Below are 49,339 nucleotides of genomic sequence, written 5' to 3' on the forward strand. Positions count from 1 at the left end.
CGGTCGATCATGGAGTTGTGGTGGTGGACGAAAGTCGCGAATGCCGCCCAACCGCCCACCACAACTCCATGATCGACCGGGCGGGCGGGGATGGGGCGGCGCCGCCCGCACAAACATGTGCGGGCGGCGCCGGGGAGACGTGGGGTTGGGTTAGAAGAAACGGCGGCGCTTGGCCTTCTGGGGGCGGATGAGGTCCGCACCCTTGGTCAGCAGCCGGGTCGCCCCGGAGGGACCACGCCGGGCCTCCAGGGTGTGGCTGAGCCGACGTGCACCGGCCGCGGCCAGCGGCACCGCGATAGCCATCACCGCCCACTGGGCAATGCGCTTCTGGATCATGTGGGTTCACCTCCGTCAGTGGCTTCTGACGTATCTGGTACCCAGAGTGACCGGCCGGTAAGCCTCGACTCAGACCGTCGGGGCCACCGGGTTGGGCAGCGCGCCGCCGAACCGCCGGTCGCGCTGGGCGTACAGCTCGCAGGCGTACCAGAGGTGGCGGCGGTCGAAGTCCGGCCAGAGCGTGTCCAGGAAGACCAACTCGGCGTACGCGCTCTGCCAGAGCAGGAAGTTGGAGGTGCGCTGCTCACCCGACGGGCGCAGGAACAGGTCCACCTCCGGGATCTCCGGGTGGTAGAGGTACTTCGCCACGGTCTTCTCGGTGACCTTCGCCGGGTCCAGTCGGCCGGCCGCCACCTCGCGGGCGATCGCGGCGGCGGCGTCGCCGATCTCCGCGTGCCCGCCGTAGTTGACGCAGAACTGCAGGGTCAGCGTCGAGTTGCCCTGGGACATCTCCTCGGCGGTCTGCAACTCGGAGATGACGCTCTTCCACAACCGGCCGGGCCGGCCCGACCAGACCACCCGGACACCGAGGTCGACGAGCTGGTCGCGGCGACGGCGGATGACGTCCCGGTTGAACCCCATCAGGAACCGGACCTCGTCCGGGGAGCGCCGCCAGTTCTCCGTGGAGAACGCGTACGCCGACAGGTAGGGGATGCCCATCTCGATCGCGCCTTCGATGGTGTCGAAGAGGCTGTGCTCCCCCGCCTCGTGACCCTTGGTGCGGGGCAGCCCGCGGTCCTTGGCCCACCGCCCGTTGCCGTCCATCACCACGGCCACGTGCCTCGGCACGGCCTCGCTGGGCAGGGCCGGCGGCCGGGCGCCGGACGGGTGGGGTGTCGGCGGCGTCGGCTCACGCCGGCTGGCCCTCATCGATCGGATCACTCGGCTCTCTCCCTGCTCGCACCGTCCGCCTCGGCCGCGACGTCGCCGCGCGGCCGGGGCATCGCAGCCCCACCGCCGCCCGGCGGCGGGGCCGTGCCGTCGACCGAGGGGCCCCGGTCGACCAGCGGCAGCGAGCGTAGCGCGCGCTCCAGGTGCCACTGCAGGTGCGCCGCGACCAGCCCACTGCACTCCCGGCGTACGCCGGTGTCGGTGGCGTCGGCGAGCACCCAGTCACCGGTGGTCAGCGCGGACATCAGATCGATGGTGGCCGGGGCGGGGTGGGCGGCGCCGGGCGGTCGGCAGTCCGGGCAGACGGCGCCGCCGGCCGGCACCGAGAACGCCCGGTGTCGCCCGGGGGTGCCGCAGACCGCGCACGCGGTCAACGCCGGCGCCCAGCCGGCGAGGGCCATCCCGCGCAGCAGGTACGCGTCGAGCACCAGGGTCGTCGCGTGTTCGCCCCGGGACAGCGCCTTCAACGCGCCCACGGTGAGCTGGAACAGTCGCAGCGACGGCTCCCGTTCCACCGGGGTCAGCCGCTCGGCGGTCTCGGCGATCGCGCTGGCCGCCGTGTAGCGGGGATAGTCGCCGAGGAACCGCTTGCCGTACAGGTCGATGCCCTCGACCTGGCTGACCGTGTGCAGCGAGCTGCCGTGGTTGCCCTTGGGGTCGCCGGCGAGTTGCAGGTCGACGTGGCCGAACGGTTCCAGTCGCGCACCGAACTTGCTCATGGTGCGACGGACCCCTCGGGCCACCGCGCGCAGCCGGCCGTGCCGGCGGGTGAGCAGGGTGATGATCCGGTCGGACTCACCGAGCTTTTGCACGCGCAGCACCACCGCGTCGTCGCGGTAGAGCTGTCGGCGGTACCCGGCCATCGGACCATTCTCCCTCGGGGTGTGAAATCAGGGTCGGTTCGGGGTGGACGCACGGATGAACCCCGATGCGCCCGACTCGTGCCCGGCCGTAGCGTGCTGACCATGGCACTGCTCGAGACCACCGCCGCCGTCCGTCGTCGTGCGACGGCCCCCGTCGCAATGGGGATGACCGCCGCCCTCATCCTGCTCGCCGGGTGCGACAACCTCTCGTTCCGTCGGCTCGACTACGACGACACCGAGGCGGTGAAGATCACCACGATCCGGATGCTGGGGGGCGCGGGCGACGTGGTGGTCCGGGGCACCGGCTCGGCGGGCGAGGCGCGGATCAAGCGGGTGGTGCGCTACCAGGGGGGTGAGCCCCGGGCCCGCTACGAGATCAAGGGCAGCGAACTGGTCCTGGACACCGACTGCGGCAGCCGGTGCACCGTCTCCTACGAGGTGACCGTGCCGGAGGGTGTGACCGTGCAGGGAGAGTCCGGTTCCGGTGACATCGAGCTGAGCCAGGTCGGCACGGTGGACCTTCGGCTGGGTTCGGGTGATGTACGGATCGCCGGCGCCACGGGCGCGGTCGGGGTGGAGACCGGCTCCGGCAACATCGATGTCAGCGAGGCCAGCGCGGCGGTTCGCCTGCGCGCCGGGTCCGGTGACATCACCGCGCGGCGGCTCGAGGGCGCGACGGACGCCGAGGCCGGCTCCGGCAACGTCACCGTCGAGCTGGACAAGCCGGCGGCGGTCCGGGCACACGCGTCCAGCGGCGACGTGACGGTGCTGGTGCCGGCGGGCAGCTACCGGGTGCGCTCCAGCGCCGGCTCCGGCGACACGCGGGTCACCGTCGCCGACGACCCGGCCGCGTCCCTGGTGCTCGACGGTTCCGCCGGCAGCGGCAACGTCACGATCAGCCAGCGTTGACCTCGACGGTGGCCGCCTCCCCGGCCGTCCGCTGCGCCGGCACCACGGCCGATCCGACGGCGTGCCCGGCCGCGCCAGGCCAAGCCGCCGACTCCGCACCGGGCCGAGCGGCTGGCTCCACGCCCCGCCCGGCGGCCGACTCCACGCCGGGCCGGGCGGCTGGCTCCGCGCCGGACGGCGCGGTTGGCTCGGCCGGCACCGGCGGACCGCCCGGGATCAGCTCCGGGCGACGCCGGGCGGCGACGTCCTCGACCCAGCCGACGACCAGGGTGACGACCCCGACCAGCGCGAACACCAGCAGTACGCGGATGGCCAACCCCAACGGGTCCTGGTGGGACCAGCCGACCACGTCGACCAGCGGGGTGAGCGCCACCACGAACGGCATGTGCCAGAGGTAGACCGTCAGCGCGCGGCGGTTCACCACGGTCACCGTCCGGTCGGCCAGTCGGCTGCGCTCCAGCCAGGCGATCCCGGCCGGCGCCCGACCGAGCACGATCAGGATGAACGCCGCGGACCAGAGGGCGTTGCCGAGGTGGTTGTCGTTGAGGTCGTATCCGCGCGGGCCGGGGTGCGCGACGATCCACGCGCCGCCGGCCGTCGCGAGCGCCAGCGCCAACGGGTACACCACCCGGCCGGCGAGCCGGCGCAGCATCCCCGCGTGGTGGGCGAACCCGAGCAGCCATGCGCCGAAGTACAACCCGAACTCGCGCAGCACCGGTGGCGGCGCCTGATAGATGCCCACCTCGATGGCCACCAGCAGGAGGTACGGGGCGATCACGGTGGGCAGCGGGGCCTTACGGAACAGCCAGAACGCGATCGGTGAGGCGAGCACGAACCAGAGGTAGTCGCGCAGGTACCAGATGATGCTCAGCGCCAGGGCACCCCAGTTGTTGGCCGGCGGATCGGCGATCGGGAACAGCCACAGCAGCACCCGAGGGCTCCACGCCAGCCCGCTGAACAGCATGGCCGGCACGAAGACCGCCGCCAGCACCCACAGCGACGGCAGCAACCGGCGCAACCGGCGACCGACGGCGGCCGGACCGGACCGGGTGAGCGAGGCGGCCATCAACGAGCCGGCCAGGGCGAACATCACCGACATGGCAGGGAAGACGAGAGTGAGGGTCGCCCACCCGGTGACGTGGTAGACGACCACTCGGACGATGGCCAGGAAACGGAGCAGATCGAGATACCTGTTGCGCATCAGCCTGCATCTGGGTCGGGGACGCGGGGCGTACTTCCCCTACCCTGCGCGGTGCCGGCGCCAAACGGCCGGCACCCCGACCAAACGTGAAACCTGCCATCGGTACGACCGGAAAAGATCATGGAGTACGCCGCGCCCGACCCGACCGGGGCGTCCGGCCGGGTCGGCGTGGTGGGTCAGAAGCCCAGCTTGCGCAGTTGCTTCGGGTCGCGCTGCCAGTCCTTCGCCACCCGCACGTGCAGGTCCAGATAGACCCGGCCACCGAGCAGCTCCTCGATCTGGCGGCGGGCGTTGGTGCCGACCTCCTTGAGCCGGCTCGCCTTGTGACCGAGCACGATGGCCTTCTGGCTGGGCCGCTCCACGTACAGGTCGGCGTAGATCTTCATGACCTGACCCTCGGGGATCATCTCCTCGACCACCACGGCGATCGAGTGCGGCAGCTCGTCGCGGACCCCCTCCAGGGCGGCCTCCCGGATCAGCTCGGCGACCAGCACCTGCTCGGGGTCGTCGGTCAGCATGTCGTCCGGGTAGAGCTGCGGCGACGGCGGCAGATACTTGGTCATCACGTCGACCAGCGTGTCCACCTGGTGTCCGGAGACCGCGCTCACCGGCACGATCTCGGCGAACTCCCCCATCTCACTGACGGCGAGCAGCTGCTCGGCCAGCCGACGCTTGTCCACCAGGTCGGTCTTGGTGACCACCGCCAGCACGGTCGCCTTCAACTCGGCCAACTCGCCGGAGATGAAACGGTCACCACGCCCGACCGGCTCGTCGGCCGGGATGCAGAGGCCGATCACGTCGACCTCGGTCCAGGTCGACCGGACCAGGTCGTTGAGGCGTTCGCCGAGCAGCGTACGCGGGCGGTGCAGGCCCGGCGTGTCGACCAGGACCAGCTGCGAATCCGGACGGTGCAGCACCGCCCGGATGACGTGCCGGGTGGTCTGCGGCTTGTTCGACGTGATCGCGATCTTGGTGCCGACGATCGCGTTGGTCAGCGTGGACTTGCCGGCGTTGGGCCGGCCCACGAAGCAACCGAAGCCGGCCCGGTACGGGCGTGCCTGCGGATCCTGCACGGGGCTCACTGGGTCACCGTGCCGAGCACGGTGCCGTCCGGCGCGGCCACGTGGATCGGCGCGTCCACGGTCAGGTCACGAACCGCGGCGTGCCCGGCACCGTCCAGCGTCGACGCCTCGGTCACCACCACCGCCGCCTCCAGCCGGTTCGCTCCGGCCGCCACGGCCGAGGCCACCGCCAACTGCAACGCGGTGAGGGTCAGCGAGGGCAGGGCGACGCTCGCCGCCGCGTACGTCCGGCCGTCGGAGTCCCGGACCGCGGCGCCCTCCACGGCACCGACCCGCCCGCGGGCGCCCCGGGCCAGGACGACCAGCTTGGCGTCCTCGGCGCTCAGTACGGCCGGCGCGGTGGGGGTGGGCCGTGCGGTGGGCGCGGCGGGTGTCTCAGGCATCTGCGGGTTGCCTCTCCTCGTCTCGGTTGTGGCCCTGGTCGTCACCGGGGCCGGCGTGCTCGCCGCGCCCCGCGGTGTCCTGCTCGTCGCCCGGCTCCGCCCGGCTGACCAGAACCGTGTCGATCCGGTTGCGCCGGCCGGTGGTGCCCTCGGCGACAAGTCGGAGACCGGCCACCTCGACCTCCGCGCCGGGAATCGGCACCCGCCCGAGCGACTGGGCGAGCAGACCACCGACCGTCTCCACCTCGTCGGTGGGCAGATCGGTGTCGAACAGCTCGCCCAGGTTCTCCACCGGCAGGCGGGCGGTGACCCGTACCGAGGAGTCGGGCAGGCGTTCGACCGGCGGGCGTTCGACATCGTACTCGTCGGTGATCTCGCCGACGATCTCCTCCAGGATGTCCTCGATGGTGACGAGGCCGCCGGTGCCGCCGTACTCGTCGACCACGATGACCAGGTGGTTGCGGGCCGCCTGCATCTCCGACAGGAGGTCGTCCACCGGCTTCGACTCCGGTACGAACGTCGCCGGGCGCATCAGCTCGGCCACCGGCAGCTGCTCGGCCGACGGGTCACCGCCCCTCGACCGCCGGATCAGGTCCTTGAGGTAGAGCACACCCAGCACGTCGTCGACGCTCTCACCGATCACCGGGATGCGGGAGAAGCCGGACCGCAGGAAGAGCGCCAGCGCCTGGGCGAGCGTCTTGCCCTCCTCGATCCACACCATCTCCGTACGCGGCACCATCACCTCACGGGCGATGGTGTCGCCGAGCGCGAAGACCGAATGGATCATCTGACGTTCGCCGTGCTCGACCACGCCGCGCTGCTCGGCCAGGTCGACCAGCTCACGCAACTCCACCTGGGTGGCGAACGGGCCCTCCCGGAAGCCGCGCCCCGGGGTGACCGCGTTGCCGATGAGGATCAGCAGCGACGCGAGCGGGTTGAGCGCCCGGCCCAGCCAGCGGACCAGCGGGGCCACCGCCCGACCCACCGCGTACGCGTGCTGCCGGCCGATGGTGCGCGGGGCGACCCCGACCACCACGAAGCTGACCACGGTCATCGCGCCGGCGGTGACCAGCGCGGCCCGCCAGCCGGCGCCGAAGCTGTCCACCGCGACCAACGCCACCAGCGTGGTGGCGGTCAACTCGGCGAGCAGCCGCAACAGCAGGAGCAGGTTGAGGTGCCGGACCACGTCACCGGCGACGGCCTGCAGGGTGCGGGCGCCGCGTACGCCGTCCCGGGCCAACTCGGCGGCCCGGGCCGGCGAGACCGCGGCGAGCGCCGCCTCGGTCATCGCGATCACGCCGGCCAGCACCACCAGGCCGGCCGCGAAGACGATCAGCTGCACATCCGGAAGGCCGGCGGTGGGGCCGGCCGCGAGTAACGGAGGAGTGGACATCACTGGGTGCGGGTCGACCGCCAGCTCGCCAGCAGTCGGGCCTGGAGCCCGAACATCTCCCGCTCCTCCTCCGGCTCCGCGTGGTCGTAGCCGAGCAGGTGCAGCACCCCGTGCACGGTGAGCAGGTGCAGCTCGTCGGCCGGGGCATGCCCGGCCGTGGCCGCCTGCTTCGCCGCCACCTCGGGGCACAGCACAATGTCGCCGAGCAGGGCCGGCTCTCCACCGGCCGGGGCGCTCTCGCCCGGGCCGTGGTCGACGCTGCCCTCGTCCATGGGGAACGCGAGCACGTCGGTCGGGCCGTCGCCACCCATCCAGCGGTGGTTCAGCTCGGTCATGTAGTCGATGTCGACCAGCAGCACGGACAGCTCGGCGAGAGGGTTGACCCCCATCTCGTCGAGGGCGTGCCGGGCGACGGCGAGCACGGCGTCGGTGTCGACCTCGACACCGGACTCGTTGGCGATCTCGATGGACAACTGCTTTCCTCTGCTTTAGCGGCGGCGGCCGGCTCGGCCACCCTGGGCGGGTCGCCCGGGCACGGCGTGGACGCCCTGCGCCTGCTGGGTCTCCCGCTCGGCGTCCCAGCGGGCGTACGCGTCGACGATCTCCCCGACCAGCCGGTGGCGGACCACGTCGGAGCTGGACAGCTGGGCGAAGTGCACGTCCTCGACGTTCTCCAGGATCTCCCGGACGACCCGCAGGCCGCTGGTCGTCCCGCCGGGAAGGTCCACCTGGGTGACGTCACCGGTGACGACGATCTTGGAGTTGAAGCCGAGCCGGGTGAGGAACATCTTCATCTGCTCGGGCGTCGTGTTCTGCGCCTCGTCCAGGATGATGAACGCGTCATTGAGCGTCCGACCCCGCATGTACGCCAGCGGGGCGACCTCGATCGTGCCGGCGGCCATCAGCTTCGGGATGGTCTCCGGGTCGAGCATGTCGTGCAGCGCGTCGTAGAGCGGGCGCAGGTACGGGTCGATCTTCTCGTTCAGCGTGCCGGGCAGGAAGCCCAGTCGCTCGCCCGCCTCGACCGCCGGCCGGGTCAGGATGATCCGGTTGACCTGCTTGGCCTGCAACGCCTGGACGGCCTTCGCCATCGCCAGGTACGTCTTGCCGGTGCCGGCCGGGCCGATGCCGAAGACGATGGTGTGCGTGTCGATCGCGTCGACGTACCGCTTCTGCCCGAGGGTCTTGGGGCGGATGGTGCGGCCGCGACGGGAGAGGATGTTGAGCGTCAGGACCTCGGCGGGCCGCTCGGCGCTGCCCTGCTCGAGCATGCCGACGGTACGCCGGACGGCGTCAGTGGTCAGGGTCTCGCCTTTCTCGATGAGTTCGAGCAGCTCACTGAAGACCCGCTCGGCGAGGGCGTTGTCCGCCGGGGCGCCGGTGATGGTGATCTCGTTGCCACGGACGTGCACGTCACTGGTGACCGAGCGTTCGACGAGTCGCAGGATCTCGTCACCCGCGCCGAGGAGGTTGACCATGATCTTCGAGTCGGGCACGGTGATCCTGGTCTGCACCCGGGGCGGGCCGGGAGGTGGGGTGCCGGTCATAGGTCGGGCCGAAGGGCCCTGCGCCACCTGCTCTCGATCTCGGCGCCGGCCCTGGTGGCACGGCGTGCGGACGTTACACCCATCGTATCGGTTCAACGCGGGACGCATCGCGCCCATTTCCGCTGGCCGCGATCAACTCCCGGCCCGGAAGTCGTACCGGTCGAACGTCTCCTGGTGACGGGTGAACCGGTACGTCGCCCAGTGCATCCGGATCACCGTGCCTTCGTCGTCGCGGGTCAGCCTCAGCAGCTCGCCGACCTCCCGGCCGGAGATCGTGCGGAACACGTCCGGACGGTCCGGCACCGGGGCGAAGACCGCCGGCGGACGCCCAGCCGGGTCCTTCACCGCACGCGCCCGCAGGGTGTCGTCGTGCCAGGAGAAGACGTACTCCGACCCCTCGCCCCACCAGCGGCCGAGCAGGCCGCGCAGGGCCGCCGGAGCCGGCGCACCGGGCCGCCACGGCTCGATCTCGGCCGGATCGTGCTCGACCGCCTCGGCCAGCAGCCGGTGTGGCAGGTCGAACACCTCCGCCGCGGTACCGGACGAACCGAGCACGGCGGCGCCCATCGCGCCGGCCGTGCCGTCGCCTCCCCGCCGGCCGTAGGCGGCGGCCAGGAAACCGGGCATGGCGCCGTCGTGGCCCACGTGCACCACACGCTCGCCCTGCGGGATGAGGATCAGCCCGAGCCCGAAGCCGGCACCCCACAGGGTCTCGTCGGTGGTGGTGAGTGGCCAGCGCATCTCGTCCAGGGTCGCCGGGGCGAGCACCGCGCCGGTCGGGTCGAGCGCCGCCGGGTCGGCGAGGAACGCCGCCCACCGGGCCATGTCGGTCGCGGTGCCCCAGAGTTGGGCGGCCGGCCCGACCGCGCCGAAGTCGGTCGGTGGCTCCGGGTGCGCCTCGTCGGAGTACGCGTCGACCAAATAGCCGACGGCCGCCGTCGACCCGGGCGTCACGGTCGTGTCGGTCAGGCCCAGCGGGGTCAGCACCCGATCGGCGAGCACCTCCGCCCAGGTGCCGCCACGCAGCCGGGCTACCAGCAGGCCGAGCACGGCCATGCCGAGGTTGGAGTAGTGGAAGCGGCGGCCCGGCGGCAGGACCCGCTCGGCCCGCTTGAGGTCCGCGGTCAGCCGGTCGGCGTCCGGTACGCGCAGGGTGTCCCAGACGTCGCCGTACGGCTCGCGTTGCAGGCCGCCGGTGTGCGACAGCAGCCGTCGTACGGTCAGCTCGCCGTGCGCCGGCAGGTCCAGGTGCCGGCCCACCGGGTCGTCCAGGTCCAGCAGACCGTCGTCGCGGCACTGCAGGGTGAGCACCGCCGTGAAGGTCTTGGTGATCGAGCCGATCCGGAACTGGGTGTCCGGCCCCAGCGGGCTGTCGGTGCCGGTGTCGCCGACCGTGCAGCTCCACAGGGGACGGTCGGCCCGGTGCAGCGCCGCCGACACCGCCGGCACCCGGGCGTCGGCCTGCACCCGGCGGACCAGCCGACGCAACCGGTCGTGCACGTCGGGGCCGGCCGTCACGCCAGGTCCCGGGCGAGCATGGGGCCGAGCGGCGCGCCGCCGAGCAGGTGCGCGTGCACGTGGAACACCTCCTGCCCGCCGTACGTCCCGGTGTTGAACATCAGCCGGAATCCGTCGCCGAGCAGACCCTCGTCCTCGGCGACCGCGGCGGACGTCGCCAGCACGTCCGCGGCCAGCCCCGGATCGCCCTGGGCGAGGGTGGCGACGTCGGCGTAGTGCTCCTTTGGAATGACCAGGACGTGCACCGGCGCCTTCGGGTCGATGTCGCGGAAGGCGAGGGTGGTGTCGGTTTCCCGGACCAGGGTGGCCGGGATGTCCCCGGCGACGATGCGGCAGAACAGGCAGTCGGATCCCATCCGGGCAGTGTAAGGAGGAAACGGCTACGGCAGGATGGCCGGCATGACGGATCGGGCGGTACTGGTGACCGGGGCTTCGCGTGGCATCGGCCGGGCGGTGGCGGAGGCGTTCGCGGCGAGCGGGGACCGGGTGGCCATCCACCACCGCGACTCCGCCGACGCGGCCGAGCGGGTGCGCGCCAGCCTGCCCGGCACGGGGCACGTGGTGGTCCGCGCCGACCTCACCGATCCGGACGCGGTGCGGGTGATGGTCGACCGGGCGGCCGAACTGCTCGGCGGGCTCGACGTGCTGGTCAACAACGCCGGGATGTACGGCGACCGGGACGACCCACACCCGATCTTCGGCGCCTCCTACGAGCAGTGGCAGCGGCGCTGGCGGCAGGTGCTGGAGACCAACCTGACCGGTGCTGGCAACGTCACCTGGTGCGCCGCCCAGCACATGCGCGAGCGCGGCGGTCGGATCGTGAACGTCTCGTCCCGGGGCGCGTTCCGGGGCGAGCCGGAGCAGCCGGCGTACGGCGCCAGCAAGGCCGGGCTGAACGCGCTGGGCCAGTCCCTCGCGGTGGCGCTCGCGCCGTACGGCATCGCGGTGGCCACCGTGGCACCGGGCTTCGTGGCGACCGACATGACCGCCGAGCACCTGCGCGGCGAGCGGGGAGCGGCGATCCGGGCGCAGAGCCCGTTCGACCGGGTGGCCCGGCCGGAGGAGATCGCCGCCGCGGTGCACTGGCTGGCCTCGCCGCAGGCCGAGTGGGCCTCCGGCACGATCGTCGACCTGAACGGGGCCTCCTACCTGCGCAGCTGACCCGCAGGGTGGCTGGACCCGCAGGATGGCTCACCCGCGGAGTGGCTGACCGCGACGGCCACCGCCAGGCCCTGCGGCCCGCACCCTGGCAGCCTCCCGTCGAGCCGGCGGCGGCGCGGGGCGGCTACCAGCGGCCGAGGCGGGTGGCGAGCACGCTGAGGGCAGCCACCCCGGCGGTGGAGGTGCGCAGCACGGCCGGGCCGAGCCGCACCGGTCGGCCGCCGGCCTCGCGGAAGGCGGTCAGCTCGGCCGGGGCGATGCCACCCTCCGGGCCGACCACCAGGACGATCTCCCCGGCGCTCGGCAGCTCGGCGACGGTCAGCCGCTCGTCGGCCTCCTCGTGCAGCACGAACGCGGCCGCCGCGCCGGCGATCCGGCGGGCCACGGTCGCGGTGGACTCGTCCGGCGCACCGGCCACCACCGGCAGCCACGGCCGGCGGGCCTGCTTGGCCGCCTCCCGGGCGGTGGCCACCCACTTGTCCCGGGCCCGTACGCCCCGGTCACCGCGCCACTGGGTCACCGAACGCGACGCCGCCCACGGCACGATCTCGTCGACCCCGACCTCGGTCATCGCCTGCACGGCCAGCTCACCCCGGTCGCCCTTGGCGATGCCCTGCACGGTGACGATCCGGGGTACGGACGCGTCCGCGTACCCCCGGGAGGTGACGCTGACCTCCAGGGTGCCCCGGCCGACGGCGGTGACCACGGCGGCGGCGGTGCCGCCCCGCCCGTCGGCGAGCAGCAGCTCCTCGCCGACCCGCAGCCGTTGCACGGTGGCGGCGTGGTGCCCCTCCGGGCCGTCCAGGGTCAGGGTGTCGCCGGTGGGCAGCGCCTCGACCAGGAACAGCGGCGCGGACACCTCAGGCGTGCCCGTTGAACGCGTCGCGCATCCGGGAGAAGAAGCCGCCCTGCTTGGACAGCTCGGCGACCTCCTCACCACGGGTCTTCGCGAAGTCGCGCAGCATCTTCTCCTGGTCCGGGTCGAGCTTGGTCGGCGTCCGCACGTCCAGGTGCACGTACAGGTCGCCCCGGCCGGTGCCGCGCAGGTGCGGCACGCCCCGGGCGCGCAGGCGCAGCGTGCTGGCCGGCTGGGTGCCGGCCTTGACGTCGACCGTCTCCTCGCTGTCCAGCGTCTTGATGGTCAGCCGGGTGCCCAGCGCCGCCGCCGTCATCGGCACGGTGACCCGGCAGTGCAGGTCGTCGCCCTTGCGGGAGTACACGTCGTGCGGGCGCTCGTGGATCTCCACGTAGAGGTCACCGGCGGTGCCGCCACCGGGGCCCACCTCACCCTGCTGGGCCAGCCGGATCCGCATGCCGTCCTCGACGCCGGCCGGGATCTTGACGGTCAGCGAGCGGCGGGTGCGCACCCGGCCGTCGCCGGCGCAGGTGGGGCAGGGGTGCGGGATGGTGGTGCCGTAGCCCTGGCAGACGGTGCACGGCCGGGCCGAGACCACCTGGCCGAGGAAGGTGCGCTGCACCGACTGCACCTCGCCCCGGCCGCCGCACGCCTCGCAGGTGGCCAGGTGGGTGCCGGCGGCCGTGCCGGCGCCGGAGCAGGTGGTGCAGAGCACGGCGGTGTCGACGGTGATCGGGGCCTCGACGCCGAACGCCGTCTCGTGCAGGTCCAACTCGAGTCGCAGGATCGCGTCGGCGCCCGGCCGGGTACGCGGACGTGGGCCACGAGCCCCGCCGGCCGCACCGCCGAAGAACGCGTCCATGATGTCCTGGAAGCCGACGAACGGGCCGGCACCACCCGGACCACCCGGGCCGCCGGCGCCACCGCCACCCGGAGCGAGCGGGTCGCCGCCCAGGTCGACGATCTGCCGCTTGCGGTCGTCCGAGAGGACCTCGTACGCGGCGTTGATGTCCTTGAACTTCTCCTGAGCCTCCGGGTCCGGATTGACGTCCGGGTGGAACTGGCGCGCCAGCTTGCGGTAGGCGCGCTTGATCTCGTCATCGGAGGCTTCCCGGCTGACACCGAGAATGCCGTAGTAGTCCCTGGCCACTGCGTTCCGTGTCCTCATGTTCGTCTCGCGTTGCGCCGACCGGCGGCCGCAGCCGGCCGTCGGCCCTGACTGGTCAGTTCTGGGCCAGCAACTCGCCCACGTAGCGTGCCACGGCGCGCACCGTGGCGATATTGCCGGGGTAGTCCATCCGGGTGGGCCCCAGCACCCCCAGGCCGCCGACGATCGTGGCACCCGGGCCGTACCCGGTGCTGACCACGGAGGCGGCCCGCAGGTTGTCGAACTCGTTCTCGTCGCCGATCAGCACCCGGGTCGTGCTCGGCTCGGTCTCGCCGATGAGCTTGAGGAGCACGACCTCCTCCTCCAGCGCCTCCAGGATCGGCCGCAGCGAACCCTGGAAGTCGAGCAGGCCGCCCCGGGTGAGGTTGGCGGTGCCGGCCAGCGCGATGCGTTCCTCGTGCCGTTCGACGAGCGTCTCGAGCAGCACCGTGGCGAGCGTGGTCATCGTCGGACGCAGCTCGGGCGGCGCCTCCTCGACCAGCGCCTGCACCAGCGGCGGCGTGTCCGACAGGCGGGCGCCGGCGAGCTTCTCGTTGACCAGTCGACGCAGGTCGGTGACGTCGTCGGCGGGCACCGGGCCGGGCAGTTCCACCAGCCGCTGCTCCACCCGCCCGGTGTCGGCGATCATGACGAGCATCAACCGGGTCGTGGAGATCGGCACCAGCTCCAGGTGTCGTACCGAGGAGCGGGCCAGCGACGGGTACTGCACGACGGCCACCTGCCGGGTCAGCTGGGCGAGCAGGCGTACGGTGCGGTGCACCACGTCGTCGAGGTCGACCGCGCCGACGAGGAAGCGCTCGATGGCCCGGCGCTCGGCCGGGCTGAGCGGCTTGACCCGGGACAGCCGGTCGACGAAGAGCCGGTAGCCGCGGTCGGTGGGCACCCGGCCGGCACTGGTGTGCGGCTGCCGGATGTAGCCCTCCTCCTCCAGCACGGCCATGTCGTTGCGGACCGTGGCCGGGGAGACCCCGAGCTGGTGCCGCTCGACCAGCGCCTTGCTGCCGACCGGCTCCTGGGTGGAGACGTAGTCCTCGACGATGGCGCGGAGCACGGCGAGCTTGCGGTCGTCGAGACCCATCCTCCGCACCTCCTGTCGCACGTCGGCCGCCGGACCGTCCTGGCACTCGACTGTAACGAGTGCCAGTCTACGTCGGTGCCCCCGCCGACGCGATGATCAACGACAGCTCGTCGGTGCGGCCCGCGCCACCCCGCTGGGCCGATCGGCCCGCCCGACCGGGCGGTGTCGCTCTGGTGCGGCGTTGCCAACGGCCCCTACCGTGACACTCATGACTGAAACTCCTCGCCCTCCCGGAGCGGGAGACCCCGGCAACTACCCGCCGGAGCCGACCTCACCGGGCTCGTCCGCATCGGCCGAGCCACCCACCGCACCACTGTCCGGGGCACCCGGCCCGGGCGGCTATCCCCCGGCCGGTGGCTATCCGCCGCCCACCGGCGACCAACCGCCGTCGGGCGGCTACCCTCCGCCGGGTGGTTACCCGCCCGGTGGCTTCCCGCCGCCCGGTGGCGGGTATCCGACCGGTGGCGCCTACGGCGGCCCCGGCGGCGGCTACGCCAACAACGAGGACAAGACCTGGGCGTTGGTCGCGCACTTCGGCGGCGCCGCCGGGATGATCGTCAGCGGCGGTGTGCTCGGCTGGATCGGGCCGCTGGTGGCGCTGCTGGCCCGGGGCAACCAGTCCCCCACGGTCCGCGCGCACGCCGTGGCGGCGCTCAACTTCCAGCTCATCTGGTCGATCATCGGCCTGGTCGGCTGGGTGCTGTCCTGCATCGTGATCGGGTTCATCCCGGTCGCGGCCGCCGTGATCCTCGGTGCCGTGTTCGGCATCATCGCCGGCATCAAGGCCAACGAGGGGCAGCTCTACCGCTACCCGCTCTCCGCCAGCTTCATCAAGTGACCCGGGCCGGCCGCTCCCCCGGCCGGCCCGGCACACCGCCGTCACCGGCGGCGGGCCGGCTCAGGGCAGCAGGTCGCGGACGACGGCGTCGGCGAGCAGCCGGCCGCGCAGGGTGAGCACCGCCCGGCCGGCCGCGTACTCCTCGGCGTTCAGCAGGCCGTGGGCCAGCGCCCGTTGCGCGCCGGCCCGCCCGGTGGCGTCGAGCACCGCCAGCGGCAGGCCGCTGGCGAGCCGCAGCCGGAGCATGACGTCCTCCATGTGCGCCTCGTCGGTGGTGAGCACCTCCCGGGCCAGGCCGGGTGAGACGCCGGCGGCGAGCCGCTGGGCGTACGCCGACGGGTGCTTGACGTTCCACCAGCGCACCCCGCCGACGTGGCTGTGCGCCCCCGGCCCCAACCCCCACCAGTCCGCGCCGGTCCAGTAGAGCAGGTTGTGCCGGCACCTGGCCGCGTCGTCGCGCGCCCAGTTGGAGACCTCGTACCAGGACAGGCCGGCCGCGTCGAGGGCGACCTCCGCGGCCAGGTAGCGGTCCGCGGCGACGTCGTCACTGGGGTACGCCAGCTCGCCGCGCCGCATCCGGGCGGCGAGCCGGGTGCCGTCCTCGACGATCAGGGCGTACGCGCTGACGTGGTCCACCCCGGCGGCGACGACCTGCTCCAGCGAGGCCGCGAAGTCCTCGGGGCGCTCCCCCGGCGTGCCGTAGATCAGGTCCAGGTTGACGTGCTCGAACCCGGCGTCGCGGGCTTCCAGGGCGGCGGCGGTGGCCCGGCCGGCGCTGTGCTTGCGGTCGAGGATCGCCAGCACTCCCGGCGAGGCGGACTGCATGCCCAGCGAAATCCGGGTGTAGCCGGCGGCCCGCAGCCGCTGCAACGATTCCGGGGTGACCGATTCGGGGTTCGCCTCGGTGGTCACCTCGGCGTCGGCGGCCAGCCCCCAGGTGCGGTCGATGCCGTCGAGGATGCGGGCCAGGTCGTCGGCGGGGAGCAGGGTGGGCGTGCCGCCGCCGACGAAGACGGTGTCGACCCGGGGCGGCGGGTTGTCGCCGAGCACCCGGGCGGCGAGCGTCAGCTCGGCCAGGACGGTGTCGGCGTACCCCTCGCGGCTGGCACCGCCACCCAGCTCGGCGGCCGTGTACGTGTTGAAGTCGCAGTAGCCGCAGCGGCTGGCGCAGAACGGCACGTGGACGTACACGCCGAAGCCGCGCGCGCCGACCGCCGTGGTGGCGGTGGCGGGCAGCGATCCGTCGACGGGGACGGTCTCACCATCTGGAAGGACGCCGGGCATGGCCACTAGTGTGCCCGGCATGACCTCTCCCGACGTCCTCGTGCGGGTCGCCACGGCCCGTGGGGTGACCACCCTCACCCTGGACAGCCCGCACAACCGCAACGCGCTCTCCACCGGCCTGATGACCCAACTGCTGGCCGGGCTGGCCGACGCGGTCGCCGACGACGCGGTCCGGGTGATCGTGCTCGACCACACCGGCCCGGTCTTCTGCTCGGGCGCGGACCTGAAGGAGACCGCCGCGGCGTACGCCAGCGGGACGGTGCCCGCCGGGATGCTGGGCGATGTCCTCGCCGCCCTCTGGGAGTGCCCGAAGCCGGTGCTGGCCCGGGTGGGCGGGCCGGCGCGGGCCGGCGGGCTGGGCCTGATCGCCGCCGCCGATCTGGCGGTCTGCGCCGACGAGGCGACGTTCGCGTTCACCGAGGTGCGGATCGGGGTGATCCCGGCGGTGATCTCGGCGACCGTGCTGCCCCGGCTGCACCCGCGCGCCGCCGCCGAGCTGTACCTGACCGGGGACACCTTCGACGGGCGACGGGCGGCCGAGATCGGCCTGGTGACGGCCTCCGTGCCGGCCGACGGGTTGGACGAGGCGGTGCGGCGCCACTGCGACTCGCTGGTACGCGGCGCGCCCGGCGCGCTGGCCGGCGCGAAGGAGCTGCTGCGCCGACCGGGGACCGCCGAGCTGCGCGGTGACCTGGCCCGGTTGTCCGCTCTCTCGACCGGCTTCTTCCTCTCCGACGAGGGTCGCGAGGGGGTCACGGCGTTCCGGGAGAAGCGATTGACTCGATGGGTGGCCGCTCTCGACACGGATTCCGGTGAGCATGCCGGGTAGGACCGGGCCCCCAGCGGACCGGGACGCCGCCGACTGCGGTCGACGGCGTCTCGGCTCGCGGGCATGAGCAGCGAGTTCCCCGACGAGCAGTGGCTTGGCAACGACCTGGTCATCGACGCCCGGAGCCGACTGTGGGTTCCCGCCGACCGGGGCAACATCGCGCAGGGTTGGCCGTGGGAAGAAGGCCCGGCGCCCCGTTCTGGGGAGCCGGGCCTTCTTGCGTTTCCGGGTCAGTGCTGCTTGGCGAAGCTGACGAACGCCTTCCAGGCTTGCGGGTCGAACGTCAGTGCCGGGCCGGACTGGTCCTTGCTGTCCCGCACACCGACGATGCCGGAGAGGTTGTCGGCCACCTCCACGCACTGCCCGCCGTTGCCCCCACTGCGGCTGCTCTTGCGCCACACGGCTCCGGTTAGGTTACTCATTGCTACATCTCCTTGGCGATCGTGGCTAATAGGTCGGCCGATCGGTCCGCGTCGAGCGACAGACCTTCGAGCGCTCTCCACCTCACAGAGTACGCCGCAACCTCTGCTGGCTTGTCGAGATATAAAGCGCCTGTCAGTGACTCGCTGTATACGGTCGTGGGCTCCGGCGTTCGAATTCCGATCGTTGGAAATTCCAGCATGACGAAACCACCGCCGGTCAAGGCGTAGTTGGGCGGCGCGTCCCGGGGCACGATGCGGATCGTCGCGACCTCGGCGGCCACCTGGTTGTGAAGGTGGCTGAGCTGGTCCGCCATGCCAGGGAACGACCTGCGCAACACGCCTTCGTCCACAATGACCTCCAGGCGCGGAGGCTCCGGGTGTCTCCGCTTGAGGATCTTCTGGCGCTCCATGCGAAGCTCGACCAGGCGTCCGACCTCCTGCTCCTCCAGCTCCGGGTGCGACCGAAGCAGGTGTTCGGCGTAGGCCCGCGTCTGAAGCAGCCCGGGAAGCGAGTCCGGCTCCCAGTGCCGCAGGCGCGACGCCGCTGACTCCATCCCGACGTACAGCTCAAACCAGGTCGGCAAGGTGTCGCCGTAGGCGTGCCACCAGCCGTTTGCCTTGGTCTCAGCGGCCAGCGCGATCAGCGCCGACGTCATCTCGGCGGACATGCCGTACAGCACGCACATGGCCGTTACGTCGCGGGCCTTGACCGCTGAGCCGCCGCCTTCGATCCGGTACATGGTGGACCGGGACCACTCCAGCGCCTCGCCGGCAGCTTCCAAGGACAGCCCGGCCTCTTCGCGGCCCTGCTTCAGATACCGCCCGAGTTGCCTGCGCGGTATGGACGACCCCGCATGGGTCATGCGGCCCCCTTGTCTCAGATTGAAGCGATCCCTCCATCGAACCTGCGACTGATTCTCGATGGTTCGCAGGAATGGGACAACCACCATGACATGTGTCAACGTAAATCATTGCACGATCACGCTCGGCGACAGAGAGTGTCCTCAAGGCGAACTTGCTCGACAGTGAATCGGCTGCCGCGGGCTCGCCCCGGGGCCGCTCTGCCTCCCCCGTGGTGGAGCGGCCCGCTCCCAGGGTTCGGGGTCCGGGTCGTGGAGGGGACGAGTAGGTCGCGGCCCGGACTCCCTCGGCAGGCAGGAGGGGCGCGATGCTCAGCGATGACGACGCCGACCTGACCCTTCCACGGCACAGGCCGCATCGGTCGAGGCGCTTCCCCGGTGGTCGGAAGTGTGCGTGCCCCTCCTGCCGCACCGCCCGCAAGCCGAAGCGTGCGACCAGCGCGCCTGAGCGGCCGATCACCGGCATCAGCTCGTCGCCAGTCCCCCGGATGCCGCCACCCTTCGATCACCTCTGGAACGCCCCGACGCAGATCAATTGGACGCTGGCCGCCGAGCTGGTGACCCGCAGGCAGGAGATGACGCATGAGCAGCCTCAGCACTCGGGCCGCCCCACCTCTCAAGGGGCCGGCGCCGAACCGACCTCGGGTCACTCGGGACGAGCAGAAGCCGCACACCCCGCTTCGCCCTATGTGGTTCTGCCGGGTGGACGGTCAGCACTGGCCCTGCGCCGAGGCCAAGCTCCGGCTGAGGCTTGAGTTCGAGGACAACGCGCCCGGACTGTCCATCTACCTGGCGGGCATGTTCTACGAGGCGACCAAGGACTTGTACCACCTGAACCCTCACGATGGGCCGACCCCGCAGGCGCTGTACGAGCGCTTCGTTGCGTGGGGGCCATACCGGAAGTCCGCCGCCGAGCCCTCCGAGGGGGCCGACGACGCGTAGATTCCGGCCGCCCCGATACGCCCGGCCTGGTCGCCTCCCGTGGAAAGCAGACGACCAGGCCGGGGTGAAGGTGCGCCACCGGCGCGGGGACCGCATCCCCGCAGGCAGTACACCGAAAGGAGATCGTCTCATGACGATCAAGAATCCGCTCGACCTGTACGAGGTCGACACCACCGGCGTCAACCTCCGGAAGCTCTGCGGAGGCGGCATCACCAACACGATGGAGAGCTGCGTCGCCGCCGCCATCCTGCCCGGCAGCGAGGACGCCATCATCCTTGGCGACTCGAAGCTGGGTGCCGACTCGCCGACCCTGCGGTTCAGCCGCGGCGAGCTGGACAACTTCTTCGCCGCGTACCAGGCCGGCGAAATCGTCTGATCGACCAGGGCTGGCCGCGCACGATGCGCGGCCAGCCCGCCTTTAGGGGGGAACAATGGCGCTGGTGACGCATCACTGGCACGCTTACGAGCCGTGGATTGGTCCACACCAGTTCTTCGGGCGGGAGCATGACCCGGAGCGGCGGCCCGGTCCAACTCCTGGCGACCTCGGAACGGCTGCGTTCATCCGCGCATCGACGCCGCCGCTGGAGAACGGCCACTACCTGCTGCGACGCGAGACAACACGGGAGCGGACGTGGACCGACGTACAGGGCGCGCTCGACTGGCTTACTAGCACCTACGCCCAACAGCCACCCGACGCCACGCTCAGCTACGTAGACCCGGCGGCACGACTGGAGCACTCCCGGACAGGTCTAGAGGGCGGCAGCGACGCCATCTGGCACTACACCGTGAGCCTGAGCGCCAACCGGGTTGTCGTGTACGCGGTCATCTGTTGCCCGCACCGCCACCACACCAGGACGCCTTGCCCCCTCCCGCCGAACTGACCTTCGACACTGGGAGAAGCACATGTCCCTCGAAATGATTCTCGGCCCCGAGGCTGCCAACGCCATTCCCGGCGAATGGCCCGAGCACCCGTACACACTGAGGCTCCCGAGCGGCAGCCCACTCGGGCGGGTGGTCAACGCGCAGACGATCCGAGGTTTCCTCGACGCCGGCTGCGCACCGAGCAACTACGTGAACGTGTTCCACAAGGGCGAAGGGCTGCACCCGGCCCGCTTCACCGCCGACGATCGGGTTGCGCCAGCCTCCGTACAGCTCTTGCTCGACCAGGGCTGCACCATCCAGCTCCGCGAGCTGAATCGCTGGTTCCCGCCCTTGAGCGCAATCTGTGCGAGCATCCAGGCAGAGACCGGCTATCCGGGGTACGTCACGGCTTTCATCACCCCGCCCAGCAAGCAGGGTCTTGACTACCACTGGGACCAGTACCTCGGGATCGTGGTGCAACTCCAGGGGACGAAGACGTGGGAGCTGTTCAATCCCAAGGTCGACGCGCCCTACCGCGACCACTCCATGTCGACGAACCTGTGGCAGGACGACTGGGTCAAGCAGTGGCAGGAGGACGGCCCGTACCAGACGGTCGAGCTGACCCCCGGCGACATCCTCATGCTGCCGCGAGGCTGGGTGCACAACCCGCACTCGCGCAACTCCGTCGAGACTAGCGTGCACCTGACCTTCGTACTGAAGGAGCGCGTACCGCTGTGGATGGCCGAGCGACTGATTAGCAGTGCAATCAACGATCCCCGGTTCCGCACCGTCATTCCGCCATCAGAGCTTGGCCCCGACCGGATGCCGGCAACCGTCGAGGACACGCGTTCGCTGATGATCGACTACCTCGCCGGCCTGAACGTCGAGGAGATGTCGGGGGCGCTGCGGCGCGCTGCTCAGCAGGAAACCAGCCACGCCACGCTGTGACTACCGCGCAAGGCCCCCGGCGCCGACTGGCTGGGGGCCTTGCCGCGTCTCTACACTTCCAGCTTCTTCCACCTCGGCACCGGCACGATCCGACCGGGCGCGAACTTCTCTCCCGGCATGACGACGATGTGGGTCACGAGCGCCAGCAGGGCCTCACGCCTTCCAGCAGGAGTGAACGGCCCGAGTCAATCGCTCCCGCCGAGCCCGGTCCGGTGACGCGGGAGACAGGGCGGCTGCGGCAGGTGAGATCGGCGCGGAAGCGGGAAGGTCCCGATCGGTACGCGCCGGCAGAGCCGACCCCGATCCGGTCGGACGACCCGGATGACACCAACGGCGACGTACGCTTGTCGAACTGTGTCGACCAGGGGGTGTGGGTGCGAACTCGGACAGCCGTGGCAGGCGGAGTGGCGCTCATCCTCATCGCCGTGATCGGAATCTGGCTCGTCGTGCGGCAGGCCGGCGACCGTCTCCAGTTGCCCCTGGCGCGCAAGTGCACCGTCCAGGCCGACGGCCGGGTGGCGTTGGACGCCGACCAGATGGCCAACGCGGCGACCATCGCGGCGATCGGGGCGCAGCGCGGCATGCCCGAGCGGGCCGTCGTGGTCGCACTGGCCACCGCGTACCAGGAGTCGGGGCTGCGCAACCTCGCCGACGGCGACCGCGACTCGGTCGGACTGTTCCAGCAGCGGCCGAGTCAGGGGTGGGGCACCGAGGCGCAGATCCGCGACCCGCGGTACGCGGCGAAACGCTTCTACGCGGCGCTGAAGAAGGTGCGCGGCTGGGAGGAGATGCGGGTCACCGACGCCGCCCAGCGGGTGCAGCGCTCGGCGTTCCCCGAGGCGTACCAGAAGTGGGCCGACGAGTCCGAGGTGCTCAGCAGGGCGCTGCTGGGCGAGGCCACCAGCGCCGTCGCCTGCACCGTGGGGCGTACCCCGGTGATGCGTGGCGCGGCCGCGGCCGCGCAGCTGACCCGCAACCTGAAGTTGGACTGGGGGTTGTCGGGCGCCGACCCGGGCGACCAGATCGGCCTGACGGTGCCCGCGGCCGACCAGCGTGACGGCTGGCGGTACGCGCACTGGCTGGTCTCGCACGCCCAGGACCACGGCGTGAAGTGGGTCCGTTTCGGCGACCTGGAGTGGACCGCCCGGGACGGCACCTGGGGGCCGGTCGACGGCGAGCGGGGCCCGGTCGGGCAGGTGCTGGCGGAGGTCTTCGCCGAGGGGTGAGGCGCCCGGATCTCGCATGTAACCGGCAGTCACCGCACAATCGGGCATTACACCGCAGGACGCCCAATTGATCAGGACCTCGTTTGTCAGCCGCGACCGGCGAGCCGGCGGCGGGCCTTCTCCCGGATCCGCTCCGGCAGGTCCTCCGCGTCGAGCAGCCGGGGCAGCAACTCCGGCTCCAGGGTGGTCGCCCGGAACACCTCGCCGATGGTGACCCCGTGCGCGGGACGCTCCACCACCTCGACCGGGTCGCCGGCGCCCACCTCACCCTCGCGCAGCACCCGCAGGTACGCCCCCGGGCTGGCGCGGACCGTGAAGCGCCGGATCAGGTCCGGCACCCCCCAGAAGCCGGCGAACGTCGTGCACGGGGTGCGCGGAATCGTCACCTGGAGCAGTGCCGTGCCGACCGCCCACTGCTCGCCGATGACCGCCCCGGTCACGTCCACCGCGTAGGTGGTCAGGTTCTCGCCGAAGCCCCCCGAACGGATCGTCCGGCCGATCTCGGCCGACCACCACGCGGCGTCCTCCTCGGCGTACGCGTAGACGGCCTGGTCCGCCCCACCGTGCACGGGCCGCTCGCCGATGAAGTCGCCGGCGAGGCCCTCGACGAGCACCGGCACCGGCCCGTCGACCGGCCGCTTGTCGATGCCGGTACGACCGCTCGCGTCGCCGGCCCACTCCGCCTCGGTCACGATCCCGAGGTTCACCGCTGCCACCCTGCCCGTCATGACGGTCAGCCTAACGGCGGGGCAGCACTCAGCCCTTGACTGCGCCGGCGACGAGGCCGGAGACCATCCGTCGCTGCACCAGCAGGAAGAAGATGATGACCGGCAGCGTGAACAGGGTGGAGGCGGCCATGACCGGTCCCCAGTTGGTGTCGTCGCGGCCGAAGAAGAAGGTCATCGCCACCGGCAGCGTGTAGCGACCCTGGTCGTTGATGAACGTCAACGCGAAGATCAGCTCGTTCCACGCGGTGATGAAGGAGAAGATGCTGGTGGCGACCAGGCCGGGCGCGACCAGCGGGAACAGCACCCGCCGGAACGTCTGGGCCCGGCTGGCGCCGTCGATCGCCGCCGCCTCCTCCAACTCCTTGGGCACCGCGGCGACGAAGCCGCGCAGCATCCAGACCGCGAACGGCAGCGAGAAGCCGAGGTACGTGAGGATCAGGCTGGGCAGGGTGTTGTAGAGCCCCAGCCGCTGGATCATCAGGAACAGTGGGATGACAAGCGCCTCCAGCGGAATCATCTGCACCACGAGCAGCATGATCAGGAAGCTGGTCCGCAGCCTGAAGCGGAACCGGGCCACCGCCGTCGCCGCGAGCAGGGCGACCAGGCCGCTGAGCACCACCGTCGAGATCGCGACGATCGCGCTGTTGAGGAAGAAGTCGAGGAAGCTCACACCCGGGATCAGGTTGCCGGTCAGGATCTCCCGGTAGTGCGCCAACGTCGGGTGGGCCGGCACCGGCTGCGGGGTCGACGAGAAGATCTCGCTGCTCGGCTTCAGCGAGGTGGAGATCATCCAGTAGACCGGGAACGCCGCGAAGAGCGCGACCAGCAGCCCGGCGACGTTGAGGGCGACCTTCTTCACGACTCGTCCTCCTGCCTGAGCACCATCCGTACGTAGAAGCCGGTCACCACGAGCAGGATCAGCGTGAGGATCACCGCGATGGCCGCGCCGAGCCCGTACTTCGGCGGCGGCGAGAAGGCTTCGGCGTACGAGTAGATGGAGAGCATGAACGTGGGCCGGTCCTGGGTGCCGCCGGCCAGCACGAACTGCTGGGTGAAGACCTTGAAGTCCCAGATCGTGGAGAGCACGATCAGGATCCCGAAGACCGGGCGCAACAGCGGGAACGTGATCTTCCAGAAGACCCGCCACGGGCTGGCGCCGTCCACCCGGGCCGCCTCGTGCAACTCACTCGGCACGCTCTTCAGGCCGGCGAGCACGCTCACCGCGATGAACGGGAACGAGTGCCACACCACCACCAGGGTGAGGATGGCGAAGAACAGCAGCGGCGAGTTGAACCAGCCGTAACCCGTCCAGTCGCTACGACCGAACAGGGCGTTGGACAGCCCGTCCGGCAGCGCGTTGAACAGCCACGTGACCAGGCCGCTCGTGTCGTCGAAAATCCACTTCCAGACGATCGTGCCGGTCAGCGCCGGGGTGGCCCAGGCGAGCATCACGCAACTGGCCACGAAGGTCGCCATCTTGCGACCGAGCCGGTTCAGCAGCAGCCCGACGAGGGTGCCGAGGACCATGGTGAGCAGCACGTTGGCCGCGGCGAACAGGACCGTGTTGCGCAGCACGGTCAGGAAGAACGGGTCGGAGAGGATGTCGGCGTAGTTGCCGAGCCCCACCCACGGCCACTCCCGGTCGCCGCGCAACTGCCGGACGCTGTTGAGGCGGTAGAAGGACATCGTCACCACCTGGCCGAGCGGCCAGAGCAGCAACACCCCGATGATCACCAGTGCGGGCAGGAGCAGCAGGTAGGGCAGGCGGTCCACCCGGCGACGCCGCCGCGCGGGGGTCTCCCGCGCGGCGGCGTTCTCCGGCACCTCGGTCAGCGTGGTCACTTGGCGTTGAGGATGCTTTCCATCTCGGCGGCCGCGTCGGCGGTGGCCTTCTCGACCGTCTTCTGACCCTTCATGACCGAGCTGTTCATCGCCTGGGTCACCGTCTTCGTCCGGCTGACCTCCACCCACTTCGGGGTGAGCGGCGTGAGCTTGGTGTTCTGCATGGTGGTGGCGAACGCCGCCATCACCTTGTCGTTGGCGTACGTGTCACCGGCGACCAGATCCTGGTAGACCGGGAAGAAGCCGAGGCTGCTCGCGAAGCTCTGCGAGTTCTTCTTGTTCAGCAGCACGGTCAGGTAGTCCCAGGCCAGGTCCTGACGCTCGCTGTCCTTCCAGATCGCCACGTCCGAGCCGCCCGCGAAACCGGGCGCGGCCTTGCCGTCCGGGCCGGGGATCGGGAACGTGCCCCAGACCTTCTCGATCTCGGGGTTGTCCTTCTTGATGGCACCCTGCTGCCAGCTGCCGGCGAACGCCATCGCGGCCTTGCCGGTGGCGAACTGCGTGCGCGCGTCGATCTCGTTCCACCCGGCGGCGGCCGGCGGGGCCACCTTGTGCACGGTCACCAGGTCGGTCCAGTACTTGACGGCCCGCTGCGCCTCCGGCGTCGTGTAGCCGGACTTCCAGGTGCCGCCCTGGTTGCTGGCGATCTCGCCGCCGGCGCCCCAGAGGAAGGAGTAGAAGGGCAGCTCGGAGTTGCCCGGCAGCGCGATGCCGTAGGTGCCCGGCTTCTTCGCCTGCACGGTCTTGGCCGCGGTCACCAGCTCGTCCCACGTCTTCGGCGGCTGCACGCCGGCCTCGGCGAACCAGTCGGTGCGGTAGTAGATGGCCCGCACGCCCGCGTACCACGGCACGCCGTACTGCTTGCCGTCGAGCTGCGCGTTGCGCACCAGGTCGGGCAGCAGATCCTTGCTGTCGGCCCAGCCGCCCATCCGCCCGCTCACGTCGGCGAGCGCCTCCTGGGCCGCCCAGCCCTGGGTCTCGGTGTTGCCCAGCTCGGTGATGTCCGGCCCCTCGCCCCCGGCGAGCGCGGCCTGGAACTTCTTGGGCGCCTCGAGCCAGGGAATGTACTGCACCACCACGTCGGTGTCGGGGTGCTTCTGGCGGAACTCGGTTTCGACCCCGTCGAGGAAGGCGTTCTGCGCCTCGCCGCCCTCGCCCATCATCCAGACCGTGAGCTTGCTGTCGTCGGCAGCCTCGTCACCGGAGCCCCCGCAACCGGTCAGCACCATCGCGGCCGAGGCCACCATGGCGGTGACCGGGGCCAGCCGCTTCCACCTGTTCACGCCACTTCTCCCCTCGCGCCGCCTGGAACTAACCTTCTCCGCCGCACCTTAGTACGAAGAATTCCTTTACGACAGTGGGAGGTGTCGCGACCGTACCGCAGCAGCCCGAGCGGTGACGCCGCGACATCGGGCCGAAGTCGGGCACTCCAGCACGAAAAAGCGCCCGGCCGATGGCCGGACGCTCTTTCCATGCAGTGCGATGCAACCAGGTGATACCGGGTTGTTATCGGGTGACGCTGCGGCGACGACCCACACCGGCCACCAGCGCGACCGCGATGGCCGCCAGGACGACCTGCACCAGCAGCTCCGTCCAGTCGATGCCGGCGGTCTCGGTCGCGATACCCATCGCCCGCGCCAGCACCGTGCCCAGCAGGGCGGCGCCCACACCGATCAGCAGGTGCAGCCAGATCGGCATGTTCTGCCGGCCCGGAACGACCAGGCGGCCGAGCGCGCCGACGATGAGACCAACAACGATCGCAGTGATGATGCCCCACACGGTGAGCTCCACGGTCGCCCTCCTTCTAAGAATGTCTGACACACGATGTGTGTGCTTCCTGTCGTGACCGCTAAGTGCCCGACCGGCGGAAAATCCAAACCGACTTTGTCCACCAGACGATCACGACTTGGCCTACCTGGGCAGGTTCCGCGCTCCCCGCCCGCCCACGATCGCGGTGGCCCGCCCAAGATCGCGCTCGAACATGGAAGTAGTGGCCTCGTCTGCCCACCGAGGCCACTACTTCATGGGTCCAGCACGATCATGAGCGCGCCCGCGGGGCCGAGGCTCTCGTCGGCCACCGCCCTCCCGTACGGCCGATCCTGGGCGGCCTATCCCGGGCGGCCCGGCAGGCGGGGCGCACGGGCAGGAACGCCGATGGGCGCCCGACCTGTCGGTCGGGCGCCCATCGAAGTGTCGCGGTGGTACGGGGTGTTGCGGGTGTCAGTGGGTGACGCTGCGACGGCGACCCACACCGGCCACCAGCGCGACCGCGATGGCCGCGACGACGACCTGCACCAGCAGCTCGCCCCAGTCGATGCCGTTGGTCTCGGTGGCGATGCCGATGGCCCGGGCCAGGACGGTGCCCAGCAGGGCGGCGCCCACACCGATCAGCATGTGCAGCCACATGGGCATGTTCTGCCGACCCGGGACGACCAGGCGGCCGAGCGCGCCGACGATGAGACCAACAACGAGCGCAGTGATGATGCCCCACACGGTGAGCTCCACGGTCGCCCTCCTTCAACGAATGTCTGACACACGGTGTGTGTGCTTCCTGTCGTGGCGGCTAAGTGCCCGGCCGGCCAAAAATCCAAACCGACTCACGTCAGGCGACAGCGTCAGACGTCGATGCTCGGAGGGTGCGTCGGTTGGCGCCCGGGCGCGTCCCCACAGGTAGGAGGCCATCTCGTCGGGCCTTGGATCCCCGACAGGTGCCGGAAAAATTCCTCCACGGGCCGCCGGTTCAGAGCCGACGCACCGGTGCCGGGGTCACTTCTTTCCGGCGGCCTTGCCGTCACCGGAGTCGGACGACAGGGCGGCGATGAACGCCTCCTGCGGCACCTCGACCCGGCCGACCATCTTCATCCGCTTCTTGCCTTCCTTCTGCTTCTCCAGCAGCTTGCGCTTACGGCTGATGTCACCGCCGTAGCACTTCGCGAGCACGTCCTTGCGGATCGCGCGGATGGTCTCCCGGGCGATGACCCGGCTGCCGATGGCCGCCTGGATCGGCACCTCGAACTGCTGGCGCGGGATGAGGGTACGCAGCTTGGCGGCGATGGTGACGCCGTAGTTGTACGCCTTGTCCTTGTGCACGATGGCGCTGAACGCGTCGACCGGCTCGCCGTGCAGCAGGATGTCCACCTTCACCAGGTCGGACGCCTGCTCGCCGGAGGGCTCGTAGTCCAGCGACGCGTACCCCTTGGTACGGCTCTTCAACTGGTCGAAGAAGTCGTAGATGATCTCCGCGAGGGGCAGCGTGTAGCGCAGTTCCACCCGGTCGGCGGACAGGTAGTCCATGCCGAGCAGGGTGCCGCGCCGGCCCTGGCACAGCTCCATCACGGCACCCACGTAGTCGTTGGGCGTCAGGACGGTGGCCCGTACGACCGGCTCGTACACCTCGGCGATCTTGCCGGTGGGGTACTCGCTGGGGTTGGTCACGACGATCTCGGCGCCGTCGTCGGTGATCGCCCGGTACACCACGTTGGGCGCGGTGGAGATCAGGTCGAGGTTGTACTCGCGCTCCAGGCGCTCCCGGATGATCTCCAGGTGGAGCAGGCCGAGGAAGCCGCAGCGGAAGCCGAAGCCGAGCGCGCCGGAGGTCTCCGGCTCGTAGTCCAGGGCCGCGTCGTTGAGCTTGAGCTTGTCCAGTGCCTCGCGCAGGTTCGGGTAGTCGGACCCGTCGATCGGGTAGAGGCCGGAGTAGACCATCGGCTTCGGGTCCTTGTAGCCACCCAGCGGCTCGGCGGCCGGCCGGCTGTTGATGGTGACCGTGTCACCGACCCGGGACTGCCGGACGTCCTTCACGCCGGTGATCAGGTAGCCGACCTCGCCGACGCCGAGCGCCTCGGCCTTCACCATCTCCGGCGAGATGACGCCGATCTCCAGCAGCTCGTGCACCGCGCCGGTGGACATCATCTTGATCCGGTCGCGGGCGCTGATCCGGCCGTCGATGACGCGGACGTACGTGACGACGCCGCGGTACACGTCGTACACCGAATCGAAGATCATCGCCCGGGCGGGCGCCTCGGCGTCGCCGACCGGCGGGATGAACTGCCGGACGATCTCGTCGAGCAGGTGTGGCACGCCCTCGCCGGTCTTGCCGGAGACCCGGATGCAGTCGGCGGGGTCACCGCCGATGAGGTGGGCCAGCTCCTCGGCGTACTTCTCCGGCTGGGCGGCCGGCAGGTCGATCTTGTTGAGCACCGGGATGATGCGCAGGTCGTTCTCGAGGGCCAGGTAGAGGTTCGCCAGGGTCTGCGCCTCGATGCCCTGCGCGGCGTCGACCAGCAGCACGGCCCCCTCGCAGGCGGCCAGCGACCGGGACACCTCGTAGGTGAAGTCGACGTGCCCCGGGGTGTCGATCATGTTGAGCACCGCGTGCTCACCGGCCCGCTCGCCCTCGCGGATGGTCCACGGCATGCGAACGGCCTGGCTCTTGATGGTGATGCCGCGCTCGCGCTCGATGTCCATCCGGTCCAGGTACTGGGCGCGCATCTGCCGCGGGTCGACCACGCCGGTGAGCTGCAGCATCCGGTCGGCCAGGGTCGACTTCCCGTGGTCGATGTGGGCGATGATGCCGAAGTTCCGGATGCGACCGGGGTCGGTGGCACCAGGGGCGTTCGCGCCGGGATCGAGCTTCGGTGGCACAGCGGTCCGTTCTGGTCGGCTGACGTGAACAGGCCGGCGCGCCGCCGACCCCCTCCATGTTCCCACGCCGCCGGGGTGCGCCCACTGCGCGGGCGACGGATCGGCCCCGGGGACCTCACTCCGGCGGCGGCTCCACGAAGAGCGCGGCCAGCCGGGGCAGCCGCCGGCGCGCCTCCTCCTCGTCGTCGAAGTCCCAGAAGTCGTTGAGGTCCGGTGTGCGCACCGGCTCGCGGTCCGCCGGCAGTTCCGTCGCGGTGGCCTTGCGGTACGCGTCCCACGGCACCGACAGCATCTGCTCGGCGGAGAACTCCTCCCCGCTGAGTGCGGCCGCCCGCACCTGGGGCAGTTCGGCCAGCGAGTCCGGATCGGCGACCGCGCCGGCGAAGACCGCCCGCCCCTGCGTCATCAGCCAGCCCCGGAAGTGCTCGAACCCGTCCGCCGAGGCACCGCCGTTGATCAGGTAGGCGGCGCCCCACAGGTCCGCCTTGTGCGAGGCGGCCAGCACCCGCGTCTGGTGCCGGGCGTACCCGACGATGTCCTCCGGGTCGCGCTCGGTGAGCAGCGCGACGGCCCGCGCGGCCACCGGGCCGGGCTCTCCCCCACCGCCGGCCCGCGCCTGGTCGATCAGCTGCCAGAAGTCCTCGGTCCTCATGGCTTGGCAGTCTGGCAGTGTCGCCGCGCGTCGCGCACGCACCCCGGGGCAGCATGGTGGGGTGTCCCCCACGCCGCTGCCTCCGGTGCCGTACCACGCGAGCGCGCTGCGCCCGTCGTGGCCCGCGCTGCCGGCGGCGCTGCGGGCCGCGGTCGCCGACCGGCTCGGCGCGCCGGTGGTCGCCGTCCGGGTCGCCGGCGCCGGCTTCACCCGGGGCTTCGCCGCCGTGCTCAGCACGGCCGACGGTGGTCGGGCCTTCGTCAAGGCGGCACCCGCCGCCGAGCAACCGCACCTGGTCGAGGGGTACGCCCGGGAGGCCGCGATCCTGGACCGGCTGCCGGCCGGCCTGCCGGCGCCCCGCCTCCGGTGGAGCCTGTCCGAGGCCGGCTGGTTCGTGCTCTGCACCGACGCCGTCGACGGCCACACCCCACGCCTGCCCTGGACGGTGGCCGAGCTGGACGCCACGCTCGCCGGGTACGCGCAGGTCGCCGCCGCGCTGGCCGACCCGCCGGCCCCGCTGACCGCGCTCGGCCTGCCGCACCTGGCCGACCTGGCCCGCTCGGACATTCTCTGGTGGGAGGAGGTCGCCGCCGGACGCGAGCCGTCACCCCCGATGCCCGCACCGGCGCGGGGCCGGCTGGCCGAGCTGGTGGCGCTGGAGTCCCGCCTGCCCGGGTACGCCGCCGCGGCGACCGGGCTGATCCACGGCGACCTGCGGGTGGACAACGTGCTGATCGGCGCGGACGGCCGGGCCTGGTTCTGTGACTGGACCTGGTTCTGCCACGGGCCGCCCTGGTGGGATCTGGCCGGCTTGCTGCTCACCGCGTACGCCGGCGGGCTGGACGCGGACCGGCTCTTCGCCGCGCACCCGGCGTGCGCGGACGCACCCCCGGACGCGCTCGACGCCACGCTGGCCGCGCTGGCCGGCTACTACCTGACCGGGGCCGAGGCGGCACCGGTGACGGCCTCGCCGCACCGGTCGGCGCACCAGCGGTGGAGCGGCGAGCAGGCGCTCGACTGGCTCGCCCACCGCCAGGGCTGGCGGTGACAGCGGCCCGGGCGGACGCGGTTCGGGCCGAGCCGTTTTGGCTCGTCCGGGGCGACCTGGTAACCTGGCTCTTCGCGCAGCGATGACGCATGTTCGTCATCCAGCGCACAAGCTGACCAACCCGAGCTATCAAGACGAGGCTGTCGCGTGGCGAACATCAAGTCCCAGATCAAGCGCAACCGGCAGAACGAGAAGGCCCGGCTGCGCAACAAGTCGGTCAAGTCGTCGCTGAAGACCGCCGTCCGGAAGTTCAACGAGGCTGCCGAGGCCGGTGACGTCGAGAAGGCCACCGCGCTCATGCAGGACGCCTCGCGCAAGCTGGACAAGGCCGTCAGCAAGGGCGTGATCCACTCCAACCAGGCCGCGAACCGCAAGTCCGCGATCGCGAAGCGCGTGGTGGCGCTGTCCGCCTGACGATCTACCGTCAGACTGATTCGGAAAGCCCCGGACCCCGGTCCGGGGCTTCCGTGTGTCTGTAGGGGTGTCCGCCGCCGGGGCGGGAGTGCCGGTAGGCGTGGTCGCCGCCGGGGCGGGAGTGCCCGCAGCCGGCGCGAGTGCCGGTGGGCCGGTCGGAGTCAGTCCGACGGGTCGGGGTGGCGGGGCGGCGGCACGGGGTCGGCGCTGATCACCACGCCCGTCACGCTGTGCGGCATCCACTCGACTCGGGCGCGGCCGACGACCGGTTCCATCTGCCGGCGGAAGCGGTCCCGTTCCTGCTCGGGCACGAGCGCGGCGGACCGGACCACGACCGCGGCCACCATGTCGTTGAGCTTGACCATCGCCGCCACCACCGCGGGCAGCACCAGCACCGACCACCAGGTGACCAGCTCGGCGAGGGCGAGCAGCACCGCCAGGGCGATGGCACCCTCGAAGAAGAGGAAGCACAGCACTCCCCCGGGGTTGACGAACCGCAGGCCGAGGAGTCGGGCGTACAGCGGCCGGTAACGCTCCTCCTCGGCGGGGATGGTGGCCCACGCCGTGCGGTTCGGCCCCGTCACCGGGTGCTGCCCTGCCGGGCCGCCGCGACCGAGAAGACGGCGCGCTCCAGGGCGTACGCCCGGTCGTCGGAGCCGCCCTTCACCGCCGCGTTGCACTCGGCGGCGACCTGCATGGCCCGGACCAGGCCCTCCGGCGTCCAGCCTCGGCCCTGCCGCTGCGCCCGCTCGATCTTCCAGGCGGGCATCCCGAGGCTGCTGGCCAGCTGGTACGGGTTGCCCCGCCCGGCCGACGCCACCCGGGCCACCGTGCGCACCCCGTCGGCCAGGGCGTCGGCGATGGGCACCGGATCGACGCCGACGTGCAGGGCCCAGCGCAGCGCCTCCAACGCGGCCGGCACGTCGCCGACCATGGTGGCGTCCGCCACCGTGAAGCCGGTCACCTCGACCCGGCCCCGGTAGTAGCGGGAGACCGTGTCGGCGCCGATCCGCCCGTCGGTGTCGGCGACCAGTTGGGAGCAGGCGGCGGCCAACTCGCGCAGATCGTTGCCGACGGCCGCGATGAGGGCCTCGGCGGCGTCGTCGGTGCACTTGCCACCGGCCCGGCGGATCTCGTCCCGGACGAAGGCCACCCGGTCGCGGTGCCCCTTGAGCTTGGCCGCCGGGACGACCGTCGCGCCGGCCGCCCGCAGCCCGTCGGCGAACGCCTTGCCCTTGGCGCCGCCCAGGTGCAGGACCAGCAGTTGCACGTCCGGGTCGGGGTTCTTCGCGTACGCCAGCAGGGCGGTGACCAGGTCCTTGCGGGCGTCCTGGCCGGAGCGCAGGATCAGCAGCCGCCGACCGCCGAACAGTGACGGGCTGAGCATCTCGGCGATCTCGCCGACGGTGAGCGCGCTGGCCTGGTATTCACGGACGTCCACCTCGGGGTCGACGCCGCGAACCTTCGCGACAGCTTCGGTGACCGCGCGCGTGGCGAGCAGTTCCTCGTCGCCGAGGACGAGCAGAATGGGGGCGAGGCTGGCGGGGGTCACGCCGCCCATATTCGCACGGCCCGGGGTGCGATCGTGCCTGGTCATTCGGCGCTCAGTCGGCGTAGCCCGCACACAGTGCAAATCCAGACATTCACCTCAATTAACCATCTAATTGGCAATACACCCGCCATTTGCTTCGGTGGTGTGCAATTTCCACCGCCCTTCCCCGGCCGGCTCATGGTCGGTGCCCAGGTAGCACCCCTCGACGGGCCACGGCCAGGCCGTCGCCCGAGCGGATCGCCGCCACGTCGCCGTCGGTGTCGGTCCGCAACACCCGGGCACCGCCCCTGCTGAGCCGGGTGAGCAGCCCCAGGTTCGGGTGCCCGTAGGTGTTACCGGCGCCGACCGGCACCAGCGCGACGGAGGGCCGCACCTCGTCGAGGAACCGGAGATCCTGGTACGCCGAACCGTGGTGGGCGACCTTCAACACGTCCGCCCGCAACTGACCGGGCGCCGCCCGCGCCACCATCGCGTGCTGCTCCTCGGTCTCCGCGTCGCCGGGCAGCAGGATCCGCACTCCGGCGACCGTGGCACGCAGCACCAGCGAGTTGTTGTTGGGGTCGGACCTGGTGCCCGCCAGTGGGTACGGCGGGCCGAGCACCAGCAGGTCGACGCCACCGACCGGATGACGAGCACCGGCCACGGTGGTCAGTAGCGTGGCCCGCCCACCGGTCGCCGCCGCGCGCACCAGATCCCGCCCCTCCACCGGCTCCGCCGACGGCGGCATCAGCACGGCACCCACCCGTCGCCCCCGGAACACCCCGGCCACTCCCCCCACGTGGTCGGCGTGGAAGTGGCTGATCACCAGCAGCGGCACCTCCCGTACGCCGAGTCGACGCAGGCAGCCGTCCACCGCGCCCGGCTCCGGCCCGGCGTCCACCACCACGGCCCGACCGGGTTCGACCGGCAGCACCAGGGCGTCGCCCTGGCCCACCGCGCAGGCCACCACGACCCATCCCGGCGGCGGCCAGCCGGCAGCCACCAGCCGGACCGGAAGGGCGCCCAGCACGGCGGCGACACCGACCACCGCGACCAGTCGCCGTACGAGTGGCCGTCGCACCGCGACCAGCAGCGCGACGGTCAGCCCGGCCAGCAGGAGAGCACCCGGCACCCCGCCCGGCCACGGCAGGGTGCCGCCCGGCAGCCGGGCGCCGTGGCGGGCGATGACGACCAGCCACCACGCTGGCCAACTGGCCAGCCACGCCGCGAACTCGGCGCCGGCCGGCCAGATCGGCGACACGGTGGCCGCCACCACGCCCAGGATGGTGGCCGGCGCGATGGCCGGCACCGCCAGCAGGTTGGCCGGCACGGCCACCAGGCTGACGGTGCCGGAGATCCCGGCGACGACCGGCCCGCAGGCCAGTTGCGCGGCCGCGGGAACGGCCAACGCCTCGGCCACCCCGGGCGGAACGCCCCGCCGCCGCAGCCCGTCCCGCCAGCGCGGTGCGAGCAGCAGCAGACCACCCGTCGCCAGTACGGACAGCGCGAACCCGGGATCGCCGGCCAACTCCGGGTCGACCAGTACCAGCACGGTGATCGCGGCGGCCAGCGCCGGCAGAGCCGCCCGGGGACGGCCGGCGGCGAGCGCGGCGAGCCCGATCGCCCCCATCGTGGCGGCCCGTACGACGCTCGGTGACGGGCGGACCAGGATGACGAAACCGACCAGCGCGACCCCGCAGAGCCCGGCGGCGAGCCACGGGCCGGCCCGCGCCCACCGGGCCAACAGCAGGACGGCACCCACCACGATGGCCACGTTCGAGCCGGAGACGGCGTTCAGGTGCGTCATGCCGGTGGCTTGGAAGTCCTCCTCGACGGCGGGCGGCAACCGGCTGGTGTCTCCCACAACCAGCCCGGGCAGCAGCCCGCCCGGATCGTCGGGGAGCGGCGCGCAGGCCCGTTGCAGGCCGGCACGCAGCGTCCCGGCGGCGCGCTGCGCCCACGACGACGCACCCTGTCGCACGGGCGGGCCGTTGGTGCTGAGCACCGCACCGGTCAGGTCACCGCCGCGCGGAAGGCCGAGGCGGCCGTCGGCGGTGAGGCGCTGCCCGGGGAGCAACCCTCGCCAGGCCGGGTCGGTGGCCAGGACCAGAAGCCGCACCGGCGCGCGGACCCGCCGGCCGTCCGGGCCGGTGAGCCGAGTCAGCTCGGTCGACACCAGCAGCATGCCGGGACGTCCGGCGGAACGGATCGGACGCGGATCGTCCCGGACGATCAGATCGGCCGTGACCGGGGCGCGCTGCTCGGCCAGGGCACGAATCGGCGGCGCGTCCCGGACGGCGAGCCGGGCGGTGGTGGCCGCCGCGCCGCAGACCAGCCCGAGGCCGACCGCGACGGCGATCCAGCCGTACCGGCGGGTGGCGGCGCGGGGTTGACCGAGGCGGCCAACCAGGTGCAGGGCGCCGCACGAGGTCAGGACGGCCGCCGTCCCGGCCGCCAGCAGGAGCGGGCGGCTGCCGACATGCAGGCCGGCGAGCGTGGTGAGCCACACGGCCATGGCCAGCCCGGCCAGCCGCAGATCCGGTGGTGCGGGCTGCGCCTCGGCGACGGGCGGTGACGAGCCGGACCTGCTCACACCGTCACCAGATCCTTGAGCTGCTCGTAGCGGGCATCCCCGATCCCGTCGACCTGGCGCAGGTCGCCGACGGCCTTGAACCCGCCGTGCTGCTCGCGGTGGGTGAGGATGCGCTGGGCGAGCACCGGCCCGACCCCGGGCAGCGCGTCGAGTTGGGCGAGGGTGGCGGTGTTGAGGTTCAGCGGCCCGGCCGCGGGCGCCGCCCCACCCGCGGCCGGGGCCGCCGCACCGCCCGGCACCGGTGGGGGCGTCACCCCGACGACGATCAGCTCGCCGTCGGTGACCTTGCGGGCCGGGTTGAGCAGCGCCACGTCGACGCCGGGCAGCGCACCGCCGGCCGCCTGCACCGCGTCGGCCAGCCGCGACCCGGCCGGCAGCCGTACCAACCCGGGCTTGCGGACCTTGCCCGCGACCGCCACCACCAGCTCACCCGCGTTGGACGCTTCGGGGGCACCCGCCGAGGTCGCGGGCACCGCCTCAGCGGCCAGCGGGGCGACCGGCTCCGCGTGCGGCCGGGACCGCCAGGCCCAGCCGGCCGCGCCCAACACCACCACCACGGCGACGACGGCCAACGCGCGCACCCCACGCCGCCCCGGGTCGAACGCTCCCGGCCCGGACAGCCGCGGCGTGGGCTGGGCCACGGGACCGTCCGACGCCACGCCCGCCTCCGGCTGCGCGGACGACACACCAACAAGGGGTACGCCAGCGGGCGGCGCTCCCGGCCGGGACGACGGCAGAGCGCCCGGCGGCTCCGTGAGCCGGTGCAGGCGCTGGCGTACCTCTGTCTCCTCGTCGTGCGACACGGCCCGACGCTATGGCGGCGGACGGCCCGGCGGGGCGCGGTGACCTCACCCTGTGGACAACCGACGCCACTGTGGACAACGCCCTGATCATGCTCCGATCTGCTAGGGAGGCGGTGCGTCGATCAGAGCTGCTACAGGTACGGCCGCGTGATGATCTCGATGGCGTGCCCCGCCGGATCGAAGAAGTAGAAGCCACGACCACCGTGTTCGCCGGCGGCGCGGGCTGGATCAGTCACGGCTTCTGCAACATGACCGAGGCGACGTCGGCCATCAGCGCCAACGCCCAGTCGAGTTGCCGGCAGTCGTTGTGTTCTCGGCACTCCAGGCAGCCGCCTGCTCGCCACGGCCGGTCGGTTGCCCGTTTCCAGTGGGCATCCAGTACCCGCTGGGCCATGAACAGTTCGGTCGCTGTGGAGACCGGTTCATCGATTGGCATGGTCGGCACCTTCCGCGCGAATCGACGTAGCCCGCCCTGAGGGACACCTCCTTGCGGCTCTCGGGGCGGGCAGACCGGATGGCTCAGGAGTGCTGAAGTCCAGGAGCATCCGATCACTGTCTCACTGTATCCAGTGTCTCACTGTAGTCAAGTTCTCACTATCTCCACTTTGCTGCGTTGCCGCCTTGTCTCGATCGCGGCCGGGCTGGAAACATGATCTCCGCTGAAGTCCAGGAGAGCCGACCATGCCGACGAGACCACCGCACTACCGCCGGGTGGCGGACGACATCGAGCAGAAGATCCGCTCGGGCGAATACTCGCCTGGCCAACAACTGCCGTCGGTGTCCGAGATCGGCGAGCTTTACAACGTCGCACGCTCCACGGCCTACCGAGCCGTCAAGGAGCTGCACGACCGGAACCTGGTTTACGGTCAGCAGGGGCAAGGCGTCTTCGTCGCCGACAGCTAGACCTGCCGAGGGTGGTCAGGCCCGCCTGGTCCGCCGATTCCAACGCCTCGGACGGTCAGCGGGCCTCCGGGTCGAGGCCGAGGACGGCCCGTCCCCCGTCCACCGGCAGGATGACGCCGTTGACGAAGCTCGCCGCCGGTGACAGCAGGTACGCGACGGCCTCCGCCACCTCGTCGGCCCGCCCGATCCGGCCCACCGGGTGCAGCCGGTTCAGCTCGGCGTCGATCCACTCGGCCTGGGAGGGTTCCTGCGCGGCCAGGAACTCGGCGTGCCGTTCGGTGGCGATCGAGCCGAGCGCGACGGCGTTGGCGCGGATGCCGTGCCGGCCGTACTCGACGGCCAGCGCACGGGTCAGCCCCTCCACGGCCGCCTTCGCCGTGGCGTACGGCAGGGCGCCGGACACGGGCCGGCGGGCCTGGTGCGAGGAGACGTTGACGATCGCTCCGCCGGTGCCGGCGGCGAGGAACCGGCGGACGGCGACGGCGGCGCCCACCGTGGCGGGGCGCAGGTTCAGCCCGATCAGGTCGAGGATCGTGTCGGCCGACGCGGCGTGCAGCGCGGCGTCGCGGAACACCGCCGCGTTGTTGACCCAGCCGGTCAGCGGGGCGGCGCGTTCGGCCAATTCGGCGGCGCGCTCGGCGACCCGCTCGTCGCCGGCATCGCCGATCACGGCGACAAGTCGGTCGGCGGCCGGGTCTGCGGTCAGCCAGTCGACGGCGGCGGCGTCGCGCTCCACGACGACGACGGTGGCACCCGTCGCGACCAGCCGTTGCACGACGGCCCGGCCGACGCCACGGCCGCCTCCGGTGACCACGCACGAGGTGGGCATCGGCTCAGTCTCCTGGCCGGCGGTGCACGACCACGCAGGCCAACCCCGGGCCGGCGTGGGCGGCGACCACCGCGCCCGCCTCGGAGACGTACGTGTCGTGCAGCCGGGCACCGAACCGCTCGGTCAACGCGGCGAGCAGCGCCTCGGCTCGTTGCGGCGCGGCCAGGTGGTGCACGCCGAGGTCCACGTCGTCGTCCCCGGCCGCCTCGACGGCCAGGTCGACGAGCCGGGCCACGCCCCGGCTGGCGGTGCGGACCTTTTCGCGCAGCACGATCGCCCCGTCCGGCATGTGCATGATCGGCTTGACGGACAGGGCGGTGCCGAGCAGCGCCTCGGCCGCGTTGATCCGGCCACCCCGGCGGAGGAACTCCAACGTGTCGACGTAGAACCAGACGGTGGTCCGGTCCACGGCGGCGAGCGCGGCGTCGCGTACCCCGATCAGGTCGGCGCCGGCCTCGGCGGCCGTCGCGGCGGTGATGGCCGGGAAGCCGAGGCCCATGCCGGTGGAGCGGCTGTCGACGACCTCGACGCGGCCGTCGAAGTCGGCGGCGGCGAGGCGGGCCGCCTCGACGGTGCCGGACAGGCCGGCGGAGATGTGCACCGAGACGACGCCGTCGGCGCCGTCGTCGAGGAGTCGGCGGTACGTCCGGGCGAACTGCTCGGGCGCCGGCCGGGACGTCGACGCGGTGACCCGCCGGCCGCTCAGCGCCAGGGTGGCGTCGGCCGGGTGGATCTCCACCCCCTCCAGCCCTTCCGCGCCGTTGAGCACGACGGTCAACGGGACGACGGTCAGCCGGTGCGCCTGCACCAACTCGGGCGAGAGGTAGGCGGTGGAGTCGATGACGACCGCGACGGGCATGCCCGGCACGCTAGCCGATCGAGGCGTCGAACGCCGAGGCGAGATTTCAGACCGCGTCGGCGACGGCCGGGACGGTGACCAGGCCGACGTTGTGGGCACGCAGCTGCCAGCCCCGGACGTCGTCGTGCCGCAGCTCGGTCCAGTGGCAGTTGGCCAGGGAGCCGATGCTGCGCAGCACACCGGAGTCCCAACCGAGCAGGTGCCCGACGCCCTGCCGGGAACCGCCGCCGTGGGTGGCGATCACCACGGTGCCGCCGGGTGCCGCGTCGGCCGCGTCCCGCAGGGCGGCGGCGACCCGGTCACCGAGGTCGTGCAGCGGCTCCAGATCCGCGCCCGGATCGGGGTCGCCGGCCCGCCAACGGGCGTACTCCTCCGGGAACATCTCGGCGACCTCGGTGAGGTGCAGGCCCTGCCACCGACCGAAGTGCCGCTCGCGCAGCCGGGCGTCGGAGCGGACCGGTAGCCCGGTCAGCGCGGCGAGCGCGGCGGCGGTCTCCGCGGCGCGACTCAGGTCGCTGGCCACGATGGCGTCGGGCCGCAGCGCCGCGAGCAGCGGCGCGGCGGCGCGGGCCTGGTCGCGGCCCAGCTCGTTGAGGGGTACGTCGGTCTGCCCCTGGACACGGTTGGCGGCGTTCCAGTCGGTGTTGCCGTGCCGCCAGACGATCAGCCGGGTCATTCGGCTGCGGCGGTCCCGCCGGCGTCGGCCTCGACCAGGTCGCGGTCGACGAACGGGATGGTGGGGCAGTCCTTCCAGAGCCGGTCGAGCCCGTAGAACTCGCGCTCCTCGGTGTGCTGGACGTGCACCACGATGTCGACGTAGTCGAGCAGCACCCAGCGGCCACCCCGCTCGCCCTCGCGCCGGATCGGCTTCGCCTTCTCCGGAAGCTCCAGCAGGCGCTCCTCGATGGCGTCGACGATGGCCAGCACCTGACGCTCGTTGGGGGCGGCGGCGAGCAGGAACGCGTCGGTGATGGCGAGCTGGTCGCCGACGTCGATGATCGCGATGTCCTGCGCCTTCTTGTCGGCGGCGGCCTGGGCGGCGGCGATCGCCAACTCGTGAGCGCGTTCGGAAACTGTCACCGTTCTCCTTCGATCAACCGTGCGATCCTCCAAGCGTCTCATACCCGCCGACGCCTCGACCTGTCAGTTCTGGTCGGTTAGGCACCCGTAACGGCCCATATCGGGCACGATCAGGGCTGATAGAGACGCCGCTTGGCGATGTACTGCACCACACCGTCGGGCACCAGATACCAGACCGGCTCGCCCCGGGCGACCCGGGCGCGGCAATCGGTCGACGAGATGGACATCGCCGGCACCTGGATCAGGCTGACCGTGTCCGCCGGCAGGTGCTTGTCGGTCAGCGGGAAGCCGGGCCGGGTCACCCCGATGAAGTGCGCCAGCTCGAAGATCTCGTCCAGATCCTTCCAGGACAGGATGCGTTGCAGCGCGTCCGCGCCGGTGATGAAGAACAGCTGCACCTTGGGGCCGTACTCGGCCTGGAGGTCGCGCAGGGTGTCGACGGTGTAGGTGGGGCCGCTGCGGTCGATGTCGACCCTGCTGACCTGGAAGCGGGGGTTGGAGGCGGTCGCGATGACCGTCATCAGGTAGCGGTCCTCGGCGGGGCTGACCGGTTCGTCGGCCTTCTGCCACGGCTGCCCGGTGGGGACGAAGACCACCTCGTCCAGACCGAACCGGTCGGCCACCTCGCTGGCCGCGACGAGGTGCCCGTGGTGGATCGGGTCGAAGGTGCCACCCATGATCCCGATCCGCCGGATATCTTCCTCCACCCAGTGATCGTAGGCCGGGCGTCCGGGGCCACTGTTCCGGCCCGGCGAGGGGCGCGCGCCGGCCCGGCGAGGGGCGCGCGCCGGCCCGGCGAGGGGCGCGCGCCGGCCCGCCTCGCGCCGGTCGATCCGACCTTCCCGCCGTGATCGACTCGGTTTCCCGGAAACCGGTGCACCGCAGCGGCCCGGACACCCCGCCTTCATCGACAGCGAGTCGATCACCTCCGGGCGGCGCGGCGCGGGGGTCGCGGCGCGGGGGCGCGCCGGCATATACTCGTCGACAAGTAATCGTCGACGAGGCGGGGAGGGTGTCGTGCCGAAGCGGCGCAAGGTCGGCAATCTGCTGGCGCTGGCCGTGCTGTCCGCCCTGGTCCAGCGGCCGATGCACCCGTACGAGATCGCCACCACACTGCCCGCCTGGGGCAAGGACCAGGACATGGAGATCAAGTGGGGCTCCTTCTACACGGTCATCCGCAACATGGACAAACACGGCATGGTCGAGGCGGTCGAGAGCCTGCGCGAGGGGCGACGCCCGGAACGCACCGTCTACCGGATCACCGACGTGGGGCGGGCGGAGCTGGTCGACTGGGCGCGCGAGTTGGTCTCCACCCCGATGCCGGAGCATCCCCGCTTCCGCGCCGGGCTGTCCGTGCTCGCCGCGCTGCACCCCGACGAGGCCGTCGACCTGCTCCGGCAGCGGCTCGACCGGCTGGACGACGCGCTCCGCCGGGACCGCGAGACGCTCGACACCCACCTGCGGGAGGTCCCCCGACTGTTCCTCGTGGAATCGGAGTACGACCTGGCCTTGCGGGCTGCGGAGACGACCTGGCTGCGGGCCCTGCTCGCCGAGCTGACCTCGGGCGGCTATCCCGGGCTGGACACGTGGCGGGCCTTCCACGAGACCGGCGAGATGCCGGCCGAACTGACCGAGCTGGCGGAGAGGACCGGCCCCGACAGCGCCGACACCACCGACTGACGGACGGCTCCGGCGGGGTGCGCCAACACCCCGCCGGAGCCCTTACCCCGAACCGACACCTGGGAAGGCGCCCGGCCCGAAGCGGCAACCACGAGGATAACCGGGCTCCCTCCCAGGTCCGTGCGCTCGCGCGGACCACGACACCCAGGGAGAGAGCATGACCACGGTACGAACCGCGATCGTCATCGGCGGCGGCATCGCCGGGCCGGTGACGGCGCTGGCGCTGCGTCGCGCCGGCATCGCCGCCACGGTCCACGAGGCGTACCCGGCCACCGCCAGCGGGGCCGGCGGCATCGGCGGCACCCTCGCGCTGGCGCCCAACGGCGTCGCCGCGCTGCGCAGCGTCGGCGCGGACGAGGCGGTGACGGCTACCGCCACCCCCATCGTGCGCAGCGCCATGGCCGTCGGGCGGCGACGCCTCGACCTGCCCACGCTGGCCGGGGTGCCGCCACTGCGCGTGGTGCACCGGGCCGAGCTGCACCGGGAGCTGCACGACCGGGCCGTCGCCGAGGGCGTCTCGTTCGCGTACGGCAAACGGCTGGTCGACGTCGAGCAGAGCGACGGCGGCGTGACCGCCCGTTTCGAAGACGGCAGCACCGCCACCGCCGACGTGCTCGTCGGCGCGGACGGCATCAGATCCACGGTCCGTGGGCTCATCGACCCGGCCGCGCCCGGCCCCCGGTTCACCGGGCTGCTCGGCTTCGAGGCGGTCGCCCGACACGAGGTGGGCGTCGAGCCCGGCACGATGACGTTCGCGTTCGGGCGACGCGGCTACTACCTGTACTGGCCGGAGCCGGGCGGCGGCACCCGGTGGGGGGCCAACCTGCCGCAGCAACGGCCGATGAGCCTCGTCGAGGCCCGCGCGGTGCCGGCGGCACAGTGGATGGACACGCTGCGCACCAGCTACGGCGACGACGATCCGGGTCGGGAGCTGATGGCGACCAGCAGCGCCGACGAGCTTCAGGTGGTCGGCTCGTTGCACATCATGCCGCCCGTGCCGCACTGGTACCGGGGTCGGATGGTGCTGGTCGGCGACGCGGCGCACGCGCCGTCGAACAGCTCCGGGCAGGGCGCGTCGCTGGCCATCGAGAGCGGAGTGCAGCTCGCCCGGTGCCTGCGTGACCTGCCGGACGTCCAGGCGGCGTTCGCCGCGTACGTGCGGCTGCGTCGTGCGCGGGTGGAGAAGGTCGCCGCCCGCGCGGCACGGATCAACCACACCAAGGCCCCGGGGCCGGTCGCCCGGACGCTGATGCCGCTGCTGATGCCGCTGTTCGTGCGCACGGTGATGGACCCGGAGAAGACCGTCGCCCACGAGCAACGCTATGTCATCGACTTCGACGCACCGGTGACGGCGGAGCCCGCGCTGCGCTGAACGCGGGGCGCGGGGTGACCGGTGAGCCACCCCGCGCCCGCCCGCGTTCTCCGGCCGTCGGGCGGACCCGACCTCAGGCTGCCGCGGCGGCCACCGCCGTACGGGCGACGAGCGCGCGCCGCAGGTCGTCGTCGGCGTCGGTGACGACCCGTCGCAGACCCGGGGTCAGGTCGTCGCGGGCCAGCAGCGCCGCGGCCGCCTCCCGGGTCGGCTGCGCCACGGCGTAGTGGGGGAACGCCAGCTTCGCCACCCGGTCGGCCGTCCACGCGGTACGCCGATCCACGGCGGCCGGCATGTCGGTGAAGTACCGCTCGACGTACGCGGCGGTCAGCTCGGCCTGCTCGGGCTGCCAGAACCCCTCAGCGGTCGCCTCCAGCAGCCGGTTGGACAGCTCGGTGTCACGCACGATGATGTCCCAGGCGGCCTGCTTCGCGGCCGGGTCGGGCAGGGCGGCCCGGCAGCGGGCGGCCCGTTCCGCACCGGTGGAGCTGACGTCGGCAGCCGCCTCGGCGGCGATCTCCGCCTCGCCGGCGGCACCCAGCACGACCAGCCGACGCAGCACCGCCCACCGCAGCTCCGCGTCGACCTTCAGCCCGGCGGGCACATCCCGGCCGGCGAGCCAACCGACGAGCAGATCCGCGTCGGTGGTCGCGGCGATCCAGCCCCGGGCGGCGGCGAGCTGCAACGACTCCCCCGCCGGCGCCCCGTCGAGCAGGTGCCGGCACGCCCCGGCGATCCGGGCGAGCGCCGCCGACCGGGTCAGCGGATCGAGGTAACGGTCGACCAGCGACCGGCTGAGGGACAGCACGTCCTCCGCGATGATGACCTCGGTCTCGGCCGGCAGCGCCGCGACGATCAGGTCGACCAGGCCGGTGACCGGCCGCTCCCCGTCGGTCACCGCGTCCAGCGCCTCACCCCAGAGCACCGCCCGGGTGAGGGAGTCGCCCAGCGCCGGCAGCACCAGCGGAACGGCGTCCGCCGACGCCGGGTCCAGGCGCACCTTGGCGAAGGTGAGGTCACCGTCGTTGAGCACCAGCAGCCGGGCCGCCGGCTCGCCGGTCAGCCCGCCGAGCACGGTACGGCCGCCGTCGACCGTCGGGTCGAGATCCACCTCGTCGCGCCGCACGGTGCCGTCCGCCGCGTAGCGGCCCACGCCGATCCGGTGTGGCCGCAGCACCGGGTACGACTCGGGCGCGGTCTGCACCACGGCCACCTCGGTGTAGCGGCCGTCGGCGTCGAGGGCCACCTCGGCGCGCAGCGTGTTGACCTGCGACCGGCGCAACCACAGCTCGGCCCAACCGGACAGGTCCCGACCGCCGGCGGAGAGGCTGGTCAGCAGGTCGGCGAGGGTGGCGTTGCCGAAGCGGTGCGCGGCGAAGTGCGCGTTCAGACCGGCGAGGAACGCCTCGTCGCCGAGCCACGCGACCAGCTGCCGCAGCACGCTGGCCCCCTTGGCGTACGAGATGCCGTCGACGTTGAGCAGGCCCTCGGCGGCGTCGGCCACCTCCTCCGGTGCCACCGGGTGGGTGGAGGGACGCTGGTCGGCCGCGTACCCCCAGGCCTTGCGGCGCATGGCGAACGTCGTCCACGTCCGCTCGAAGCGGGTCGCCTCAGCGGCGACCCGAATGCCCAGGTACTCCGCGAAGGACTCGTTGAGCCACAGGTCGTCCCACCAGCGCATGGTGACCAGGTTGCCGAACCACATGTGCGCCATCTCGTGGGCGATCGTGGTGGCCCGCAGCTCCCGCTGGGTGTCGGTGACCGCCGACCGGAACACGTAGTCGTCACGGAACGCGACGATGCCCGGGTGCTCCATGGCGCCGAGGTTGAACTCGGGCACGAACGCCTGCTCGTACTTGCCGAACGGGTAGCGCTCGGTGAAGAGCTCGTGGAACCGGTCCAGGCTCTGCCGGGTGATGGTGAAGATCTCCTCGGCGTCGGCGTCGAGGTGCTCGGCGAGCGACTGTCGGCAGTAGAGGGCCAGCGGCACGCCGTCGTGCTCGGCCCGCCGCACGTGGTACGGCCCGGCGACCAGGGAGAAGAGATACGTGGCCAGCGGCACGGTCGGGGCGAACTCCCAGCGCCCGGGGGCCGGGTTGGCGGCCAGCTCACCGTTGCCGGAGACCGTCCACGCCGGCGGGGCGGTGACCGTGAGGGTGAACGGCGCCTTCAGGTCGGGCTGGTCGAACGCCGCGAAGATGCGCTGCACGTTGTCGAGGAAGCTCACCGCGTACAGGTAGGTCTCGCCGTCGGCCGGGTCGACGAAGCGGTGCATCCCCTCCCCGGTGTTGGAATACGCCATGTCGGCCTCGACGAACAGCGTGTTCGTGGAGTCGAGGTCACCCAGCGGCAACCGGTTGTCGGTCAACGTGTCGAGGTCGACGTCGCGGTCGTTGAGGCGTACCGCCAGCAGTGTGGCGGGCTTGACCTCGGCGAAGGTCGCGGTGCCGGGCGTCGCCCGGAACCGGATCGCGACGCGGGAGCGGAACACGTCCCCGTCGCCGGTCAGGTCGAGGTCCACCTGATAGGACTCGACAGTAATCGCCGCGCCACGCGCGGTCGCCTCTACACGGGTCAGGCTCGGCATCCGCTTATCCTGCCCGATGGGGATCGGCACGCGGTCACCACACGACCCTCGGCACTGGAGGAAAGAACCATGGCGCAACACCCCAAGGGCGACTTCGACCTCTCTCGGGCGGTCTGGCAGCGGGCCGAGGGGGACACCTCCGACAGCGCCGTCGAGGTCGCCTTCGTCGACGATCTCATCGGCATGCGCAACTCCTCCGAGCCGGAGGGGCCGGTGCTGGTCTTCACACAGGCCGAGTGGGACGCGTTCGTCGCCGGCGCGCAGGACGGCGAATTCGACCTGGACTGACTGCCGCCGGGGGTCACGGGTGGCGCGGGACACCCGCCACCCGTGACCGCCGGGTCAGGCATCGCCATCGCCCCAGCCGAGGCCCCCGGGGCCCGGGGCGTGGTGGAAGCCGGGGTGCTCGGCCACATCGACGCAGCGCTCGCCGTCGGGGCCGACCGCCCCACAGAACAGCCGCTCGGCCCGGTGCCACGCGTCGGCCGGTGACAGGGCCGCCGCGCCGAGCGCCACCTCCGGGCGGAGCAGGCTCAGCGCCTCCGCGTACCCCACGGCCAGCTCGCGGGCGTCGGCCGCGCCCGGCGCGGTGAAGCCCAGGTGCACGGTGAAGAACCGGTGCGGCCGGGTCGGCCGCCCGGGCGGCCCGATCAGTGCCCGTACGTCCCGGCCCGGGCCCAGTGCCCCCGCTGCCCGCCGCTGCCGCCAGTACGGCGACCTGTTGTCGCGCATTCGCCCTCCCCGTGGTCGTGGCCGTCGGCCCACTGGAGGCCGCGCCGGCCGACCGGCACTGCCGCCGACGGCGGCCCCACCAGCAGCAAACCAGGTTCCGCCGCCCCTGGGAGGGGCCAGCCGGCGCGCCGTCGACGCGGGGGATTCAGCGGCGGCCACGAGGGTAGACGCAGCCGGGCCGTGGCGATGGCCGCCACCGGCACCCGAGGAGGCCCGATGGCGACCATGCCGGCCGACCGCAGCCCGGACAGCACCCTCGCGCTGCTCCGCGCCGGCTACCGGTTCATCGGCGAACGCTGCGACCGGTACGGCAGCGACGTCTTCCAGACCCGGATCCTGCTCGCGCCGACCATCTGCCTCCGTGGCCGGCCCGCGGCGACGCTGTTCTACGACAACGAGCGCTTCCAGCGGCGCACCGCGATGCCGCTGCGGGTGCAACGGACCCTCACCGGCCGCGGTGGCGTGCAGGGGCTGGACGGGCCGGAGCACTCCGACCGCAAGGCCATGCTCATGTCGATCATGACGCCGACCGCGATCCGGCAGCTCGGTGAACTCTTCGACGAGGAGTGGCGGACCCGGATCCCCGCCTGGGAGGCCGCCGGGCCGGTCCCGCTCTACGACGAGGTGGGCCGCCTGCTGACCCGGGCGGTGTGCGCCTGGGCCGGGGTGCCGCTGGCGACGTCACAGGTGAACCGCCGCGCCATCGACCTGCACGCCATGATCGAGGCCCCCGCGGTGGTCGGCCCCCGGCACTGGCGAGGGCTGCTCGCCCGCCGCCGCGCCGAACGCTGGATCGCCACCATCATCGAGCGGACCCGCCTCGGCCTGCTCCCGGCACCGGCCGGCAGCGCCCTGGCGGTGATCGCCGAGCACCGGGACGCGCGGGGCACGCTGCTCCCCCGCCGGATCGCCGCGGTGGAACTGCTCAACCTGCTGCGGCCGGTGGTCGCCGTCGACCAGTACATCGCCTTCGCCGCGCTCGCCCTGCACGACCACCCCGCCTGGCGGCAGCGGGTCCGCGACGACGACGAGGCGACCGGGCAGTTCGTCCAGGAGGTACGCCGCTACTACCCGTTCTTCCCGATCGCGGCGGCCCGGGTCCGGCGCTCCTTCGACTGGGAGGGCCACCACTTCCCCCGAGGCAGGCGGGTGCTGCTCGACCTCTACGGCACCAACCACCACCCGACCCTCTGGCCACAACCCGAGCTGTTCCGTCCGGAGCGGTTCGCCGGCCGCCGAGCAGACCCGTTCGACCTGATCCCGCAGGGCGGCGGCGACCACTGGGCGGGGCACCGCTGCGCCGGCGAGTGGATCACCATCGACCTGATGAAGCGGGCGGTCACCAACCTGACCACCACCATGAGCTACGACGTCCCCGTCCAGAACCTGGCCCTGGACCTGCACCGGATGCCCGCCCTGCCACCGGTCGGCCTGACCCTCGCCAACATCCGCCGGACCGCCTGACGACCATGCGCCGTCCGCCAGGTCGAGTCGGGGTACGGCGGGACGTCCCGGCCGGCCCGCTGCCGATGACGTACGTGCTGCCGCTGCACTGGCACACCGACGCCGGTCTCGACGAGCTGACCGACTACCTGCGCGGGTTGGCCGAGCACGTCGAGGTGCTCGTGGTCGACGGCTCACCCCCGGACGTCTTCGCCCGGCACGCCGACGCGTGGCGCGGCCTGGTCCGCCACCTTCCGCCCGACCCCACCGCGCGAGGGCTCAACGGCAAGGTCGTCGGAGTACTCACCGGGGTCCGCGCGGCACGCCACGAGCACGTGGTGATCGCCGACGACGACATCCGGTACGACGGGACCGGGCTGCGCGCGGTGCACCGCCTGTTGGACCGGGCCGACCTGGTCCGCCCGCAGAACTACTTCCACCCGCTGCCCTGGCACGCCTGGTGGGACACCGGCCGGACACTGCTCAACCGGGCGCTCGGCGACGACTATCCGGGTACCCTCGCGGTACGCCGCAGCACCTTCCTCGACATGGGCGGGTACGACCCCGACGTCCTCTTCGAGAACCTGGAGATGATCCGCACCGTGCGCGCGTACGGCGGGGTCGAGGTCCGACCGGCCTGGCTGTACGTACGCCGACTGCCGCCCGACGCGGCGCACTTCCGGGGCCAGCGGGTCCGCCAGGCGTACGACGACCTGGCCCAGCCGGCCCGCCTGGTGACCGCGCTCGCGGTCCTGCCGGCGCTGGCGGCGGCGGTCGCGACCCACCGGCGTGGACCGCTGCTCGCCGCGGCGACCGCTGTCGTCGCCCTGGCAGAGGTGGGCCGCCGCCGCGCCGGCGGCAACGCCGTGTTCCCGCCGAGCACCCCGCTGGCCGCCCCGCTCTGGCTGGTGGAGCGCGGCGCCTGCAGCTGGTTGGCGGTCAGCCAGCGGCTCCTGTTCGACGGCGTCCGCTACGGCAACACCCGCATCCGCCAAGCCGCCCA

The 49,339-nt window shown here is 72.1% G+C and carries 54 protein-coding genes; 17 read left to right on the forward strand and 37 right to left on the reverse strand.

What is annotated here, in order from left to right; all coding sequences use genetic code 11:
- Nucleotides 1–150: 150 nt before the first annotated feature.
- The 3 genes from F8271_RS06130 to recO form a co-directional block, all read right to left on the reverse strand.
- Nucleotides 151–336: a hypothetical protein gene (locus F8271_RS06130; RefSeq protein WP_030336441.1), complete on the reverse strand. Its 186-nt coding sequence runs from the start codon at nucleotides 334–336 to the stop codon at nucleotides 151–153.
- Between the two features lie 69 nt (nucleotides 337–405).
- The gene (locus tag F8271_RS06135) at nucleotides 406–1,206 is read right to left on the reverse strand and encodes an isoprenyl transferase (protein WP_151488721.1); all 801 of its coding nucleotides are present in this window, start codon (nucleotides 1,204–1,206) and stop codon (nucleotides 406–408) included.
- Nucleotides 1,207–1,214: 8 nt separating this feature from the next.
- A complete protein-coding gene (recO, locus tag F8271_RS06140) occupies nucleotides 1,215–2,090 on the reverse strand; it encodes a DNA repair protein RecO (protein ID WP_151488675.1) in 876 nt (291 codons plus the stop codon).
- 102 nt (nucleotides 2,091–2,192) lie between these two features.
- Between recO and F8271_RS06145 the strand changes: the two genes are divergently transcribed.
- Nucleotides 2,193–2,999, forward strand: a complete 807-nt coding sequence (locus tag F8271_RS06145; protein WP_151488676.1) for a DUF4097 family beta strand repeat-containing protein — start codon at nucleotides 2,193–2,195, stop codon at nucleotides 2,997–2,999.
- On the opposite strand, the gene F8271_RS06150 is transcribed toward F8271_RS06145, so the two are convergent.
- The 8 genes from F8271_RS06150 to F8271_RS06185 all read right to left on the reverse strand — a co-directional run bounded on the left by F8271_RS06150 (nucleotide 2,986) and on the right by F8271_RS06185 (nucleotide 10,479).
- Nucleotides 2,986–4,200 (reverse strand): acyltransferase, encoded by a 1,215-nt coding sequence (locus tag F8271_RS06150; protein WP_151488677.1) that lies wholly within the window; start codon nucleotides 4,198–4,200, stop codon nucleotides 2,986–2,988. The two genes, F8271_RS06145 and F8271_RS06150, sit on opposite strands and share 14 nt — an antisense overlap.
- A gap of 176 nt (nucleotides 4,201–4,376) precedes the next feature.
- Nucleotides 4,377–5,273 (reverse strand): GTPase Era, encoded by an 897-nt coding sequence (gene era / locus F8271_RS06155; protein WP_151488722.1) that lies wholly within the window; start codon nucleotides 5,271–5,273, stop codon nucleotides 4,377–4,379.
- Between the two features lie 5 nt (nucleotides 5,274–5,278).
- A complete protein-coding gene (locus tag F8271_RS06160; RefSeq protein ID WP_151488678.1) occupies nucleotides 5,279–5,665 on the reverse strand; it encodes a cytidine deaminase in 387 nt (128 codons plus the stop codon).
- Entirely contained in the window at nucleotides 5,658–7,082 is a 1,425-nt protein-coding gene (locus tag F8271_RS06165) for a hemolysin family protein (protein WP_151488723.1), read from the reverse strand. The genes F8271_RS06160 and F8271_RS06165 overlap by 8 nt, the downstream gene beginning before the upstream one ends.
- A complete protein-coding gene (gene ybeY, locus F8271_RS06170) occupies nucleotides 7,058–7,531 on the reverse strand; it encodes an rRNA maturation RNase YbeY (protein WP_151488679.1) in 474 nt (157 codons plus the stop codon). Before ybeY ends, F8271_RS06165 begins: the two co-directional genes overlap by 25 nt.
- Nucleotides 7,532–7,546: 15 nt before the next feature.
- Entirely contained in the window at nucleotides 7,547–8,605 is a 1,059-nt protein-coding gene (locus tag F8271_RS06175) for a PhoH family protein (RefSeq protein ID WP_151488680.1), read from the reverse strand.
- A 132-nt stretch (nucleotides 8,606–8,737) separates the two neighbouring features.
- On the reverse strand, nucleotides 8,738–10,123 hold the full coding sequence (locus F8271_RS06180; protein WP_151488681.1) for a serine hydrolase: 1,386 nt from the start codon (nucleotides 10,121–10,123) through the stop codon (nucleotides 8,738–8,740).
- Entirely contained in the window at nucleotides 10,120–10,479 is a 360-nt protein-coding gene (locus F8271_RS06185; RefSeq protein WP_151488682.1) for a histidine triad nucleotide-binding protein, read from the reverse strand. Before F8271_RS06185 ends, F8271_RS06180 begins: the two co-directional genes overlap by 4 nt.
- Nucleotides 10,480–10,522: 43 nt before the next feature.
- On the opposite strand from F8271_RS06185, the gene F8271_RS06190 reads away from it, so the two are divergent.
- Entirely contained in the window at nucleotides 10,523–11,284 is a 762-nt protein-coding gene (locus tag F8271_RS06190; protein ID WP_151488683.1) for an SDR family NAD(P)-dependent oxidoreductase, read from the forward strand.
- A 124-nt stretch (nucleotides 11,285–11,408) separates the two neighbouring features.
- On the opposite strand, the gene F8271_RS06195 is transcribed toward F8271_RS06190, so the two are convergent.
- From F8271_RS06195 to hrcA, 3 genes are all read right to left on the reverse strand, one after another.
- Nucleotides 11,409–12,143, reverse strand: a complete 735-nt coding sequence (locus tag F8271_RS06195) for a 16S rRNA (uracil(1498)-N(3))-methyltransferase (RefSeq protein ID WP_151488684.1) — start codon at nucleotides 12,141–12,143, stop codon at nucleotides 11,409–11,411.
- Nucleotide 12,144: 1 nt separating this feature from the next.
- Nucleotides 12,145–13,290, reverse strand: a complete 1,146-nt coding sequence (gene dnaJ / locus F8271_RS06200; protein ID WP_192580165.1) for a molecular chaperone DnaJ — start codon at nucleotides 13,288–13,290, stop codon at nucleotides 12,145–12,147.
- 73 nt (nucleotides 13,291–13,363) lie between these two features.
- Nucleotides 13,364–14,386 (reverse strand): heat-inducible transcriptional repressor HrcA, encoded by a 1,023-nt coding sequence (gene hrcA / locus F8271_RS06205; protein ID WP_151488686.1) that lies wholly within the window; start codon nucleotides 14,384–14,386, stop codon nucleotides 13,364–13,366.
- Between the two features lie 208 nt (nucleotides 14,387–14,594).
- Between hrcA and F8271_RS06210 the strand changes: the two genes are divergently transcribed.
- Nucleotides 14,595–15,224: a DUF4870 domain-containing protein gene (locus tag F8271_RS06210; RefSeq protein WP_151488687.1), complete on the forward strand. Its 630-nt coding sequence runs from the start codon at nucleotides 14,595–14,597 to the stop codon at nucleotides 15,222–15,224.
- 60 nt (nucleotides 15,225–15,284) lie between these two features.
- On the opposite strand, the gene hemW is transcribed toward F8271_RS06210, so the two are convergent.
- Entirely contained in the window at nucleotides 15,285–16,508 is a 1,224-nt protein-coding gene (gene hemW / locus F8271_RS06215) for a radical SAM family heme chaperone HemW (protein ID WP_192580166.1), read from the reverse strand.
- 19 nt (nucleotides 16,509–16,527) lie between these two features.
- Between hemW and F8271_RS06220 the strand changes: the two genes are divergently transcribed.
- On the forward strand, nucleotides 16,528–17,337 hold the full coding sequence (locus F8271_RS06220; RefSeq protein WP_151488689.1) for an enoyl-CoA hydratase-related protein: 810 nt from the start codon (nucleotides 16,528–16,530) through the stop codon (nucleotides 17,335–17,337).
- Between the two features lie 230 nt (nucleotides 17,338–17,567).
- Here F8271_RS06220 and F8271_RS06225 read toward each other — a convergent pair whose 3' ends face one another.
- Together F8271_RS06225 and F8271_RS06230 are read right to left on the reverse strand one after the other, a co-directional pair.
- Entirely contained in the window at nucleotides 17,568–17,759 is a 192-nt protein-coding gene (locus tag F8271_RS06225) for a DUF397 domain-containing protein (protein ID WP_151488690.1), read from the reverse strand.
- 2 nt (nucleotides 17,760–17,761) lie between these two features.
- A complete protein-coding gene (locus tag F8271_RS06230; protein WP_151488691.1) occupies nucleotides 17,762–18,622 on the reverse strand; it encodes a helix-turn-helix transcriptional regulator in 861 nt (286 codons plus the stop codon).
- A 579-nt stretch (nucleotides 18,623–19,201) separates the two neighbouring features.
- Here F8271_RS06230 and F8271_RS06235 point away from each other — a divergent pair.
- The 5 genes from F8271_RS06235 (at nucleotide 19,202) to F8271_RS06255 (ending at nucleotide 22,596) form a co-directional block, all read left to right on the forward strand.
- Nucleotides 19,202–19,561 carry a hypothetical protein gene (locus tag F8271_RS06235; protein ID WP_151488692.1) on the forward strand — a complete coding sequence of 120 codons (360 nt, stop codon included), beginning with the start codon at nucleotides 19,202–19,204 and terminating at the stop codon, nucleotides 19,559–19,561.
- A 130-nt stretch (nucleotides 19,562–19,691) separates the two neighbouring features.
- The gene (locus tag F8271_RS06240; protein ID WP_151488693.1) at nucleotides 19,692–19,937 is read left to right on the forward strand and encodes a DUF397 domain-containing protein; all 246 of its coding nucleotides are present in this window, start codon (nucleotides 19,692–19,694) and stop codon (nucleotides 19,935–19,937) included.
- Nucleotides 19,938–20,001: 64 nt separating this feature from the next.
- Nucleotides 20,002–20,442: a hypothetical protein gene (locus F8271_RS06245; RefSeq protein WP_151488694.1), complete on the forward strand. Its 441-nt coding sequence runs from the start codon at nucleotides 20,002–20,004 to the stop codon at nucleotides 20,440–20,442.
- A gap of 22 nt (nucleotides 20,443–20,464) precedes the next feature.
- Entirely contained in the window at nucleotides 20,465–21,370 is a 906-nt protein-coding gene (locus F8271_RS06250; protein WP_225854189.1) for a JmjC domain-containing protein, read from the forward strand.
- A 374-nt stretch (nucleotides 21,371–21,744) separates the two neighbouring features.
- The gene (locus F8271_RS06255) at nucleotides 21,745–22,596 is read left to right on the forward strand and encodes a hypothetical protein (RefSeq protein ID WP_370461869.1); all 852 of its coding nucleotides are present in this window, start codon (nucleotides 21,745–21,747) and stop codon (nucleotides 22,594–22,596) included.
- An 86-nt stretch (nucleotides 22,597–22,682) separates the two neighbouring features.
- Here the strand turns inward: F8271_RS06255 and F8271_RS06260 are convergent, their stop codons facing one another.
- The 8 genes from F8271_RS06260 to F8271_RS06295 all read right to left on the reverse strand — a co-directional run bounded on the left by F8271_RS06260 (nucleotide 22,683) and on the right by F8271_RS06295 (nucleotide 30,462).
- A complete protein-coding gene (locus F8271_RS06260) occupies nucleotides 22,683–23,324 on the reverse strand; it encodes an MOSC domain-containing protein (RefSeq protein ID WP_151488696.1) in 642 nt (213 codons plus the stop codon).
- Nucleotides 23,325–23,352: 28 nt separating this feature from the next.
- Nucleotides 23,353–24,183, reverse strand: coding sequence for a carbohydrate ABC transporter permease (locus F8271_RS06265; RefSeq protein WP_151488697.1), 831 nt, complete (start codon nucleotides 24,181–24,183; stop codon nucleotides 23,353–23,355).
- On the reverse strand, nucleotides 24,180–25,166 hold the full coding sequence (locus tag F8271_RS06270) for a carbohydrate ABC transporter permease (protein ID WP_151488698.1): 987 nt from the start codon (nucleotides 25,164–25,166) through the stop codon (nucleotides 24,180–24,182). Before F8271_RS06270 ends, F8271_RS06265 begins: the two co-directional genes overlap by 4 nt.
- Nucleotides 25,163–26,449 (reverse strand): sugar ABC transporter substrate-binding protein, encoded by a 1,287-nt coding sequence (locus tag F8271_RS06275; protein ID WP_151488699.1) that lies wholly within the window; start codon nucleotides 26,447–26,449, stop codon nucleotides 25,163–25,165. Before F8271_RS06275 ends, F8271_RS06270 begins: the two co-directional genes overlap by 4 nt.
- Nucleotides 26,450–26,672: 223 nt before the next feature.
- Complete coding sequence (locus F8271_RS06280) at nucleotides 26,673–26,957, reverse strand: GlsB/YeaQ/YmgE family stress response membrane protein (RefSeq protein WP_151488700.1); 285 nt, start codon at nucleotides 26,955–26,957, stop codon at nucleotides 26,673–26,675.
- A gap of 429 nt (nucleotides 26,958–27,386) precedes the next feature.
- Nucleotides 27,387–27,671, reverse strand: a complete 285-nt coding sequence (locus F8271_RS06285; protein WP_151488701.1) for a GlsB/YeaQ/YmgE family stress response membrane protein — start codon at nucleotides 27,669–27,671, stop codon at nucleotides 27,387–27,389.
- A 261-nt stretch (nucleotides 27,672–27,932) separates the two neighbouring features.
- Nucleotides 27,933–29,810 carry a translation elongation factor 4 gene (gene lepA, locus F8271_RS06290; protein ID WP_151488702.1) on the reverse strand — a complete coding sequence of 626 codons (1,878 nt, stop codon included), beginning with the start codon at nucleotides 29,808–29,810 and terminating at the stop codon, nucleotides 27,933–27,935.
- A gap of 115 nt (nucleotides 29,811–29,925) precedes the next feature.
- Nucleotides 29,926–30,462 carry a DUF4240 domain-containing protein gene (locus F8271_RS06295; RefSeq protein WP_151488703.1) on the reverse strand — a complete coding sequence of 179 codons (537 nt, stop codon included), beginning with the start codon at nucleotides 30,460–30,462 and terminating at the stop codon, nucleotides 29,926–29,928.
- On the opposite strand from F8271_RS06295, the gene F8271_RS06300 reads away from it, so the two are divergent.
- Together F8271_RS06300 and rpsT are read left to right on the forward strand one after the other, a co-directional pair.
- Nucleotides 30,461–31,510 (forward strand): phosphotransferase, encoded by a 1,050-nt coding sequence (locus F8271_RS06300; RefSeq protein WP_151488704.1) that lies wholly within the window; start codon nucleotides 30,461–30,463, stop codon nucleotides 31,508–31,510. The two genes, F8271_RS06295 and F8271_RS06300, sit on opposite strands and share 2 nt — an antisense overlap.
- Nucleotides 31,511–31,657: 147 nt before the next feature.
- A complete protein-coding gene (gene rpsT / locus F8271_RS06305; protein ID WP_109818418.1) occupies nucleotides 31,658–31,924 on the forward strand; it encodes a 30S ribosomal protein S20 in 267 nt (88 codons plus the stop codon).
- Nucleotides 31,925–32,085: 161 nt separating this feature from the next.
- On the opposite strand, the gene F8271_RS06310 is transcribed toward rpsT, so the two are convergent.
- The 5 genes from F8271_RS06310 to F8271_RS06335 form a co-directional block, all read right to left on the reverse strand.
- Nucleotides 32,086–32,508, reverse strand: coding sequence for a hypothetical protein (locus tag F8271_RS06310; protein WP_151488705.1), 423 nt, complete (start codon nucleotides 32,506–32,508; stop codon nucleotides 32,086–32,088).
- Nucleotides 32,505–33,485: a DNA polymerase III subunit delta gene (gene holA, locus F8271_RS06315; protein ID WP_151488706.1), complete on the reverse strand. Its 981-nt coding sequence runs from the start codon at nucleotides 33,483–33,485 to the stop codon at nucleotides 32,505–32,507. The genes F8271_RS06310 and holA overlap by 4 nt, the downstream gene beginning before the upstream one ends.
- A gap of 166 nt (nucleotides 33,486–33,651) precedes the next feature.
- Nucleotides 33,652–35,970, reverse strand: coding sequence for a ComEC/Rec2 family competence protein (locus tag F8271_RS06320; RefSeq protein WP_151488725.1), 2,319 nt, complete (start codon nucleotides 35,968–35,970; stop codon nucleotides 33,652–33,654).
- 74 nt (nucleotides 35,971–36,044) lie between these two features.
- Nucleotides 36,045–36,851, reverse strand: coding sequence for a ComEA family DNA-binding protein (locus F8271_RS06325; RefSeq protein WP_151488707.1), 807 nt, complete (start codon nucleotides 36,849–36,851; stop codon nucleotides 36,045–36,047).
- Between the two features lie 232 nt (nucleotides 36,852–37,083).
- A complete protein-coding gene (locus tag F8271_RS06335; protein ID WP_151488708.1) occupies nucleotides 37,084–37,287 on the reverse strand; it encodes a hypothetical protein in 204 nt (67 codons plus the stop codon).
- Nucleotides 37,288–37,562: 275 nt separating this feature from the next.
- Between F8271_RS06335 and F8271_RS06340 the strand changes: the two genes are divergently transcribed.
- Entirely contained in the window at nucleotides 37,563–37,754 is a 192-nt protein-coding gene (locus F8271_RS06340; protein WP_255473646.1) for a GntR family transcriptional regulator, read from the forward strand.
- A gap of 55 nt (nucleotides 37,755–37,809) precedes the next feature.
- On the opposite strand, the gene F8271_RS06345 is transcribed toward F8271_RS06340, so the two are convergent.
- The 5 genes from F8271_RS06345 to nadD form a co-directional block, all read right to left on the reverse strand.
- Entirely contained in the window at nucleotides 37,810–38,583 is a 774-nt protein-coding gene (locus tag F8271_RS06345; RefSeq protein WP_151488710.1) for an SDR family NAD(P)-dependent oxidoreductase, read from the reverse strand.
- Nucleotides 38,584–38,587: 4 nt separating this feature from the next.
- Entirely contained in the window at nucleotides 38,588–39,442 is an 855-nt protein-coding gene (locus tag F8271_RS06350) for a DegV family protein (RefSeq protein WP_151488711.1), read from the reverse strand.
- Nucleotides 39,443–39,488: 46 nt separating this feature from the next.
- On the reverse strand, nucleotides 39,489–40,118 hold the full coding sequence (locus tag F8271_RS06355) for a histidine phosphatase family protein (RefSeq protein ID WP_151488712.1): 630 nt from the start codon (nucleotides 40,116–40,118) through the stop codon (nucleotides 39,489–39,491).
- The gene (gene rsfS, locus F8271_RS06360; RefSeq protein ID WP_007464025.1) at nucleotides 40,115–40,522 is read right to left on the reverse strand and encodes a ribosome silencing factor; all 408 of its coding nucleotides are present in this window, start codon (nucleotides 40,520–40,522) and stop codon (nucleotides 40,115–40,117) included. The genes F8271_RS06355 and rsfS overlap by 4 nt, the downstream gene beginning before the upstream one ends.
- A gap of 110 nt (nucleotides 40,523–40,632) precedes the next feature.
- Entirely contained in the window at nucleotides 40,633–41,229 is a 597-nt protein-coding gene (gene nadD, locus F8271_RS06365; RefSeq protein WP_151488713.1) for a nicotinate-nucleotide adenylyltransferase, read from the reverse strand.
- Nucleotides 41,230–41,539: 310 nt separating this feature from the next.
- Here nadD and F8271_RS06370 point away from each other — a divergent pair, with 310 nt between their 5' ends.
- Nucleotides 41,540–42,202, forward strand: a complete 663-nt coding sequence (locus F8271_RS06370; protein WP_151488714.1) for a PadR family transcriptional regulator — start codon at nucleotides 41,540–41,542, stop codon at nucleotides 42,200–42,202.
- A gap of 157 nt (nucleotides 42,203–42,359) precedes the next feature.
- The gene (locus F8271_RS06375) at nucleotides 42,360–43,574 is read left to right on the forward strand and encodes an FAD-dependent monooxygenase (protein ID WP_151488715.1); all 1,215 of its coding nucleotides are present in this window, start codon (nucleotides 42,360–42,362) and stop codon (nucleotides 43,572–43,574) included.
- Nucleotides 43,575–43,647: 73 nt separating this feature from the next.
- On the opposite strand, the gene pepN is transcribed toward F8271_RS06375, so the two are convergent.
- The gene (pepN, locus tag F8271_RS06380) at nucleotides 43,648–46,161 is read right to left on the reverse strand and encodes an aminopeptidase N (protein ID WP_151488716.1); all 2,514 of its coding nucleotides are present in this window, start codon (nucleotides 46,159–46,161) and stop codon (nucleotides 43,648–43,650) included.
- Between the two features lie 69 nt (nucleotides 46,162–46,230).
- Between pepN and F8271_RS06385 the strand changes: the two genes are divergently transcribed.
- The gene (locus tag F8271_RS06385) at nucleotides 46,231–46,449 is read left to right on the forward strand and encodes a DUF397 domain-containing protein (protein ID WP_151488717.1); all 219 of its coding nucleotides are present in this window, start codon (nucleotides 46,231–46,233) and stop codon (nucleotides 46,447–46,449) included.
- Between the two features lie 54 nt (nucleotides 46,450–46,503).
- Here the strand turns inward: F8271_RS06385 and F8271_RS06390 are convergent, their stop codons facing one another.
- Entirely contained in the window at nucleotides 46,504–46,893 is a 390-nt protein-coding gene (locus F8271_RS06390; protein ID WP_151488718.1) for a hypothetical protein, read from the reverse strand.
- Nucleotides 46,894–47,109: 216 nt separating this feature from the next.
- Between F8271_RS06390 and F8271_RS06395 the strand changes: the two genes are divergently transcribed.
- Nucleotides 47,110–48,357: a cytochrome P450 gene (locus F8271_RS06395; protein WP_151488719.1), complete on the forward strand. Its 1,248-nt coding sequence runs from the start codon at nucleotides 47,110–47,112 to the stop codon at nucleotides 48,355–48,357.
- 5 nt (nucleotides 48,358–48,362) lie between these two features.
- The coding region (locus F8271_RS06400; protein WP_151488720.1) for a glycosyltransferase family 2 protein at nucleotides 48,363–49,339 on the forward strand (977 nt) is incomplete at its 3' end.

It is taken from the genome of Micromonospora sp. ALFpr18c, from assembly GCF_008868155.1.
GTDB lineage: Bacteria > Actinomycetota > Actinomycetes > Mycobacteriales > Micromonosporaceae > Micromonospora.

Excerpts from the sequence above, each read along its gene's own strand:
- F8271_RS06130 (WP_030336441.1), bottom strand. The coding sequence starts at position 336 with ATGATCCAGAAGCGCATTGCCCAGTGGGCGGTGATGGCTATCGCGGTG.
- F8271_RS06135 (WP_151488721.1), bottom strand. The coding sequence starts at position 1,206 with ATGAGGGCCAGCCGGCGTGAGCCGACGCCGCCGACACCCCACCCGTCC.
- recO (WP_151488675.1), bottom strand. The coding sequence starts at position 2,090 with ATGGCCGGGTACCGCCGACAGCTCTACCGCGACGACGCGGTGGTGCTG.
- F8271_RS06145 (WP_151488676.1), top strand. The coding sequence starts at position 2,193 with ATGGCACTGCTCGAGACCACCGCCGCCGTCCGTCGTCGTGCGACGGCC.
- F8271_RS06150 (WP_151488677.1), bottom strand. The coding sequence starts at position 4,200 with ATGCGCAACAGGTATCTCGATCTGCTCCGTTTCCTGGCCATCGTCCGA.
- F8271_RS06160 (WP_151488678.1), bottom strand. The coding sequence starts at position 5,665 with ATGCCTGAGACACCCGCCGCGCCCACCGCACGGCCCACCCCCACCGCG.
- F8271_RS06175 (WP_151488680.1), bottom strand. The coding sequence starts at position 8,605 with ATGACCGGCACCCCACCTCCCGGCCCGCCCCGGGTGCAGACCAGGATC.
- F8271_RS06185 (WP_151488682.1), bottom strand. The coding sequence starts at position 10,479 with ATGGGATCCGACTGCCTGTTCTGCCGCATCGTCGCCGGGGACATCCCG.
- F8271_RS06190 (WP_151488683.1), top strand. The coding sequence starts at position 10,523 with ATGACGGATCGGGCGGTACTGGTGACCGGGGCTTCGCGTGGCATCGGC.
- hrcA (WP_151488686.1), bottom strand. The coding sequence starts at position 14,386 with ATGGGTCTCGACGACCGCAAGCTCGCCGTGCTCCGCGCCATCGTCGAG.
- F8271_RS06210 (WP_151488687.1), top strand. The coding sequence starts at position 14,595 with ATGACTGAAACTCCTCGCCCTCCCGGAGCGGGAGACCCCGGCAACTAC.
- hemW (WP_192580166.1), bottom strand. The coding sequence starts at position 16,508 with ATGCCCGGCGTCCTTCCAGATGGTGAGACCGTCCCCGTCGACGGATCG.
- F8271_RS06220 (WP_151488689.1), top strand. The coding sequence starts at position 16,528 with ATGACCTCTCCCGACGTCCTCGTGCGGGTCGCCACGGCCCGTGGGGTG.
- F8271_RS06225 (WP_151488690.1), bottom strand. The coding sequence starts at position 17,759 with ATGAGTAACCTAACCGGAGCCGTGTGGCGCAAGAGCAGCCGCAGTGGG.
- F8271_RS06230 (WP_151488691.1), bottom strand. The coding sequence starts at position 18,622 with ATGACCCATGCGGGGTCGTCCATACCGCGCAGGCAACTCGGGCGGTAT.
- F8271_RS06235 (WP_151488692.1), top strand. The coding sequence starts at position 19,202 with ATGAGCAGCCTCAGCACTCGGGCCGCCCCACCTCTCAAGGGGCCGGCG.
- F8271_RS06240 (WP_151488693.1), top strand. The coding sequence starts at position 19,692 with ATGACGATCAAGAATCCGCTCGACCTGTACGAGGTCGACACCACCGGC.
- F8271_RS06250 (WP_225854189.1), top strand. The coding sequence starts at position 20,465 with ATGTCCCTCGAAATGATTCTCGGCCCCGAGGCTGCCAACGCCATTCCC.
- F8271_RS06260 (WP_151488696.1), bottom strand. The coding sequence starts at position 23,324 with ATGACGGGCAGGGTGGCAGCGGTGAACCTCGGGATCGTGACCGAGGCG.
- F8271_RS06300 (WP_151488704.1), top strand. The coding sequence starts at position 30,461 with ATGGCTTGGCAGTCTGGCAGTGTCGCCGCGCGTCGCGCACGCACCCCG.
- F8271_RS06295 (WP_151488703.1), bottom strand. The coding sequence starts at position 30,462 with ATGAGGACCGAGGACTTCTGGCAGCTGATCGACCAGGCGCGGGCCGGC.
- holA (WP_151488706.1), bottom strand. The coding sequence starts at position 33,485 with ATGGGCGGCGTGACCCCCGCCAGCCTCGCCCCCATTCTGCTCGTCCTC.
- F8271_RS06320 (WP_151488725.1), bottom strand. The coding sequence starts at position 35,970 with ATGGCCGTGTGGCTCACCACGCTCGCCGGCCTGCATGTCGGCAGCCGC.
- F8271_RS06335 (WP_151488708.1), bottom strand. The coding sequence starts at position 37,287 with ATGCCAATCGATGAACCGGTCTCCACAGCGACCGAACTGTTCATGGCC.
- F8271_RS06345 (WP_151488710.1), bottom strand. The coding sequence starts at position 38,583 with ATGCCCACCTCGTGCGTGGTCACCGGAGGCGGCCGTGGCGTCGGCCGG.
- F8271_RS06350 (WP_151488711.1), bottom strand. The coding sequence starts at position 39,442 with ATGCCCGTCGCGGTCGTCATCGACTCCACCGCCTACCTCTCGCCCGAG.
- F8271_RS06355 (WP_151488712.1), bottom strand. The coding sequence starts at position 40,118 with ATGACCCGGCTGATCGTCTGGCGGCACGGCAACACCGACTGGAACGCC.
- F8271_RS06375 (WP_151488715.1), top strand. The coding sequence starts at position 42,360 with ATGACCACGGTACGAACCGCGATCGTCATCGGCGGCGGCATCGCCGGG.
- pepN (WP_151488716.1), bottom strand. The coding sequence starts at position 46,161 with ATGCCGAGCCTGACCCGTGTAGAGGCGACCGCGCGTGGCGCGGCGATT.
- F8271_RS06385 (WP_151488717.1), top strand. The coding sequence starts at position 46,231 with ATGGCGCAACACCCCAAGGGCGACTTCGACCTCTCTCGGGCGGTCTGG.
- F8271_RS06390 (WP_151488718.1), bottom strand. The coding sequence starts at position 46,893 with ATGCGCGACAACAGGTCGCCGTACTGGCGGCAGCGGCGGGCAGCGGGG.
- F8271_RS06395 (WP_151488719.1), top strand. The coding sequence starts at position 47,110 with ATGGCGACCATGCCGGCCGACCGCAGCCCGGACAGCACCCTCGCGCTG.